Consider the following 49353-nt stretch of genomic DNA (forward strand, 5'->3'; position numbering starts at 1 on the left):
ATTATTAGCCTTATGATCATATAGGCGTTTCAATTTCAATCCACGCACTCACATAGAGTGCGACCTTTATGCTCTATTTACTTGTATTTATCAATCATTATTTCAATCCACGCACTCACATAGAGTGCGACACAGCCATATGCAGGACATATGGCTTACCCCGCAATATTTCAATCCACGCACTCACATAGAGTGCGACCGATTTTGTATAAACCGTTGTTTGTGATGCCTGATTTCAATCCACGCACTCACATAGAGTGCGACAATTTTTCGCTCTATAATAGAGCTGTAAAGTGGTATTTCAATCCACGCACTCACATAGAGTGCGACATATGTTCTTCATTTTCTTCAAAGGCAAAACGGGTATTTCAATCCACGCACTCACATAGAGTGCGACGGGATCCTTATGGTTTGGAGTGTTACTGGTGTTCATATTTCAATCCACGCACTCACATAGAGTGCGACGATGGTAGGATTCCCTGACGGTTAAACACGGCAAGGATTTCAATCCACGCACTCACATAGAGTGCGACGATCTCATAAACATCTCGGGCAGGACGTAAAGGACCCATTTCAATCCACGCACTCACATAGAGTGCGACTGGAACTTCTTGGTTGTTGCCCTTTCCCCATCATTCAAATTTCAATCCACGCACTCACATAGAGTGCGACCATTGCCCCGCCGATCGTAGCGCCGCCAAGTTGTTATTTCAATCCACGCACTCACATAGAGTGCGACTGGACGACGTCGGCAGCTTGAAGGACATTGAGCCGATTTCAATCCACGCACTCACATAGAGTGCGACTTCTTCTGTAGAGAACGTCTTGATTCAAATCGCTTCATTTCAATCCACGCACTCACATAGAGTGCGACAAGATATTGGCCGAGCGGCGATTAGCGAAATAAAATTTCAATCCACGCACTCACATAGAGTGCGACGCGGTTGTTAAACGGTTGATAATATGAGCGAAAATTTCAATCCACGCACTCACATAGAGTGCGACGGATGTGAGGACCTCCGTTCCCGATTGCTCTTCCTTATTTCAATCCACGCACTCACATAGAGTGCGACTTTGTATATATGGCGTTGTTCATGTTGTTTCCTCCCCTGATTTCAATCCACGCACTCACATAGAGTGCGACGTCTGATGTAGGTAAAAACAAAAGCCATAGTAAATATTTCAATCCACGCACTCACATAGAGTGCGACAGCCCGCCTTATACAGCCTTATGCAGCAAGGCTTCAGAAAGCCCAAAGTGCGAACCTCTTTTTAAAGTACTATAAATTGAGCATATTTTCCACTCAAATCGCCGAAAACCCTTGCAGGACGCCAGGTGCGAACCTCCCAGAGATTTTATGTGCGCTTGGGGTTCGCACTCAAGGCCCTTTTATTTGATCTTCCTGTTTCCATGGAAGTCCGTCACAAGCCCACCGCACCCCTTCACTGCGCTCCGGCACTGCTAATCTCGCAATCCCTTACCAGCCCAGGGGTAGCTGGACAAAGATCGCATCTGCAAGAAGACCCTCCCTCTATTTCCTTTATTGACTTCTATTACAAACATATAGAAAAATCACTGACAGCTACATCAGTGATTTTCAAGGCGGATCATTTATATACAAAACAGCGGCCCCCGAACGTCTCGTTCGAAGGCCGCCCAGGGTCCACTTCAGTGCTGCTACTCCCGCAGCAGCACTGTCTTTGTATCCGCATGCCAGTTCACCGTCGCACCCAGTCCCTCGGCGATAAAGCGGACCGGGACATAGATACGTCCATCCTTGATATACGGCGCAACGTCCATCTGAAGCGCTGTCTGATCATCCTGGGTCAGGTGAGCTTCGATGGAGCCGACCGACAAGGTGACAGCATCGCCACGAGGTCCGGACAAGGTTACCGTGTCCTGATCCACGAATTTCAGGCTATACTCCAGCGCCTCGGCAATCGCGCGCACCGGCAGCATGATTCGCCCCTTGTGCATCTCCGGAGCCGTGTCAAACACAATCTCCTTCTGATTATGGAGCACGCGAATATCCCCGCTGCCGGCCTCCCAGCCACTTGGCAGCTCATAGAACGATACCTTGCGGATCTTATTGTTCAACGTATCGGCAATATAGAGATTGCCATCCCGATCTAACGCAATGTCTGATGGCCTATATAATGCAGCCTGCTTTTCATATCCATTCGCACTCCCGTATTCCCCCGCGCTGCCAACGGCGGTGGTTACAAGCCCGTCCTTTAAATAGCGGATGGTGTGGTTCAGACTGTCTGCAATATAGAGTCCTCCGCCTTCATCAACTGCAAGACCGTACGGACTGAAGAACCTTGCTTCTTCCGCCGCGCCGTCGCGATATGCGCCTGAAACGTACATTTGTCCGGCCAGCAGCTCTCCGCCGCCTGCCACGGTAGTCACGGTGTCCGTATGAAAATCGATGTATCGAATGCGTTGGTTGCCCGTATCACTCACATACAGATTGCCCTTGCTGTCGAGCGCCAGACCAGAAGGCTCGTTAAACAGCGCCTCGGCAAGCGGGCCATCCCGATAATCTCCTGTCGCTTCGACAACGCCGTCGAACACTTCAACGATCCGCTCTGATAACGCATTGAGTGTCGTGACATTCCCGGCAGGGTCAACCTTACGGATGGCATGGTTCAGAGTATCGGCAACATAGACATTGCCCGCGGCATCAACCGCCACGTCGGACGGCGTGTGAAAAGAGGCCTCGCTCCCCTTCCCGTCCGCATCTCCCAGAACACCATTGCCCGCAATCGTTGTCACGTTGCCGTCAGGCGAAATTTTTCGAACAGCATGATTTCCCTGATCAGCAACATACACATTGCCCTTCCCATCCGATGCGAGGCCCATAGGACTTGAGAAGTAGCTTACCCCCGCCGCACCATCAGCATAAGCGCCCATCGGAAGGCGGTCTTCACCGGTCAGAACGGAGACCTCTGTTCCGGCATAAACGGCTGTATGGCCGTTCCGAACCGCACGAATCCGATGATTCTCTGTATCGGACACCAATAACGATCCGTCTGCCAGCACCAGAATCGCGCCGGGATGGCGGAACGCGGCTTCCGCCGCATTCCCGTTCCATTCGTTGTACTCCCCGCTGCCTGCAACATCCATCGTTTCAATCAGTGGTCTGCCCTCCGAATAAATCGCTCCATGAGCAGGAACAACCATTCCCAGGAACATAGCCGTCGTCAGCCCCCACATACTAATCGACTTCATCAATTTCATAATGAACTCCTTATTTATCATGGATTAAGTTCGTCCTCTTCGTTCGTCAGCATAACCTCGATTCCGTATCCGTTCTGCTTGAAGAAGCTCAAGCGGAAGATGTTAAGGATCGTGCTGGCCGACGGATCTACAATGGTGAACGGGATGATGACGAATCTGTCCTCAGCATGGAACGCAGCCCCTTGACTTGCTTCGAATATATACTCCATGAAGTCCACATCCTGGTAATACATCCCCTCATGGATGTACACGGATTCTGTTACCGTTGCCGGATCGAACTTATGAGGATTATAGTAGCGTACGTTATCGCCGATCAGCGGCTTTAGGCCACGGCCGTATTCGAATTCGAGCTCAGCCCTGTAAAACTCGGAATCTCCGGTGAACCGGTCAAGCGCGATGACCGCATTGAATTGTGTAGGAGAGACCTGCTCGATGAAGAAATACGCATAGCCGGGCAGTTCATGGAACGAAGACACCTCGATTACTTTGACACCCTCGCTTCCAGCTTGCTTCTCTGTGCCTTCGAAAACCGCCGTATACTTATGTGTGAAATCTGAGATCGGCTCCTCGATCAGCACATGAAAGACAACGCTCCCGTCCGCATTCAGCTCCTTGACTTCAAGCTCCCTGTCCCCCTCATACAGTGTAACCGTCCCCACAGCCGGGACTTGACCGTGCTTCGGAGATACTTGAACGGTAAACGGGATCGTCTCGCCAACGAGCGCTACTCGATGCGGTGCCGAAATGTCCAGGGTGGTTTCATCCTGCATGACGGTAATGGCAACAGGGAATGAAGTGTTGGACTGCGTCCGCGATGTCGCAGCTGTTACCGCTTCGATTTGACGGGCACCCACATTTAGCGTGAAGCTCTGCTCCGGTGTAATGACAGCCGAAGCTTCGCCATTCATTGTGGTCGCCGTGGCTAATACCTGTTTGGAACTCCGGTCCTGAAAAACAATATTCGTGCCATCTGGAACCGGCATGTTGGTTGACGTAATCACAGCATGGGCACTCACGACGAAGGATTGACCCGCATAAATCTCATACGTATCAACATCCATCGTTGTGGACGTTGCAAGTGGAGGCGGAACGGAAGGGCCCTGGCCAGGTGCGCCCCCGCTCCCCGGTCCTGCAGGTGCTGACGGTGCGGGCGTTACCGGTGGCGGCGATACTGGCGGTGTCGGTGTCTGTCGTGACACACGTTCTTCCTGCTGCCGCTTTTGCTGCTCAGCCTGCTGGACTCTCTGTTCCAGGCTGGCTCTTTGCTGCTCGCTTAACGTGGCCAAATATTTCTCCTGCGCCTCTTTCGCTTTTTGTTCTTGGGCCTCCTGATTGCGTCTGTTGATTTCTTCCTGCTTCTGCTTGATTTGCTCAAGGATCTGCTGCTGTTGCGCAATCTGCTGTTCGCGCAGACTCTCCTGAGCAGCGGCTTTCTCCTGTTGCCTTGCCTTCACTTCGTCCAGTTGTCTCTGGCGTTCCGCTACGCGATCTGAATCCAGCCCCACAGATGGATCAATAGGCGGAACAGGCCTATACACTTCGAAGTCAGAAAGAGAAGATGAATTTCTCAGAATATCTTCAATCTGCTGCTGGGATACTTTCCCCAGATCCTGAGCATTATTAATGATCCCTTGAATCAGGCGATCAAGGTTATCCCTAAATCGTTCCAGATCCGGGTCAAAGTCGGTCCCGTTCCCCACGTCTGAAGGGTTCTGCGCACCCTCTGTTATTGACTCCAGCATTTGTCTGTTTTCTTCTTGTATTTTGCTTAGTGAGGCAAGTATCTCCTCAACCACCTTGCTGGGAACAGAACTCATATACAAACCTAAGTCCACCGGGGTATAACCCGGAAGCGAACTAGCCATTTGTTCGACCTGCTGTGCAGGATACAGGACAATCCCGCCTAGATCGGGCGTTATTGGACTACCAGGAGCCCGGGAAGGCGGCGTGACGGCAACTCGTCCCGACAGAACAGCTACGTTGGAAATCCCTGTAATCGGATCAATGAAGACGGTGAAATTCGTTCCCCGCACGTTCATGTCCGATGTTGGCGTCTCCACCTGATAGGAGCTTCCTTCTCGATCCAGCGTCTGAACGCTGTTGAACATAGATCCCGACCATGTATGTATAGCGGTTTCCATATCGCCAGCATCGCTTACTCTTAACTTGGACAACGTTCCATTCCAATGCTCACCAAGCGTAATTTCATCCTCACGCCCAGCAACATTCAGCGTCAGGCTCGCGCCACCCTCAACACGAATCCGGTCCCCTTCATGAAAGGTCATTCCCTGATATACGCGAATCTCTTTGCTGCCCCCGGCCTTCTTTACATACACAGCCCCGACAACATCTTTAGCCAGTGCGTAGTGGCCGGAGGCACCGAAAGCTGTTCCTGCGAAATGGCCTAGCATAATGGTGAATATCATCAATAATGACAATCCGGATAACGCCAGTTGCTTCAATGCTTTCAATTTTATCTCCTCCTTAATCCTGAATCTCAACACCCCACCCCCTCACAAGAACTGCTTCGCTTATGGCCTTATAGGATGGATCCCTTGCAGCGCGATAATGTAATTCACCGTAACAAAAGGCTGTCTATTCTCATGAGGGGCATTGCCTCCATTTGGAGAAACCGCCTGCGGGCTCATAGATACCAGATTGGCGTCCGGATCCGCATAAGCCTCCGTTTGTCCCCGTGGAACGGATGCCCACACCGCCCCCTCAGGAGAGATCGTGCTTCCCAATGCAGCGACTTGAACAGCATGCTCATGCCTAGGCATTTGCTCTGGAAGCAAAGTAACCGTACTGGTCCCGCTCATCTCTCCCAAGATCCGCGGGGTAAGCCCCGGTCCGGCACCCGCATGCATCGCTGCTCTTCCTTGCAGATTAGGCAAGGCGAAGGTGTTAAAACCATCGCCACCGTATCGTGTACCCAGGATAGTGTACAGGGCGCGATGCTGAGCTACAGACAACAATTGTCCATTACAGAAAGCCCATCCCTTGGGCTCAAACCTCCCTGCAAAAATTCTAATCTCCCCAATAAACGGATCCATGTATCTTCTTCCTCCTTTTCCTCTCCCTGTCGTGACAACATCAGCTTCCTAGTCTCTTGATGGAAATATACCTTGTACGGCTATGCAATAATTTAGCGCGGTATAAGGCTGCATATTGGAATGAGCCTGCCCTTGACCTGCATTTGCAATCGCCTCAGTACTCATCTGTGTATTATTCGCGGATCCATATAGATGCTGCGTTTCATTGGCAGCCCATATCCTCCCATCCGCCTGCCTGTTATTCGCCCAGCTTGAAGAGGCCCTGACCGCATGATGATGCTGCGGCATTTCAGCCACAGTCAGAGCATGAGCTTCTTCTCCGCCCGTAACCCCCACAGCTCCCTGGCCGCCATGAACGGCTACTCTCCCTTGCAGATTAGGAAGAGCAAAGTTGGTCATCCCATTCCCTCCATAAGAAGGACCTATAAGGGCATACAAAGCTTGATATTGGTGAACCTGTAACAGCTGTCCATTACATGGAAGCCAGCCGTTCGGCACTTTACCGAAAGCAAATAATCTGATCTCCCCAATAAAAGGTTCCGCCATGATTTCTTCCTCCTCTTGTGTGGTTATTTCAACCATTCGCTCATTTCTAGTCTAGTTATGGATATATCCCCTCTGTCGCAATCATAAAGTGAACAGCCAGTGTAGGCATCATATTATTGTGAGGCTGGTTTCCTCCAGCCGACTCAAGCGCTCCTTGAACCATCGTCCCGCTAACCTCACCTTGAGCATATTGAGGGATACCCGCGGCCCACACATGCCCGGTTGGACTTGCTTCTGTTCCTGGTGTGGAGGCTGCATTCACGATATGGGTATGTGGAGGCAAATGATTAACCGTTAAGCTCGCAACTTCGCTGCCCCCTTTTTGTCCTAAAGCATAGTGGGTGCCCGCACTAGAAGTCCCGTAATGAATAGGCACTCTCCCTCTTAGGTCCGGCAATCCAAAAGTCGTCAGGCCATCCCCGCCGTATGTCGTGCCCAGCAGCGAAAAAAGCAGTTCGTAATCTTGAATATGCAAAAGCCGCCCGTCACATAATTCCCACCCCACCGGAGCAAAATCCCCTGCAAACATACGTATTTCTCCTATATATTGATCCATATGTATCCCCCCATTACGATTTGGATTTCACCTGGATTGACGGTACCCAGTGCATGCTGATATAGGCTTCATGCTCTAATACCTTCTCAAAACCGAGTTTCACATACCACTTGTAAGCCCTCATATTGTGTGATTGAACACTCAGGCCGAGCGGCATTCTTCTCACCCTGGCTTCATGCTGTAATTTGACAACGACACTCGTCCCAATTCCGAGCCCTTGGAAATCCGGATGAATGATAAGATCGATCAACCGCAGTTCCCTGTCACCGCATACCGTTACCAGTTTGCCAACCGGCTGGCCTCTATAGTGGATCATTCTCCCTACCAGATTCGGATATTGCCACTGATAGGAGCGGCATTGAAAATCATACTGCATTCTCAGAAAGGTCTTCTTCTCCTGCTCCGTCCAGTTCCATAACGCCATCTCCGGCTCCCTGGATTTCTCATACAGTAGATAGAAGAAGTCTTCCTGCTCCAACCTGGCATGAACCGGCTTTAATGATACCCATCTGTGGATCGTTGTCTCCATATAGCCCTCCTTGCATAAAAAGAGTGTCGAACAGCTTAAAGACATGCTGTCATAAAAACGTTCGACACTCTGTCTCTGACTTTACCAGGCAATGGTCATGCGAAGCCGGTCAAACATGACTGCAAGGTGAGCTCGGGTCAGAGATTCACCCGGCGGAATCTGAAAAGGCTCCCCTTCCATCCATCCCAGCTTCAGACCCAGAGCCAGTGCATTGCGAGACCATGACTTAACCTCCGATGCATAGGAATAATCCTGCAGTATGCGCTCCACTTCCTGTTCAGACAAGGCAACATCGCTTCCCGCAATAGACAAGGCGCGTGCGAGAATAACGCTGGCCTCCGCCAGGCTGATGTCCTGCCGGGGCTTAAACTTATGGTCCCCGTAACCCTGGACCAGTCCAAGCTCGGACGCAGCCTGCAGTGCAGACGCATACCATACGTTATCCGCCACATCGTCATACACGGTTTCCTGACGGTCCGTCCATAACCCCAATCCTCTTGCCAGAATGGCCGTGTATTCCGCTCGATTCACAGGATCGTCCGGAGCAAAATGTTTATCATCTCTCCCGTTCAGAATGAGCTGCGAAGCCAGCCGCTCCACTGCCTCCTGTGCCCAGTGTCCATCCATATCCTGGAATGACACTCCAGCCGTCTGAATAATGGCTATGTTGCCAGGCCGCATGCTCGTCACACGAAGATAGCGTCCATCCCCATTCTCCATTACCTTGGTAGGGAGCGGCAGCAGAGAACCATCCTCCAGAATGAGAACCGCCACAGCGGAACCATCCCCCGTGTAAGGAACAGAAATGAGCCCCGGAACATGCCCGGAAAATCGGTTGATCGAATATGTCTGCTCATCGTGAACCAGGTACATCTGCAGGTTCAGGACAGGGTTCACAATAGTCGCGCCTGTCTGACGAGCAGCATTCTGTACCCTTCTTTGCGCCTCTGCAGAGCCCTGCTCGACTTTCAGTACCAGCTTGACCTCCTGCTCTTGCAGCCCGTGCAGCTTCTTCACTTCGTTCAGATCAAGAGACTGAACAGGCAACCGATACACTGCTCCTGCGGTGACAACCTCCAGATCCAGCTTGTTGCTGCTTAACTGATTAAAGTGCGTCTCCGGCAGCTCCGTCTGCAGCGTATCAGCCTGACCCGTAAGGAACAACCGCAACGCATTCTCCAGCTTATCCAGCCCTTCCAGCGGAAGATGGTCTTCGAAAGTGACCCGGGTAACTTGCTGTCCGTTGATCACTACGTTCTGCGCCTGAACTGCTTCTGTCACCACGCCCTCGACATGCACCCGCACCCCTTCCTCATGCTGTCCGGGAGGAGGAGAAGGATTAGGCGATGGTCCTGGTGAAGGAGCCGGTGTAGGCCCGGGATTCGGTCCCGGGTTTGGCCCTGGGTTTGGCCCTGGGTTCGGTCCTGGATTCGGTCCTGGACCGGGATTCGGTCCTGGGTTCGGTCCTGGGTTCGGCCCGGGATTCGGTCCAGGACCTGGTCCTGGACCTGGACCTGGGTTCGGCTCCGGCACATACGGAGCAATATGAATCTCTACCGTCGCCTCTTCAGAGTACAGTTCACCGTCATACGCCCGGTATGTAAAAGTAACTGTACCGTGCTCCCCGCTGTCAGAGACATATTCAAAGCTGCCCGTCTGCGAATCAAAGCTTCTGATCTCGCCTTGATCTGGCTGCTTCACGATCTCAAAGCTCAGGTCATCCTGATCATTATCCACATCCTTCGCCCGCAGTTGACCTTCAAGGACACGGCCTGCGACCGTGTTGAAGCTCATCTTCTCGGCTACAGGTGCGTCATTGACCGGATCGACCTGGATGCTGATCGTCGCGAAAGTTCCGGCGTCTTCGTACTCGTTACCTGCCGTCCATGTCAGAGCGGCTGCTCCGTACCAGTCGGCGTCCGGCTCGAATACCAATCCTTTCGATTCGATCTCCCTCCACAGAATGCGATCACCTGCTGTTACACGCTGATGATCGAACCATAGCTCGCCGTTATCCGGCAGCGTACGGATATGAATCACGTATGGTTCGGTCCGATCCTCATTCTGATGTGCAAAATCCGCCCTGCTGAATGACAGCGGTGTATCTTCCATGCCGGATACGGTGCTGGACAAAGGCACGGGCACGGATTGGTAGATGAGACTGTCCGAAATCACCTGTGTATTCTCGTTTCCTGCCTCATCCTTGATTTGAATATAGATCGTCTTCTGCTGATTTCCATCGTTCGGAAACGTCCATGGCTTCACGATCTCAACCGGTCCAGTTCCGACCGGATATTCGGACCATTCATTGTCTGGACTGTCCCATGAAGCCAGGTCGTCGCTCAATCGTACAGACAGCTTGGAGGAGCCTCCGGTGTCCTCCGCCTGAATGGTAACAGGCACCGCCAACAACGCAGAATATGCTGCTCCATCATTTAGGGTCACAACAGCTGTCGGCGCTGTTTTGTCGATCGTAAACCGGATCGTTGTCCCATTGCCCGCACGGTCTGTCACTGTCAGCTCATGGCTGCCTTCGCCGCTCACCGTCGATCCGCTTGTGAATGCAGCCCCGTCCAGCCACGCCTCGACGGCATCGGATACGTCATACGTAATCACTTTATCCGCGTTATATAAGAAGCCGTCGCTGACGCCTTGCACCCATGGCGCTGTAGTGTCGATCGTGAACTGCAACCTCGTTTCGTTGCCCGCCTGATCCTTCACAATCAGCTCATAACTGCCTTCGCTGCTGACTGCCGTTCCGCTAGCGATCCGGCTCCCGTTCAAGGTCGCTTCGACCGCATCGGCCTCGTCATACGTAATGATCTTATCCGCGTTGTAATAGTAACCGTCCTCTACGCCCTTTACCCAAGGGGCTGTTTTGTCGATCCCAAAGTGCAGTCTTGTTTCATTGCCCGCACGGTCGGTTACGATCAACTCGTGATCGCCTTCATCACTCACCGTCGCGCCGCTGGCGAAAGACCGGCCATTCAACGTCGCTTCTGCCGCGTCAGCCGTGTCATACGTAATGACCCGATCGGTATTGTACAAGCCCCCGTCATCCACTCCGCTTACCCATGGCGCTGTTTTGTCGATGACAAAACGCACCGTTGTTTCATTGCCTGCATCGTCCCGAACGACCAGCTCGTAGCTGTCTTCGTCCCGTACGACGGTGCCGCTTGCAAAGGCGCGACCGTTTAACACGGCGGTTCCTTTGTCAAACGTGATCGTGACATCCGTGTTGGAATGACTCCCGTCGGTTATGCCCGTGACGACCGGCAAGGTGCGGTCCAGCTCAACGCTTGCGCTAAGGTCGGTCTCGTTATGCAAGCCGTCCCGCAGCTTGAGATACACGGTCTTCGGTCCATCCGTATCCTCGGCAAGCCTCCACACCCTGGACGCTGAGAAAGGCTCCCACGCATTCGCTGCCCATGTATTCGCATCGTTTGAGAGCTGCATTTCCATATTGCCAATACCAGCGCCATCATCGGCTGTTAATGTAAGCAATACCTGCGGGTCGTTGGTGTGCGTCCCCCCGCTGTTAATTGTGATGCTGCCGGTAGGCGCTGTCTGATCCAGCGCAATGCTGCTGTTGATCACGCGCTCATGACCCAGCTGATCCTTCAGCTTCATATACACCGTCTTGGCGCCATCGCCGGATGGCAGTGTCCAGGATGCCGTAGAGGAGAATGGCTCCGCTGCGCTCCAGGTCTGGCCATCATTAGACAGCTGCATCTCAATCCCGCCGATCCCGGCGCCATCATCGGCCGACAGCGTTAAGGTGACGGCTACGTCGCTCGTATAGCGCGCGCCCCCGTTAATGACGACGCTTCCCGTAGGCGCCGTACGATCGACCACCACCGTATTGCTGGTGATTGTATCACTGAGATTGCCCGCTTTATCTTTCAGCCACATGTACACTTGCTGATCGCCATCCGCCGGATCGAATGTCCAGCTGGCTGTATTGGAGAATGGCACCCATGCTCCGCTTGCACAGGTAGTGTCCGAATGTGAGAAGCACATCTGATCGAGATGGTCATCAATTCCCGTAACAGCCAGGCTCACCGTGGAAGCACCGACATAATCGGTTCCTCCGATCGTCCTTCCCGGCGTGATGCGCACATCTCCCGTCGGGTTAGTCGTATCCAGAATGACCTCTGCGGAATATATCCCCGATAATGCGCCGTGGCTATCCCGGTACTGAACCATGATCCTCTTCACGCCATCTCCGCCCGGAACACTCCAGCGCTTCGTCTCCTGGAATAGCTCCCATTGATCCAGGTTCTGGCCCTCGTTGTATACATTCATCTCAATCGGGTCCTGTTCCGGGTCCGAAGCGGACAATCTTAAATCCACTTCCGCTGCATGGGTATACCCATTGCCTTCGACGGACAGCGAACCCGTAGGAGGCGCGTTGACACCGTAGGTGATGACTAATTGCGGGCGATTCTCCGGCGTTCCATCTAGTTTAGAATAAAAGTACACTCTTCTTTCATGACTTGGAGCTGAACCCGGCTCAGGCCCTTCCGCCCCTCGGATCATAAAAGTCGCGGCCGGAGCTCCTCCGGACTGCAAACGATCCTGCACATAACTTGAAACATCAAAGTCGTAAACAACACGTGCCTGGCTTGTAACCGGGAAATGCCCAGTAATGGTTACATCCTGGCTCGGTATAGTTGGCGGACTGCTCCATCCGCTTTCGTTCGAGCCATAAATCTCGAAATAAGGATTATTAACCGGAGAGCTGGCACTTTCCTGAGTCAACCTCAGTTCGATCTTCTCAATCGTTCTGCGAGCATCGATACCGCTCAGATCGAATTGAAGCACGCTTAGCGAAACAATGGGGTCCCCACCCTCATACTCGTACCCTGCGATATTGATCGATTTGCCTAGGACCGTTCCCATATCCGGCTCATAGAATGATGGGTTTGGGTTCACACCCCAGTATTCGATCGTCCTGCTTTGCGCGACAACGATGCTTTGCGTCCTATTGGGGTTGGCGTCAGCTGTCCTTTCATATGCCGGGTATACCAGCATACAGGTCAATAGAAAAACTAGCGCAACCGATATATATCGCCTCATACTCTAACCTCCTTGATCCGGACTCATGCCGGCGCATATCGCAATCATTACCCTTCATCCTCGTTCAAAAGCCCCCACTTATCGCATTTATCAGCCAATTCCCTGCTTGATCGGCTCCAGTTGAATTTCTTCAAAATGCGACCCACATGCTTTTTGACGGCGGCCAGGCTGACCTGCAATTGTTCTGCGATTTGCAGCTGCGTCTTGCCTTCGACCATCAGGCTCAGCAGTTCGCGGTCCCCTTTATTGAGCAAGCTTCTCTTCTTCTCATATACAAGCTTCCTTAACCGGCTGCCGTATTTCGAAGTCGGATTGCTCATCGCCTCGTAGATCGTCTCGGGCAGCTTCTCGAAGTCGTATTTATACAAGTAGTCGTAGGCCCCGTTCATGAACGCTTCGTTAAAAATCTCATCATTATCATCCAATGTGCTAAGCATGATCACCTTCACATCAGGGTACTGAGTAGTAACATCCAGCGTGGCATCCACGCCGGTCAACTCGGTATCATCTAGAAGGATATCCATCACCACAACATCGGCAGGCTGATCCTGGAGCACGGAGAAACAAGCCTCAATTGAAGCCGCACAGGCATATAAATCGATTCGCTCATGCGCCTGAAAAAAGTGGCTGATTCCTTCCCTCCACTCAGGATCATCTTCCACATACAGAACTCGAATTTTACTCATTGTTTTCGCTACCCTTTTTATATTGGAATGTTAGCATAACGGTGGTTCCCGCGTTCGGAGCACTCTTAACCTCTGCTTTGCCTCGATGGGCTCCCATGACCTTCTTCACCTGATACATGCCCAGCCCGAAATGCTTGCCGCTCCGATGCTTGGTCGAGTAGAACGGTTCAAATATGTTCTGCAGCTGCAAGCTGTTCATCCCCTGACCCGTGTCACGGATGATCACCTTGGCTTTATTCCGCCCGACTTCAAGCCCGACTTGAAGCGTCCCTCTCTCCTTCATCGCCTCAACCGCGTTGTTGCATATGTTCTGAAGACATTCCATCACGAGCATTCGGTCGATGAACAGCGTGATTGGCGCATAATGCTTGACAACTTGGATATCCGGATAAGCACCCAGCGGCTCCAGCACTTCATCAAGAATGTCCGCGAGATTGGCATATTCCTTCCTCGGTTCAATCTTGCTGCTCACAACATGGGAGATGGTTGACATCGTGGCAATCATCGCTTCGTGCGTTTTTAACAGATTATCAACATGGGTGTCGATCTGGGCATAGTCTCCGTTCTGTACATTTTTGCGAATGTTCAGCGCATTCAGCTTGATTTTGCCGATAGCGTTTTTCAGAGAATGATGAATCAGTCCGGTGCCCACATGCACGGTGTGCATGGACTTTCTTGTAACCCCGAGAAATGCGTCGCGAAAATACAAAAACGCTACGGCCAGCAAGCCTGCAATCGAGACATAGGGAATCATCGACAGAAGTTGGTCGCTAAAAGGGGCAACAGAAAAGTGGTACATATTCAAAATGGCGACTGGAATAAGGAAGATAAGCGCAATGGAAGTATGAATGAGTCGTTGTTTGTCATCCTGTTCCCGGACAATGAATCGCACGGCCAGGTAGACGGTCACCACCAAGTAAACCAGCCCCCACAATGCGACAAAACCGGTGTTCACTCGGTTCTCCAGCAGATCGGTTTGGAAGATTAACGTTATCCATATAGGTAGGCTAAGGGAGAGGAAGAGCCATCGTTGCTGTTGCACCACGCCATTGTACAGGAAGTAGAATACCGCGATGACGTAATAGGGAATGGTATTGACAGCAAGATTCAGCAGAGAGGTAAGCAGCAGCGAAGGTATAATGATAATCGAACTCATCTGCTGTTCGACCACGTATGGCAGCCACCCTTTCTCCAACACGACCTGAAGTCCTACAAGGCCTCCGCACATCATAAGCACAGATGCCCATAAGACAAGACGATTGGCTTTGTATTTCAACATAAAATAGGCGCCAACCGACGTTAAACTGAAGAAGAGAAACAGGAATTCAGCATAAAAGAACATGTAGACCCACCTTTGATCTAAATCGATGTTAAGCCAAGTATACATGTTCTAGTCCTTTCTTAGTAGACACATTCCTAAAGATGAACAACGGTGAGACCAAGTGCATAACGTGAGAATATCATGGATGCTCGGGGCCCGGTAAGTGGACACTTTTATGTCTACCTATACCTGTATACTTTGGTCTGTTGCGACTGATTCCTTATCGTATCTCAAGCTTTGTGCTTGCTTCGAGCGATTGGAGCAGGCGGGCCCGTCCGCTCTACCTCGGAAAGCGAGTCGACGATCCGTTCAACAGCTTCCCGATCCTTGGGTTGATCCTCAAGCAGCATCAATTTCATCACTCCGCACGCTCACTCCCCTTTCCTCCAATCCTCTTCTTATATCTACAGCCCAAATCCCATTGTACAAAGCGCCAATGAAAGATGAATGAAAGATATCGATCTGGTCATAGAAAAAAACCGTGCGACGCTGGGTCTCACGGCGAGGATGTAACCTATGATGTTCCTGCATTAATTCGACAGCAGCAGCTCCGCATACAGCGCTTTAAGTTCTTGTGAAGGATCGATGTTCAGCTCCTGGCGCAGCACCTTCTCGTACGACCGGTACAGCCTCTCGCACGATGACAGCTCCTTCTTGGCTGCATAGGCGCCCATCAGCAGGATGACGGTCTCCTCATCCAATTCATTGCGTGCATGCTGCTTGGCCAGCAATCCGATGGCCAAGTCTTCTTTGCGCTGCTCGATCAGCGCGCTGGCCAGCTTTTTGACCAATGCGGCATGCAGGGCGGACAGGCGTGAAGCATCGTTCAGCGCCCAGATATACCCCTTGTCGCCGAACAAATCGCCAACATACAGCTTCTCCGTCTCCAGACACCATTCCATATTGACGTTATCCATCGTGTCGATCTGTTTGAGACGCGCTTCAAATTCAACATAATCAATTATCGCATCATGCAGATCCAGCCCATACCCGTCGGCATTCGACTGAATGACCGATTTGATGCCATGGGGCTCCAGCGCTTTGCGAAGCTGGTAAATCGACGTATTGAGATAGGTCTCCGCATTCTTCGATGGCATTTCCCCGAACACCTCAGCAACTAGCCGGGCCCGGGATACCATCCGGCCTCGCAGCATCAGGAGATAGGCAAACAGTTCCGCGCTTTTTCGAGATTTCCATTTTACGCTCCCGGCCGCTGTTCGCACCTCAAATCCGCCCAAAGCAAAAATATGAACCGGTGGAGGAGTGGACGCCGCCGAAGCCGTCTCATGGAAATGATAGATGGCCTTCGCCCGCTTGATCGACTTCTCGACGCGTTCCAGCGACACCGGCTTCACGATATAATCAAGTGCCGACAGTTCGAATGCATCCAGCGCATAGCCCTTATGCGAAGTGACAAAAATGACATGCAGGTCAGGCCGCTGTGCAGCCATCCGTTCAGCAAACTGCATTCCGCTCTCCTGCGGCATGCTGATATCCACGAAAGCGACATGCACCTCATGCTCCTGGATGTACCGCGATGCAGAAGCCGTATCTGCAAAGCAGCCTGCAAGCTCGATGCCCGGGAGCTTGCGCAGCATTTTGCCCATAATGAGATGCATGGCCTTCTCGTCATCTATGACGATCACTCTCATCCACCGTCCGCCTCTCTCCATGATCTGTATTGCATCTTCGGGGCTCCCGCCGTCGGAAGGGTGAAAAAGAAGGTGCTGCCTTCCCCCTGGCTGGACGTATAGCCAATCTCTCCCCCATTAAGTCGAACGAACTTCTCGCACAGGTAGAGACCGATGCCCGTGCCTTGCTCCCCGTCTGTACCGGGAGAAGAACTCTGCTGAATTTCCCTGAACAAGGATTGGACCACTTCCTCATTAACACCGATGCCGGAATCCTTCACGGACAAGGTGATCTGATCCATCTGGCGAGTCGCCTCGATTCGGATATGACCTCCGGTTCTGCTGTACTTGATGGCATTGAACATTAAGTTTCGCAGAATCAGCTCAACCATCTCCTTGTCAGCATACACAGAAGTACCCGCTTGAACCGATACCGTCATTCCGATCTGCTTGGCTTCCAGCCGGTGCTTTATCGTCTTGACCGCCGCATGCACCATCGGTCCCAGCTCCCATGCAAGCGGACGGAAATGAATCTTCCCCCCCTGACTGCGAACCCAGTCCAATAAGTTCCCTACCAACAGATGGGTATCTCTCACCTGGCTGCTGATCTCTCTGAAGATTTCCGATTCCTCACTCTCCGGATCGATGAAGTCCTCTTCAATAATTTCGGTTAAACTGACCAGCAAAGCAAGGGGATCACGGATATCATGCGTAACCACCGCAAACAATCTGTCCTTGAACGCATGCAGCTCCTCCAGCTGATTCCGGTTGGCCAGCAGCTGCTCCTGATACAGGACGGATTGTGTCACGTCGCTGAACACCATTAATTTGCCGAGAAATATCCCCCCCCTGATCATAGATGACCGAAATCTTGACCTGATAATAGTGCGGCGCGCCATCCCGGTCCATGGAAATTCGGAGTTCCCTATAAGCGGAGGACGAGCTCATGGCCAGCAGATCGGGGTGGGATTCGAACAATTCCGCGATCGCGAGGGGCTCGCCCTTCCAGGACCTCAGCTTGGTGAAAAGACAACGCGCCGATTCGTTCACATGAGACAGATTGTGATCATAGTCCAGAACGATGACGCCATCCTGTATCGTTTCGAACACCTGTTGGTAAGCGACAGGAACAAGCCGCAGAAGATGAAAGCGATAGACACCATAGATGAAGACGATCCCCGTGGTCGCAAAACCGAACGGCGTGAGGTCAATCTTCACCACGTCATATGCGAATATGTAGGCAATATTGAACAGCCACGGCGCCACAGCGCCAAAAATCATCATGACCACTTGCCTGCGGACGATCGGCATCGCCCTGGAATACATCCGCACAAACAAGGTGATGCCGACCGCTCCTTGAGTATACAGGTAGGCCACATTCAGCCAGTAAAGTGGCCCCTTCTCAAGAAGGATAGGCGACATATACGAGCTATCAGGATCAAACTGAACATCACGGTAATACAGATGATGGTAGTCATTCGTAAATTGAAAAATGAAAACCATCACCGGAATGACAAACAGGAGCAGCACGCTCCATCTCTTGAGGAAGGCCTGATGCCCGGTGAAGATGATCGCCAGGATGAGCCAGAAGGTGGTGATGAAAGGAATGCCCAGATGCTGGACCTTCAGCCACAGCTTCCCCTGCTCCAGGCTTGTGCTTATAATTTCGAACGCATAGCCGAAAGAATAGCATGCTGCGGCAAGCATAGCCCAAGCGCAATACCGGGCCGCAGCTTGCACTCTTTTGCGATAAGCAAGATACGAAGCCGCGAGTTTAAGTGCCGTTGCAGCTAGCAGGATCCAAAAAACACTCGTGTCCAGACTCAGCCTGTCCACCCCCAGCGATCATTATAGAATCATGTGTCTACAAAAATAACCCGCCCAGGCATCAAGCGAGGTAACGGGTTATTGTGTCCTAAAGCCTTCTAGTTATTGCCGTTCTCTCAGCAAACGCCATATGAAAGCCGCTCCCTCGGCTCTCGTAGCCGATTGCTGAGGCCTGAAGCTGCCGTCCGGATAACCTATCAGCAGCCCATGCGAGGCAGCGGCTTCCACCGCATCGGTCGCCCAGCTCGCGATATCATCGCGGTCGGTATAATGTGGTACCGCACCTGTTCCAGCCAGTGGAGCGACATTCGCTATGATTCTGGCGATTTGCTCCCGGGTAATCGGATCATCCGCGCCAAACGTCTTCTCATCATAGCCGTGAATGATGCCGGATGCATAAGCTGTGCTGATGCTTGCTCTTGCCCAGTGGCTCGCTGTATCCTCAAATACTTTTCCCGTTGTTTCCATTATACCGAATGCTTGGACAAATATGGTCACAAATTCGGCTCTCGTCATCAAGCGCTCCGGCTTGAACCCCCCGTCCGGATAACCGCTGATGACATGAAGACGGGTCAACTCATTCACACTCGCTTCCGCCCAGTGCCCCTTCATATCGGCGAATATCTTCTCCTGCGGCTGAACTTGTTCCCCGGTCTCGTCAACCGTGGCCAGCACCGCAAACTTGGTGAAATGATCCACCTCGCCAGTGACCGTCCCCGCTTGCCAATCCACCTGAACGTTGTCCAGTTCGATCCACTCGCCAGACTGTTCGTTTAGCCAGAACAGGCTGATACGAGAGTTCGCTTCATCCACGAGGGAGGAATGGAACGGCAAGGTGATCTGAATCGGGAAAAGAAAAGGGGTTGCCGTATTTTTGCTAATTTCAAACACATCGCTCATGACTCTTTGGAAATCGGGGAGCTTGTCGATCATTTGCACAAGCTCGACGTGGAGCCGGGTCAACTCACTTACTGCGTTTCTTGGGATTTGAATCGTTGCCCCCTGCAGGGTCACAGATCCTCCCGCAGAGGAGATCGTATTCCCCGTTCCGGGCATCGACGGAGCAGGGATGGGGCCTGCTCCATCGCCGCTGCTCCCGGATACGCCAGCACCGCCGCCCCCTGAACCGCCAGATCCACCAGATCCACCAGATTCGCCAGATCCGCCAGATTCGCCCCCGCCGGAAGCCGCCGGGGTAACTTCAACGATGCGAGTCACCTGGTCTGCTGCATTGCCAGCGCTGTCAGTCACGTCATAGTAAAGTGTATATTGTCCCGCTCGGGATGTATCCACAGCGCCGGTAACAACAATCGAACCGGAGAGATCCCCGTCTTGATTATCGAAAGCGGAGGCTCCCGGATCAATGAAGGCTGCGCCCTGCACAATCGAGGTCCTCTCATCACCTGTGAGCGTAATGATCGGCTTTTCTCTGTCGATGTTGTCGATTTCAATGGTGGCCACTGTCTCGTTCCCTGCCATATCACGGGCATAGACGGTATAAACACCGTTCTCGCTTGCTTCAAATGTACCATTCAAGCTTGCACCTGATTGCCCGAAGTAAGAGGCCGGCTGATCTCCGGCAGCCCATTTCTGCGTATCTATTCCGCTTGCCAGGTCGTATACATCGGCTGTTACCGTCACGTTGCTGTTCGTCCATGCCGTGTCATCCACGCGTAGCGCAATCGACGGAGATGTCTGATCAATCCGGATTTCCGCCTCTCTGACCCCGCTTCCCGCTACTGACATCCGGGTCTCCAAGATGTAGCGGCCTTCCGTCGCAAATTCAATGGGAGCTGAATCGTCCTGCCAAGCGCCCCATTGACCATCCGAGGTCTGGATTCGGTACTGCACGTCACCCGTCCCATTGTAGCAAGAGCCGCCGTGCAGGGCGACCGAGACGTGCTGATTCCACTTTCCGTTGGCATCCGCAGGTGTCATCGTCAGATCCGGAGGCGTACAGGACACCACCTCTCCTTCGTATACATACAAATCCGTGTTCAAATAGATCACCGGTGCGATGCCTTGAGGCTCCCCTGTTGAAGCAGATACCGGAGAAATAAAGCCATTCGCATCATAATCCCGTATATTCATCAGATTCATGGCGAAATCCGTAGCGGGTGTCAAGGTATAGTAATTTCTCACAGGATTCAAATGCTGCAGGAGGACGCTTCTGTTTAATTCCGCCTCGTCCATGCTGATAAGCCCAATCTTCGCAGAAACTGAACCTCTGTACCACGAGCCTGTCTGGATCCAGTCCGAATTCGATAGTCGGGAGATAAATTCCGTATTCAGCCAATAAGCGACACTCAGAGGATCCGATAAGTTAAAGTTCACATCTACATCGTATGGACTGCCAGAATTATAGTAATACCTGACATTAACACTATCGTTTGCTATGAATAAACCATCCGGCTGGCTTGCCAGATTCGCCAAATAGACCCATTCTTGCCCGCTATAGTAAACCGTGTCACCTGCATTGAGATCGCTTATTTTCTTCGTTTGGGCCATTACTTCAGCAGGAATATGTAACCCGACAAGGAGAAATAGAATGACGATTCCATACCTCAAACGCTTCATTATCACAGCTCCTAAACATCTTTTTATACTCTTATCATAAGAAATACGACTACCGTTACCCTCCACACGGCCTTCCGTCGATGCATAGCCTTGACGGTTAAAAACTGTGGAAAGCTGTGATCTTTCTCATTGTAATCGACACATTTTGATAAGGTAAGTGGACATTTTTCTGTCTACCTATGCCGGGAAACGTGAGGGGCGAAGAGCTTAACCGTCTGACTAGAAAATGACGATGTTCTGCCCTTGTTATAAAAAAGCCCCCTATCTCCCATGAGATAGGGGGCGGCTAATAGTCGAATCGGTATCACTTGAAAGCTTATGTATTGGCTTGTTTGTCAGAGCACTCGTCTGTTGCCGCAGCGTTCATATACCGCAGCTGCGCGTGTTCCGCTCACACCCTGAGCGAGCCGCGAAAGCCTCGGGCTCCATAATACGACTCAGCTCCGTTATGGTACACGAAAACCGTATCATAGCGGCGATCACAGAAGAGCGCCCCGCCAAGCTTCCGAATGCGCTCCGGTGTCTGAACCCAGCTCGATGTTTTCATATCATAGTTCCCGAGCTTCTGAAGCTCCCGGTATTGTGCCTCGGTCAGCAGCTCAATCCCCATCTCAGCCGCCATCTCAACGGCGCTATGCTCTGGCTTGTGTTGTTTCCTTGATTCCAGGGCTTCGCGGTCATAACAAATACTTCTGCGCCCTTTCGGGCTTTCGGCTGAGCAATCGTAGAACATATACTCGCCCGTCTCGCTGTCCTGGCCAACCACATCCGGCTCGCCCCCCGTTCTCTCATTTCATAGAGCGAGCGCAATTTATCCGGAAGAGCCTCAAGCTTCGCTTGTACATCCGCCCATACCAGCCCTTCATGCCGGATCATGTTCTTCTCAAAACGGGCCTTCAACGTTGCAAGCAGCTCTTCACGCTGGTCTGGCGTCAGCGCCTCCTGGCTGCCGCTTTCCTTGTTAGGCATTGGATTGCTCCTTTCTTAGTCTGGGATTCCCTTGGTTCTTCATTCCTTCATTATATAATTTGCGATAGCAATGCTTGCTCTCCTCAGTCCAAACAAAATAAGTTGCCGCCAGCAACGCACAAAAAAGCCCCTGCGTCCGTAAAGAACGCAAGAGCCTGTTCACAAAGAAGAGGGGGACGGGAAGAACCCCAGCCTTCCCGGGTCCATACGCAGCATGGGGCTACGCTTATATTGATGAGGCGAATGAAGGCTTCGCCGTCATCAAGTCGTTTTCCGCATAATGATAAAATCCGAGGAGGACTGGTCTCTATACCGCTGAGGCACAATCGCTTCGATGGAGAAATCCGGGAATTTTCTGAGATGGCCAAAAATATCCCGGTCCTTGATCGTATCCACGACATGCGCTTCCTTCCCGGTGGTCAGTCTGGTGTACAGGACAACCAGATCGGAGGACGAGTCGAAGATGTGCCGCAGGGTTGCCTCAAAATCCTCGTCATCCGTAATATGATACAGGACGTCCAGACAGACGACCATGTCGAATTTCGACAGCTTCCCGTCAGCAAAGGTGCGGGGATCGTACTGCATGAATCTTTTTCCAGGATCGTCCTTGAACCTTTCCGTACACAATTGCACGGCAGATGCAGCCACATCCAGGCCCAGGTATTCGGGATACTTCATCAAGCTCAATTGATTGCCATCGCCACAGCCGAACTCTATGACGGTCCGGACACCGTTTCGCTCCACCAGTTCATTCACAACCTCTGCCTTGAAGTCCGCCAGTTCCCCGTAAGAGCCTCTCCCCGATGTACCGCCATTCGAATAGTTGTCGTCCCAATATTCAATATAATTGAACCTCACTTGCACACCTCCGCATATTCCAGATGCTCCATTGTATTGCGGTAAGTGTGAAAATAGTTCAACTAAGTGATCCCGCCCGCGGATTTATCGCATTAACGAAAATGCTCCAGAACGACTTTTCCCACCATGCTTCCCGACTCAAGCATCGCATGCGCCTTGCGCAGGTTGGCGGCGTTAATCGGCCCGAGCTTCTCATTCACCGTCGTGCGGAGGATGCCCTGGTCGACAAGCCCGGCCACTTCATTCAGCAGCTTGTGCTGCTCGGTCATATCCGCTGTCCCGTACATCGGACGAGTGAACATCAGTTCCCACACAAAAGTCACGCTTTTGTTCTTCAGCAGCGTCAAATCAAGCAGTTCGTCCGTCTCGACAATCGAGCAGATCTTCCCTTGCGGGGCGATGGCCTCCGCCATGTTCCTCCAATGCTTCTCGGTACTGTTCAGGCAGAAGATATAGTCCACGAGCTCGAAGCCTATCGCCTGAAGCTGAGGGACGAAGTCCTCGAAATGGTTAATGACATGATCAGCTCCCAGCCCCTTCACCCATTCCGCCGATTCCGGCCTTGAAGCCGTGCCGATCACCGTAAGCCCTGCATACTTGGCCAGCTGGGTTGCGATCGAACCGACACCGCCGGCCGCGCCGATGATGAGGATCGTTCGGCCCGCATTGCTGCCTGGCTCGGATGAAATCCCCAATCGGTCGAATAGCCCCTCCCATGCTGTAATCGATGTCAGCGGCAATGCGGCGGCTTGGGCAAAATCCAGTGTGGCAGGCTTGACACCGACGATCCGCTCATCGACAAGATGAAATTCGCTGTTGCCTCCGGCCCGGACAATACTGCCGGCATAATAGACCTCATCACCAGGTTTAAATAACGTGCAATCCGGTCCCGTTTCTTCCACCACACCTGCTACGTCCCAGCCGATCACTCTTGGCTGCGCTTCCGTCCGGTCCTTCGGCGCTCGCACCTTAACATCAACCGGATTGACCGAGACGGCTTTGACCTGGACCAGCAAATCACGGCCGGTTGGTACAGGCTTCTCAATCACAACGTCGATCAGGCTTTCCGGATGATCGATAGGCAAGTATCGGGTTAAACCAACCGCTTTCATCGTGGTATTCGTCATATTGCGTCTCCTCCTAAGGAATGAAATGAATGATGGTTGTAAGTATAGTGGATATCATCTAGAATTGTTAGTACGCACATGAATGTGATATAGTATCCTTTTTTATACTGTTATTAGTGAAGGAGTGGAACGCATGCGCGACCGCAAGAGCGGCTACGGACATTGCCCGAATGATGAAGGCTGTCCGGTGGAGTATACGCTGGACGTCATCGGCGGCAAGTGGAAGGGTGTACTGTTATACCATCTCGTGGAAGGGCCGAAACGGTTTAACGAATTCCGCCGCATCTGCCCGGCCATTACGCAGCGGATGCTGACGCTGCAGCTGCGTGAGCTGGAGAAGGACGGCATCGTCCACCGCGAAGTGTATCACCAGGTTCCGCCGAAGGTGGAGTATTCCCTTACGGAATTCGGTCAGACTCTGGTACCCATCATTATGCAGATGAAAATATGGGGCGAGACATACAAAAACAAACCGACGCCGCCTACGCTGGCCGAAGGGTAAGCCATAGCACAACAGACGCTGCTCTATTCCCCACCTGCTATCGTTCTCCCGCACTTGGGCTTTAAAGAGCAGCTTGCGAATACCGTTTCGGGTAAGCCGGTTCTTGTTATCTGTACGATAATTAAAGACAGCAAGAAACCCAGGTCATGGTGACCTGGGTTTCTTTCACGGAATGTTCCCAGTGCGCTTTCTTTCCCCGATATTCCGGTATGGTATACTGTGGGTACTGATAGGTGCTGGTCCAAGATCCTGAATTAAAGGAAGTGTAATGATGGTCGGTTATTCATCGAAGGAAGAGCATGTCCATGCTGTATTTGAGAAGGTCTATGAAAACTATGATTCCATGAACTCCGTCATTTCCCTGCGTTTACATAAACGATGGCGCAAAGATGTCATGAAACAAATGAATGTGAAGCCGGGCGACACGGCGCTGGATGTATGCTGCGGCACCGGTGACTGGTCTCTAGCCCTCGCGGAGGCGGTTGGCGAGGAGGGGGAGGTTATCGGGCTGGATTTTAGCGAGAATATGCTCTCTGTAGCCAGGGAGAAAGCCCACAAAGCCCAGCTCAACACAATCGAGTGGGTGCATGGCAATGCGATGAAGCTTCCTTATGAGGATCATCGGTTTGACTATGTGACGATTGGCTTCGGGCTCCGAAACGTTCCGGATTATATGACCGTGTTAAAGGAAATGCATCGGGTCGTGAAGCCTGGCGGTAAAGTCATTTGCCTGGAAACCTCCCAGCCTACCCTGATCGGATACAGACAGCTGTATTATTTCTATTTCCGGTATATTATGCCGCTGCTCGGCAAGTTGCTCGTCAAGCGCTACAAGGAGTATTCCTGGCTGCAGCAATCCGCTCAGGATTTCCCGGGTAAACATCAATTGAAGCATATGTTTCTGGAGGCCGGCTTCAAGCATGTCGATGTCAAGAGTTATGCCGGTGGCAGCGTTGCCATGCACATGGGGCATAAATCTTCTTGAGTTCTCTGTACTCAAGTTCAACAGCCCAGCATGATGGGGAGATCGGGCAGGAGTGCCTGGCTGTGATCCTCAAGCCATGATTGTACACCATAACGCAAACAGCTATCTAAACGTTTGATCTGAGCCACACTTGATGCGATATGATCCACCTGTTGCTAAGGAAGGGGAACAATGCCCTTCCTTTCTTAATGCGTATGCTGCCTTCTTGAGATTCGCTTCGTGATGCCCATAGCCATTGCCAAAGCGAGCAAGGATATGACCAAATGGGGAATCAGGCTTGTGCTGCCGAACTCCACCTGAGACGTTAGCGTCGAGGTCATGCTGACCGATACGCTGGGCGTGTAAAGCATGGTCAGCAGCATTCCTGATACGATTTGGAGTACGATATAAGAAACGCTGAACATCCCCGCAAACAGTAAGTATTTTTTCAAATGTCATCCCTCCTTCTTGCTAGAACCTACGGATTAGGCATTGATTCGGTTTCAGAATGCTGTATTTATCACAATTTGACTCCAGGGAGCCGTAATTCATAAAATGCTATGCCCTATCTTTCGGAAGTACAAATCCAACGGCAGATCATAGTTATTTGTGGCTATTTTGTAAAATATTATATATTTATAACATCCTTTTACTGTAAAACAATAGATTTATACGGGATATTTTGGTATGTTATAGATGAGGGCAACGTTTCCTCCCTTTTGTACAGTCAGCGCATCCTCCATTTTGCTCTTGAAAGTGAGGTGAACCGGCTGTTTTTTTTCAAAGTCTACTTCATGGGTTTCATTAAAAGCATTCCGAAAGGAGCTGAAGAGAACGGTGATTCGCAAATGGAAATGGATGAGGAGCAAATGGTCGAAAAAAAGCGGAATATTGTTATTCAGCATTGTGTTAGCGCTTACAACCATGTTAGGGTCAATGACCCATTCTCCTGTCGCCAATGCGGCCGCCTCCGATTACAATTATGCCGAGGCGCTGCAAAAGTCGATTTATTTCTACGAGGCCCAGCGTTCCGGACCGCTGCCAGACAACAACCGGGTAGAGTGGCGCGGTGACTCCGGTCTGCAGGACGGTGCGGATGTCGGCCATGATTTGACGGGAGGCTGGTACGACGCCGGGGATCATGTCAAATTTGGGTTTCCGATGGCGGCGACCGCCACGATGCTCGCATGGTCCGTATACGAATACCGGGAAGGGTACGAACAGGCAGGACAGCTTGATGAAATTCTGGATAATATCCGCTGGGCGACGGACTATTTCATGAAAGCGCATACTGCACCTAACGAGCTGTGGGGCCAAGTGGGCAACGGGACGGCAGACCACAACTGGTGGGGACCGGCCGAAGTGATGCCGATGGAGCGTCCGGCCTATAAAATCGATGCCAACAATCCCGGCTCCGATCTCGCCGGAGAAACGGCTGCGGCGCTTGCTGCAAGCTCGATCATTTTCCGGGACAGCGACCCGGCTTATGCGGACAAGCTGCTCCGGCACGCCAAGGAGCTGTACGACTTTGCCGACCAGTATCGCGGCAAGTATTCCGACAGCATTACCGATGCCAGACAGTTCTACAACTCCTGGAGCGGATACGCCGATGAGCTAAGCTGGGGCGGTGTGTGGCTGTACTTGGCCACTGAGGACGAAGCTTACCTCGATAAGGCTATCGCTGCCAGTGAGCTGTGGGGTACCAACCAGCAGGGCGAATGGGATTACAAATGGACCCATGCCTGGGACGACAAACATTACGGCGCCCAATTGCTGCTGGCCCGGATCACCGAGGATCCGAGGTTCATTCGTTCGGTGGAAAAGAACATCGAATTCTGGACGACCGGCGTTCAGGGAACGGGCGAACGCGTCACCTATACGCCGGGAGGGCTCGCACATCTTGACCAGTGGGGCGTTCTCCGCTATGCGGCTAACCAGGCGTTTCTCGCATTCGTGTATTCCGACTGGGTCGACGATCCCGCCAAGCAGTTAAACGCACGTTCATTCGCCGAACGGCAAATTCTGTACATGCTGGGCGACAATCCGCGCAACAGCAGCTATGTCGTCGGCTTCGGCAACAACCCGCCGCAGCGCCCGCATCACCGCACCTCGCACGGTTCCTGGGCGGACAGCCAGAATGTTCCTGATGACCACCGCCATATTCTGTACGGTGCATTGGTCGGCGGTCCGACCGCAACCGATAGCTATACCGATTCCATTAGCGATTATGTGTCCAACGAAGTTGCGATCGATTATAACGCTGGCTTCACCGGCGCTCTGGCAAGAATGATGATCCTTCACGGACAGGGACAGCAGCCGCTCCCTTCCTTCCCTGCTCCGGAGGAGCGCGAGGATGAAATGTTCGTTGAAGCCTCGGTCAACGCCAGCGGCAGCAACTTTGTGGAAATCCGCGCCCTGCTGAACAACCGCTCAGGCTGGCCGGCCCGCGCAAGCGAAGAGATGTCCTTCCGCTACTACGTCGATCTTAGCGAAGCGGTAGAGGCCGGGTACGGTCCGGAGGACATCACGGTCACGGCCGGAGGATACAATCAGGGGGCAGCGGTATCCCAGCTGCAGCCGCATGATACGGCCCGTCACATATACTACACGACGGTTGATTTTACCGGAACGCGCATCTATCCGGGCGGCCAATCCGCTTACCGCAAAGAAGTGCAGTTCCGCATCACCGCCCCGCTGAACACGAGTTTCTGGGATAACACGAATGACTTTTCGTTCCAGGGTCTGGCCCCTCAGGGAGCGTCTCCGATCAAAACCCCGTATATCCCGGTGTTTGACGCAGGTCAGCACGTGTTCGGCGAGCTGCCCCAAGGAGGCGGAAATCCGGGCGAGCCTGTGGCTCCCGCCGCACCGCGAAACGTAACGGCTGTTCCGGGTGATTCGCTTGTCCGGCTGACCTGGAATGCCGTAAGCGGTGCTCATGACTATGCGGTCAGAAGATCGCTTGTAAGCGGCGGCCCTTACGAAACGATCGGAACGACGACGGAGCCGGCATATATCGATACCGATGTCGTCAACGATACGGCCTATTACTATGTCATTACCGCCAGAAATGCAGCTGGCGAGAGCCTCCCCTCCACCCAGGTCAACGCCAGACCGCGCGTTGCCCCGGTGCCTGTGGAAGGCGATTTGAAAGTCCAGTACCGCAACGGTGACGGAAGCTCCGCCGATAATCAGATCCGACCGCATTTCCGCATTGTAAACACCAGCGAAGAGACGGTTCCCCTCAGCGAGATTACCCTGCGATATTACTACACGATTGACGGAGATGTGCCCCAGCAGTTCCACTGCGACTATGCCGTGATCGGCAGCGGCAACGTAAACGGCCGGTTCGTCAAGCTGGACAGTGCGCAGACCGGCAGCGACTACTACCTGGAAATTTCCTTCGCTCACGGTGCGGGCAGCCTGGCGCCCGGCGCGGACAGCGGGGAAATTCAGGCCCGCTTCAATAAGAGCAATTGGTCGAATTATAACGAGACGGATGATTATTCTTACAACGGTACGCAGCAAACGTTTGCCGACTGGGATAAGGTTACGTTGTACCGGAACGGCACATTGATTTGGGGAGTTGAGCCCTGAGCTTTACAGGGGTGAAGTTCAAGGAAACAACCATTTATTAATGGAAAGGATGATGTAAGGATGATGCATTGGACCAAATGCAAGAGACCTGCTTCCGTCCTGATGAGCGCGGTGTTATTTCTCACTTTGATTACGACCGGGCTGTTCGGTTCCGGGACAGCCCAGGCCGCGTCCGCTTCTCCCGAGGCAGACCGTTTCCTTCAGCTGTATAATCAGCTGAAAGACCCAGGCAACGGCTATTTCTCCCCGGAGGGCATTCCCTATCACTCCATCGAAACCTTGATTAGCGAAGCGCCCGACTACGGGCATATGACAACCTCGGAGGCGTACAGCTATTGGCTGTGGCTCGAAGTACTGTACGGGTATTACACCGGAGACTGGAGCCAGCTTGAAGCCGCCTGGGACAATATGGAGAAGTACATTATCCCGGTCAACGAAGGCGACGGCAACGAAGAGCAGCCGACGATGAGCTACTACAATCCGAACAGTCCAGCAACCTACGCGGCGGAATATCCGCAGCCGGATCAATATCCAAGCGAGCTTTCCGGCCAGTACGCGGCTGGCAGAGACCCGCTGGACGCCGAGCTAAAGGCAACCTATGGAGACAACCAGACCTACCTGATGCATTGGCTGCTTGATGTTGACAACTGGTACGGCTACGGGAATTTGCTGAACCCCGGGCATATCGCTACCTATGTGAACACGTTCCAGCGTGGTGAACAGGAGTCCGTCTGGGAGGCGATTCCGCATCCTTCGCAGGATGACAAGTCCTTCGGCAAAGCCGGCGAAGGCTTCATGAGCCTGTTCACGAAAGAGAACCAGGCTCCGGCGGCGCAATGGCGCTACACGAATGCGACCGACGCCGACGCCCGGGCCATCCAGGCCATGTATTGGGCGAAGCAGCTTGGTTATGACAATGAGGTCTATTTTGACAAAGCGAAAAAAATGGGCGATTATCTTCGTTACGGCATGTACGATAAGTACTTCCAGCAAATCGGCAGCGCGTCAGATGGGAGCCCGGCCGCCGGAACGGGCAAAGACGCCAGCCATTACCTGATGGCCTGGTACACGTCCTGGGGCGGCGGCCTGGGACAAACGGGCAACTGGGCTTGGCGGATCGGAGCCAGCCACATGCATCAGGGTTACCAGAACGTTATGGCCGCCCATGCGCTCTCGGATCCGGACAGCGGTCTGGTTCCGGACTCCCCGACCGCCGGGCAGGACTGGACCACTTCGCTGAAGCGCCAGCTGGAATTCTACACCTGGCTGCAATCGGCTGAAGGGGCAATCGCCGGCGGCGCAACCAACAGCTGGGGCGGCTCTTATCAGGCGTATCCGGCTGGAACGAGCACGTTCTACGGCATGGCTTACGACGATGCCCCGGTATACCATGATCCGCCGTCCAACAACTGGTTCGGCATGCAGGCTTGGCCGGTGGAACGGATCGCAGAATACTACTATATTCTCGCTTCGAACGGGGATACGTCGTCCGAGAATTTCCAGATGGCCAAACAGGTCGTTACCAATTGGATCGACTGGTCGATGGATTATGTATTTGTGGACAGCAAACCGGTTACCGATGCCGACGGCTACTATCTGGACCCGCAAGGCAACCGGGTGCTTGGCGGACATAATCCGCAAATCGCGACCACGCCGGCGCCAGGCGATTTCTGGATTCCGAGCGATCTGGAATGGCGGGGCCAACCGGATACCTGGAACGGATTCGGCAGCTTCACGGGCAATCCGGAGCTTCGCGTCGTGACCAAAAATCCTGGCCAGGACGTTGGTGTACTGGGCAGCTACATTAAAGCGCTGACCTTCTTTGCCGCTGCTACAGAGGCGGAAAGCGGCAGCTACACCGCACTTGGACAGCAAGCAGAGCAGTTAGCCAAGGCGCTGCTCGATACCGCTTGGAATTACAATGACGGTATCGGCATTGTCAAACCGGAGGCACGCGGCGATTACTACCGCTACTTCACCAAGGAAATTTACTTCCCGGCCGGCTGGAGCGGCACGTTCGGACAAGGCAATACAATCCCAGGGACAAACGCCGTTCCTTCCGATCCGGCTAAAGGCGGCAACGGCGTGTATATCAGTTACTCTGATCTCCGTCCGGACATCAAGAACGACCCTTCCTGGCCCTACCTGGAAGACAAATACACTACATCCTGGAATCCGCAAACTGGGCAGTGGGAAAACGGCGCACCAGAGTTTACCTATCACCGCTTCTGGTCCCAGGTTGATATGGCTACAGCTTATGCGGAATACGACCGTTTGATCAACGGCGGCGATAGCGGCCCAGTTGAACCCGTGGCTCCTCAAGCACCTCGGAACCTGAAAGCAGACGCCGGGGACGCTCAAGTGTCATTGTCCTGGAGCAGAACGAGCGGCGCGGACAGCTACACCGTGAAGCGGGCCGAAACGAGTGGCGGTCCTTATACGGAGATCGCAACCGTCTCTGAAACGAGCTATGTTGATCTGGACGTCGTCAACGACCGTACGTACTATTATGTGGTTAGCGCTGCCAATGCAGCGGGCGCTAGTCCGAACTCGGTCGAAGCCAGCGCGACGCCAACAGCCGCTCCCGTACCGGCGGAAGGTGACCTGAAGCTGCTCTATCGCACGAACAACACCAATTCCACCGACAATCAGATCCGTGCCCAATTCCGGATTACCAACACCGGCGATGAGAGCATTGATCTAAGCGATGTCAAGCTGCGCTACTACTTTACCGTCGATGGGGACAGGCCGCAGGAGTTCCACTGCGACTATGCGGTCATCGGCAGCGGTAACGTGAGGGGCACCTTCGTCAAGCTGGATGAAGCTTCGTCCGGCGCCGACTATTATTTGGAGGTTTCCTTCGCGCCCGGCGCGGGAACGCTTGCGCCTGGCGCAGACAGCGGCGAAATCCAGATTCGCTTCAACAAGAACGACTGGTCGAATTACAACCAAGCGAACGACTTCTCCTATGACCCAACCAAAACCTCGTACACCGAATGGGAGCGCGTTCCGCTCTATGTGGGCGGGCAACTTGTATGGGGGCTCGAACCATAATGCGAACTGGCAAATAACTCGAGCTCCAAACTGAAAAAGACCCGGCAGAGATAACCCCTGCCGGGTCTTGCCGTTGTCAGTGTCTTTGGGACACTTTCGCGTTCTTGCTCCGAATGATTGTGCCTGCCCTGAACATAAAGGCAGCTCAAGCTACTCCATTTCGATGTGAAAGCTTTGGTTCCCGATCTGCACGTAGAACCGATCCTCGGTACGCTGTGGCGGCACCACAAATACAAAGCGTTCGACCTTGCCGTCAGTGTAAGTCAGGATGATTGTATTTTTCTGGATTTTATACGTCCCTTTGACCGAATCGCGGACGGATGACGCGTCGGTGCGTGCATTACCGGTATCAAGCGAAGCTAGCGAGGATTGATCACTAGTAAACGAACCGTCCGGATAAAAGGTCATGTAATTCGTCCAGGATGTCGCGTATGGCGTAATACCGACCAGACCCGTATAGCCCTGGGAGATAAATTCTCCGCCGAGCTTTGTGCCGTCTGGCAAAGGCACCACTTTGCGCATAGCTACGTCGTTAATTTCCAATTCCCCATCTTTGTTAATGGCAATCGGCAGCGGCTCTTCACCGCTGATTTGCAGCATGCCGTCCTTGATCGAGTATGACCGGCAGTTATCCTTACTGCAGTCAATCGTCTCCGGTCCGCCTCCCTTCGGCTCGCCAACGACAACCTTTTGATCAGGAAGGAACGTGTAGAACAGCCAGCATACTCCGCCGCATTGATAGCCGCCATAGTCATACGCTCCTCCGAAATACATGCCCCGCAGCTGATTTAATTGGACAGGGCCTCCATTGTCTTGAGCGACAGGCGGGAGCACGATGGATGGATTTGCTTGTTCTGCTTCCTTGGCAGCTGTATGCTCAGCATTTATTTGCGCTTGCGCTTCCTTAAGGAGTTCTTCGACCTCCTCCATCGTCAAGCCATAGGAAGTTACGTATTCATAGGTATATACGATAATTTCCCGATGCACGCCGTTCCAGTGAACCAAGGCGCCGGTCGATTCGCTGACGAATCGAAGCGGAACCAGCGTATGTCCCTTGACCGTCGTTGCCGGACGGTCCAGTTTCACCGACTGCCCGTTCACCTTCGCGGTTGTGCTGTTCAGTGGCAGAAGGATGGTGACTCCTTCTTTGACCGCAGATACCGTTTGATCTTTCTGGCTCCAAGTCACTTCCATGCCCAGCGCTTCAAAGAACGGGCGCATCTGGACAATGGTTGTTCCCCCTTTAATGTCCGGGTCGATGCTGAATGCAATTTGCTCGTCATTGACGAACACATCGATCGGCTTCAGGTCAGCATGGGACGTCTTCACATTCACAAAGCTAAGCAGAATCATTCCGAGCATCAACAAGCCGGCTGTGATCCACCATCTGGCTCGGGCGCTCCGGGATAATGAAAGATACATGAGTTCACTCCTTTTCCATACATATCCACTCGATGTTAGCACAGAAGTGATTGCCGCGTAATCGCCCCAAAGTCGCGACTTCCCAAAGCCTGTTTATCCCTCCAAGGTCAGGTGTAGCCTAAGCCCATTCACGAAAACAATAGCTGCATAGCCATGCTTAAAACCAGACTAAAGTCGCTGCCTTGCTGTTCGCGTTTCCCCCTGTCCCTCAGTCCTTACTTGGTGAATGCAGGGGAGCCGACTTCATTGAACGTTACAGTTACATTTTCCAGATCCGGTAGAGAACCATCGCTGCTTCAGCACGCGTCAATGGTTCTGCTGGTGCAATCTTGCCATTCTTGCCGTTGACTATTCCGCTTCCCACAAGGGAGGCTACACTCTCCTTGGCGTAAGTGGAGATGCTTGCAGCATCGGAATAAGGAACTAGATTTCCGTTGCTGGCAGTTGGCTTACCAGTTGCCTTCAGGGCTTTCGCCGTCAGAACCATCATATCTTGACGGGATATGCTGCTATCAGGTTTGAATGTGTTATTTTCGAATCCGGATGCGATACCAAGCTCTTTGGCAATAGCCACGGCCTGTGCATAGTGAGCGGTTGGCTGTACATCGCTGAAGGCTGCCGTGCTCGTGCCCGAGCCTTTCAATTCAAGTGCTCTGACAAGCAAGACGATAAAGTCTGCTCTCGTGATGGAAGCCGCAGGAGCGAAGCTGTCTTCCGTGATTCCTTTGATAATATCGCGTGCAGCCATTGCTTCGACTGCTTGTTTTGCCCACAGCACATGTTGTACATCGGCAAAAGACTTGGTTACGTAGGCAACAGCATAGGTGCTGAATTGCGTTGTTATGAACACAACCGAGCCGGACTTGGCATCATATCGTCCGTTTGGTATCGCTGTTTCCTGTCCTTGATTGTCAATATTAAGAACCACGATTTGATCTGTATTGACAAGCTCCTGTGCAGCCGGGGTGTACGGAACGGATACCGTTACAGGCGCCGCAGGGTTGTTCCAGGCCAGAACACGCTCCCCAGACTTTACGCTTAGATCGATCACCGGACGGCTGCCCACTTTAGCGCGAACATCTGTACTCCAGCGATCTGCCGGGACTTTGTTAATCTGAATAGAGACTTGGTCTGCTAGTTCCGTGATAGTAGACAGCATGTTGGACGGAATGTGAAGTGCTGCATGTTCTGTCTTAAGCATAAACTCCACCTTATCGCTGCTCTGCAGGCTTGATGTCGGGAAATGCACAACATAGGATTGTACATTTGTTTGCTTCGGCACTTCGATGGCTATCTGTTTCCTGCCATTGGCATCCGGGGAAGCTTGTGCAATAGCCTTATTCAGGCTCTCGCTCGAAATGGTTGCTGTGGCTGTCCCATCTTCGACTTTAATATCCGGTACAATCACGGAGTCGTTTCCTGGAAGCTGGGGTTGAGGTTGAGGCTGGGGCGTAGTCCCTGAGCCCGATCCGCCACTGCCGCCGTCATGGTTACCTCCATTGTTGTTGCCTCCGCCGTTGTTGCCGCCGGAAGAAGGTTTGCCAATCAGCGTCAATTCACCGAATACGGAAGTATCCTGGTAGCCTTGACCGGATGGATCGTTCCATGCGTTCACACTGATTCTGTTGCCGTCTTTGGCATCATTAATCTGTGCATCAAAACCGATGATGACATTGTTCGCAGGCTTCACCTTTTTGAACGGAATTTTCATCTCCACCGTGTAGTTGGTACCGGCCACGGAGACTTTGGATTCAAATCCTGCGGCGATATGCTCCGGATTAAAGGAAGCCTCGTTCTCGAAGTTCACTCTGTATTGCCCATCATCGTCTTGGAAGCTCGCCGTTTTTCCGTTATTTTCATCGACGAATACTTCAACGGAGTCTTGCTCCCACGGATTCGGGTTGGTTTTGTTCAGTTGATCGTCTCTGACTTGAACGAGCACATACAGATTGTCGTCATCCCACAGTGCTCTTGCTGTTCCTGTGGCACCTGACCACGCCATTTGCTTCGTATCCAGTTTCAATTCAGGAGCTTTGCTCCATATGCTGTCTACAGCACCATCAATGGACGGTGTCCCATAGTGCGCGCTTGATTTCTTGTATTCAAGCTCTTCGGGCGGATTTTCCCTCAGGTACTTTTCAGGATCAGCGACCCCGTAGAATGCTTCTTTGGCTTGAAAATCCTTATCGAACAAGGTTGGATTCTGCTCGGCTCTCCAGCTGGTGCCGTCACTTAACCCCCAGAAGGTAACACGCGGAATATGCTCGCTGTTCTTCTTGTAGAGATCCATCAACTGGGCATACAAGTAGGCCTGCTGCTTCGCTTCTTTTTCAGTGATGACAGAGTTGGTGCCTGCCATGATATCCAATTCGGTCACGCTGACTTCCACACCCAAGGAAATGAAACGTTCGAGCGACATCCTGACATTGTCCAATCTCGTGCCCAGATTGTAGTGGGCCTGCATGCCGATGCCGTCAATCAGTTTCTCGCCAGGGTGTTTTGCGGCGTACTTCTCATTGATCTCCTTCACCATGCTGTAGATGGCTGTAGATTTATTCTGGTTGTCATCGTTGTAGTCATTGTAGTATAGCTTGATATCCCAGCCGTTATCGTCAATGACTTCTTTGGCCGCAAGGAATGCCTCCTCAATAAATTCAGGGCCGATGGCTTGCAACCAGCCTGAATTACGCAAGGCATTTTTCCAGTCCTCCGGATTAGGCGGGTTATCGTTCATGGCTTCGTTAACAACGTCCCAGGAAATAACTTGGTCACCAAAGTGCTCAACGACCGTTTTCACATGCGTTCTCAGATTGGCCAGAGCTTCATCACGGCTCAATGGTTGACCGTTCGCTGCAGTATGAAGCCAGGTAGGTGACTGCGCATGCCATACAAGCACGTGACCGTGCAAATCAAAGCCTGCATCTTGCACTTTCTGGACAAGGGCATCTTCTGCCGTGAAATCAAATTGTCTGTCTGTGCCATAGGCATAATCCGGCTTCATGTCATTCTCAAACGTAACGACATTGTAGTGCTTCTTCAGAAGCTTGAGCCTTGTCTCGTCAAAGCTAGACGGATTAACAATGTTGCCGATCAGGAAATCATCCTTGTAAACATCCTTGAGATTAGGCAGATTTTCTTGAATCGGAGGCCCGGCAGCTACAGGGCCCAAATATTTCAGGACAAAGTCATCCAAGAAGAAGGTCCGGTTTCCGCCGTCGTTGTTTGCCGTTTCAATGTAAGCGTTGAGTACGCTTGGAGTTGTCGTGAGTGTATACTTACCTGTCAGGTGTACCCATTCTTGATCTGTAACAGTTGCATTTTGTGACACGTTTGCAAAGCCGCTATCCGCATATTGAACACTGATACGAAGCGTGGTAGGCGCTTGGCCAGGTGCCATTTTCACCCAAGCGGACAGCTCATATTCGTGATTCTTTGCCATTTTTCCAGCTGCATCAACCAAAGCTCCATCATATTGTGCCGTAGTTGTCACAAGCAAGCTTTGTGTGCCGCCAGGTGTATGATTATCGTCTTGGGAAAGGACTACCGTTTCACGGCCGTTCCGTGCTTTGAATCCATCCAGACCATTCTCAAAGTCTGCAGATATGCCCGTTTGATCAACAATCTCCGGTTCCGTTTGTCCAGGTGTCACATCGGTGATGATGACTTCATCAATGTAAATATCTGAGGTTAGCGCATTGCCCGACGGTTCAACATAAATGATGAACTCATTCGTTCTAGAAGGAACTTCATAGCCCTTGGTTTCAAACAGCGTCCAGTCGGAAGCGGTTACAAGCCTGTTGCCTATAAGCCAAGGGTACTTCTGGTCATCGGCTAATATTTCAGAGTCCACCTTGGAAGCCAGATGGAACTCGCCTTCACCTGAACCGAGTCTCACCTTGAGCGAAATATCATACTTCCGGTCGGATTTCATCTTGTCCGTAAGTACGAGAGCTGGAACTGCCTTCTCATCCGCACGGTTAAAGAACTTCAGAGATTTCGTACCCTCGGAGGCTACATCGTCAACGACCGCAGTATCCCCGTTCGAACCCCAAGACAGCTTGCTCCAGCCTCCGGTATTTCCGTCTTCAAAGCTTTGGTTAAGGACTACAGTGGGCTCGACAGGTGTTTCTACTTGGGTGATCGTGATATCCCCGATATAGAAGTCGACCTCCTTCCCAGCATCATCAGACTTGATTTGCAGAGCTGTATTGACGACACTGGTAACGGTGAGATCTGCAGACAGTAAAATACCTTCTCCTGCTTTAAAGTCTGAAGAGCCGATCCCTCGGTATGCCTCCGAGCCAGCGATTCCCTTGTTAGTTACAATTTCAAGGACAGCTTTCCCTGCTGCAGGGGCGTCAGGATCTTCGTCAACATAAACGGAAGCGGTTACATTGTATTCTTTGTCCAACTCCAAACCAAGGTCATCGAAGGCAAAGTCCACGCCGTCCCAGTTATTGGACCGGTTACTAACTCTTAAAGCAGCTCCATCATCATTGCCGCCAAATGGCTTGCCTGTTACTGCGTCCAGCTGGGCACCGCCTGATTGCGTTGCCATGCCCTGGCCATTCTGGAATGTTTCTTGATATACGATTTGTGAGTTAGATCCCACTGGATCTACAGCGTTGATTGCCGGAGCAATCCAACCGACCGGAAGAAGCAGAGCCGCTGCGAGCATCCCCGAAACGACCCGCTTAAATGATTTCCTCATTCGAAGCATTCACCCCACACTAATTTTTTAGAAGTCATGTAAAAGCGCTTACATAATTTACTGTAACCAGCCTCCTTTCCCCCCAGATAATACCACTTCATGAAAGAGAAATCTTACTCCAAACTAAAGGTGAAGCCTAGTTTTTTACAGAACTATTCCAAGTCTGATACGCGGGCGGACATGCTCTCCGTCCCCCTGATCAGGCCGCGGCAGATAAATTAATTCGGGAATCCTTATCGAATAAGAGGCAGACTGCAAAAAAGACGCTGGGTTCATTCTTTCCCAGCGTCTTTCAAATAGTTATGATAACAAAAGTGATATTAAGCGAAGGATTTTATAGATAGCCTGTCAAAAAATAACCCCAAAAGATATTAATACCGAAGCCCAGAATAATAATTCAAAATATATGATAAGCGAGTACCTCTATATGAGCGTTACTGAAACCAAAGCTAATATTCTTATTCCAATTCTTCAACATTTTTATAACAGGCTCTAGCATAGAGCTATTGTTTTGATTAGCCTTTGAGAACAGTTATTTATTCCGTTTTCCAAATAAGACAGTAACGTTATGCAACAAAACAACCACGCTAACTATTACCAATAAGAATAAACCGTTGAATCGTTCTGCTAATAAAAATGAAATTACAATTAAACATAACGTTATAAAGATGTTGTTTGAGATTGCCTTCGGAGTCCTGTCATTCTTATATGCAGATATCACACAGTAAAATACAAGTCCAATAAAACCGAGTCCAATTAGAATATTTAAGAACATTATATCACCTAATTAATATTATAGTCTGTTAATATAGGTATAAGCATCTTCTGCACGATCAACTGCACTTCTGAAATTTGCTATATAATTCATTGATTCATAGCATCGAAACGTATAGCTTGTCATTTGAGAATTACTGTAATAGTGGCAGATAGATGGCACCCCGCCAGTATCACTGCGTGGACGAACCGAGTTTTCCATGCTTTCAACATCTAGCACCTCGCCATCAACCAGTATCTCTTGATTAACATTATCATATACGATTTCTGTCGTGGAAAACGACAACTATGAACATATACGGCCATGCTTTACGATCCGCTGACCAAGCAGCGGCCGATAAATTGGATTCACTATTTTCCACACGTAAAGAAACGAATAGCAAAAAGACACTCGGTTAATTTGGCTGAGTGTCTATTTTTGTGTAGAAATTATCACTATTTATTGTAGCTTAATAAGAAGTTTCACTTCAAATTCACATCATTTGCTTATACCCTCACCTGTTATATTCAGAACCAACAATCGGTTACACATCTAAAACCCTTGACATAAAAGGGGTTTTCGATCTGTATTATTCTCGAACGAGTAACGCAACACTCTCCACATGCACCGTATGCGGGAACATATCCACCGGCTGCACCTCGACGGTGCGGTAGCCGCCATCCTCCAGAATCCGCAAATCGCGGGCCAGCGTTGAAGGGTTGCAGCTTACATACACGACCCGCTCCGGCTTCATCTGCAGGATCGTGTCCAGCAGGCGAGGGTCACAGCCCTTGCGCGGGGGATCGACGACGATGACGTCGGCCTCGATCCCCTGCTCTTTCCACTTCGGAATGACTTCCTCGGAGGCGCCGACCGCAAACTCGACATGATCCATCCCGTTCAATATCGCATTGGCGCGGGCGTCTTCGATGGCTTCCTTTACAATTTCAACGCCATATACCTTCTTGGCATGCTGGGCCAGGAACAGCGAGATCGTGCCAATGCCGCAATAGGCATCGATGACGGTCTCGTTGCCGGTCAGTCCGGCGTACTCCACCGTTTTGCTGTACAGGACCTCCGTCTGAACCGGATTCACTTGGTAGAAAGATCGGGCCGAAATCGCAAACTTCACATCCCCAATATAGTCATGAATGACTTCGCTTCCCCATAATACACGGGTAACATCGCCGAAGATGACATTCGTCTTGCGCGTATTCACATTCTGGCAGATGCTGACGACAGCAGGAAGCTCCTTGCGGATAGCTGCGATCCATTCATCTGCATGCGGAATCCGGTCCCCGTTCGTCACAAGGACAATCATCATCTCCTGTGTGGCAAATCCGATCTTCACCACCACATGGCGCAGCAGCCCCTTCCCGGTCTCCTCATCATATGCGGTAATGCCAAGACGTCGGCCCAGCTCCTTAATGCGGCTCACCACTTCGTCATTGTGCTCATGCTGAATGAGGCAGGCTTCCATATCGATAATGCGATGACTGCCTCTGGCATAGAAACCGCCGACAAGGCCGCCCTCCGTTACACCGATCGGAACCTGCGACTTATTGCGATAGCGCCACGGGTTGCTCATGCCAAGCGTCGGAAGAACCCGAATGCCGTCCCTTGGATCTTCTGTGGATTGAGCCCCGGCTGTCAAACTTCCTGTGGCATTCTCTCCTGCGGAGAGTTTCCCTGTGGCTTGACTCCCGGTCACTGATCCCTCTGCCGATTGGCCTACGCCTACCACTGCCTGATCCAAGCTAGCGGAATCGCCCCGTCCAGCAGCTTCCCCTGCCAAGAGTTCTGCCTGTTCCCCCTCTTCTGCCTCACCTGATACCTGCGGCTCCCGAAGCACCGTCAGCTTCCCGATCCGCTCCAGGTTGTCCACCACCAGCTGGCGCTTCCAGTCAAGCTGTGCGGTGTAGTCCATATGCTGCAGCTGGCATCCGCCGCATTGGTCATAGATCGGGCATGGGGCAGCGATCCGGCTTGGGCTCGCTTCGACCAGCTCCAGCAGTTTCGCGTAACCGTACTGTTTCTTGGTCTTGAGTACTTTGACACGGACCTTCTCTCCCGGCAGTGCTCCCTGCACGAACAAGGTATAGCCGTCGGCGCGGCCCACGCCTTCTCCGTCATGATTCATTCCGATAATATCGATGACCACTTCATCGTTCTTCGCAACCGGCAGTCCGGCAAGCGCTGCCGATGCTGCTGATGGGCTGCCGGGGCGCGCTTTGCGTCCACTGCGGTTTTTGTTCATAATGGATTGTCACTTCTTTCATTTAACTTGTTCATATGTTGCCTATTCATCAAAGGCATGATATATGATCGCCCCGAACGCGCGGGCTGTCGTTTATTCTATCGGTACTCTTGTTCTATCAGTACACTTGTTCTATCAATACCGTTATTCTATCGAACGGCCTCATATGGCCGCTGCTTTCCACTCTCACAACTGACACCCATGAACCTGGCCTTCCGGTTACACTCTCCACACCATATAACCAGCATAGCCAGATCCCGTCAAAATAAAAAGCTCCCTCAAGGGAGCCTTGCCACTACACTACTCTCCGTCCATCATTATACGGGAGCGTTGTTCCATATTCAATCTATTGCGGGCGGTCCGGGTTCCCTTGCCGCCAGTGCAATTTTCAACCTACCGCTCATACTGCCGTCCACCATCGCAATCTTCCACGACTGAACGTCCACCATGCATGCGGCAACTTCCAAGTTCACCCTCACGTATCATCATGCAAAAATACGCAGATGCTGCGGCAGAATGCGGAACGTGCCGGGCAGCACACCGCCAAACTCGCCGTCCAGGTTCAGCTGAACCTGTCCCGGAGAGACCACCTCCATATAGTCGGTGCGGAAGTGAACCACCTTCTTGTCATGCACATGCTCACCGCGCAGGGCGAGTGTAGCCACGCGGACGAACTCGGCCAGATTGCATTTGCGCAGCGCGATGACATCGAACAAGCCATCGTCGATGCTGGCTCCCGGAGCCAGCTTCTCGAAGCCGCCGACCGAGTTGCTGTTGGCGATGAGAAACAGCATGAATTCATCATGAATCGGCATATGGCCGTTGGCCTGAATCATGAGCTCCTGCGGCGCCAGGCTGACCATTTTCTCGATTCCCTTCAAATAATAAGCCAGCTGTCCGATCATCGTCTTCAGCCTGCTTGGAACCTCATAGGTCAGCTCGGTCAGCGTGCCGCCTCCGGCAATATTGATAAAATAGCGGTCATTGGCCTTCCCGACATCAATCGCCCGCGTCTGGTTTCGGATCACCAGGTCACAGTATTCCTCCCAGTTCTTCGAAATGCCAAGCGCACGTGCAAAGTCATTGGTCGTTCCTACAGGGAAGATCCCGAGCGGAGGCAAGTTATCCTTGCCCGCCATCCCGTTGATGACCTCGTTCAGCGTCCCGTCACCGCCCGCAGCGATGACAAGATCATAGCCTCGCTCTACCGCCTCGGCTGCCTCGCGCGTCGCGTCGCCCTCCCCCGTTGTTGCATGGCAGGAGGCCTCGATACCCGCACCATCCAGCCGATCCAGAATGTCGGCCAGCCTACGCTTCATTTCCTCCCGCCCGGAGGTCGGGTTATATATCAATCTTGCATTTCTCATCAAGGATACGCCACCTATTTACAAATTCAAGGATTGCAGAAGATGGACCGCCTGAGACTCCATCCACTGCGTAAGCAGCGGGTGAGGAAGCAGCGTGTGACCCGAATAGCGGCAATTAAGACCCGCGAGCCGCTCCGGTATCACCTTCTCCGTAAAGTACCCCTCACTTAAAAAAAGCGGAGCCACGATGACATCGCAGCCGCGCTCCTTCCAAAGAATGGCCTTATCCCGGACATCGCCGGGACTTAGCAGAGCATAATCCGCGTTGGTACCACTTATTTCGCTAACACGCCGGCCGAGCGAGGACATGCCCTGTTCCCAGCGTCGGCGAAAACTGCCATGCCTGCTGCCGTGACCGATAAGGAGCACAACCTCCTTCTCCGGCTGAACCGACAGCGCTTTAACTTTATCCCATACCATCAGGGCAACGTCCGGATCATCGTCCATCGGTGTGCCAAAATGAACACGAGCCTGAACCTGAAACAGGTCAAGCTCCGTCTCCAGCTCGGGAACGTCCTTCGCGCCGATCGCGTAGGCTATTTCATCCACATGTGTGCTTCCTGCCGATATAAACAGCGGAATGACCAGCAGATCGGTAACGCCCTTAGACTCCAGCGCGGTAATGCCATCTTGAATCAGCCGCCCTTCCACCAGCTCAAGATAGGAGGAATAGACCGGCATATCGAGCCGGGCTGCCAGCTTCCCGACAGCTTCGTCCACCAGCGACACCCACTTCGGCTCACGCGAGCCGTGACTGATAACCAGTACCCCCGGCTTGATGGTGCTCATTAGCGGCCTAGACGCTCCAACGTCATTTTATACCCGTCGTTCCCGTAGTTCAAACAGCGCTTCACACGCGAAATGGTGGCCGTGCTGGCTCCGGTTTCTGCTTCAATCTGGTTGTATGTGCAACCCTTGCCCAGCATCCGCGCCACCTCTAACCGCTGGGACAGGGACTGGATTTCGTTAACGGTGCAGAGATCATCGAAAAATATGTAGCATTCCTCGATATTTTTCAGCGTCAAAATCGCCTCGAATAATTGATCAATACTTTTATCATTTAACTTCTTCAACTGCACTGGATGATCATCCCCTATTGTTACTGTGTATAACACTCGCATACTCATTGTACCCGAGCGGATACAGTCTTTTCAAGCATTAACGATTTCACGCACTGCAGGACTCCACCCGGTCAGGCAACCGCATCTCGAATCAGGCCGCCAAGGCGCATCCTGCTTCTGCCTTCATCCCCAGCGGTCCCTATAGGCGCTCGCCCGATTCAGCTCCTATCCCGACAATTCGGGCATACGCCTAAACCCATTGTAGGCATTCATCATACAGTATAGTATCAATCAAAAAAGGAAAGTGATATCATGTCTGGTCATTCGCACTATTATCACCGACGGTCTGCTTCCACACGATCGCTCAATGAATCACTGCCATCCGAAACACCGCCATCGACGCCTTACCCGGGCATCTCTCCATACAGCGAATATCCCGAAGTAGGAGCCTCCTCGGTGTATCCTTACACCGATATTCCGGCGAGTGCCTCACCGGTTCCGGGAGCGGATACAGCCATGAACACAGCGGCTTTGGCTCCCGACAGCAGCTCGGGTGGACTGTCCAGCCTGTTCGGTGGAGGCAGCGGCAGCGGTGGCAGCGGCGGGCTGCTGTCCGGTCTTGGCATCAACAACATGAATGATGTCAAAGGCCTCATCGACCGGATGGGCGGCATTGACGGCATCATGGCTAATATCGGCAAAGTTCAGAAAATCATGCAGGGTGTACAGCAAATGGCCCCCATGATCTCCCTGCTGACCGGTGCCCTGGGCAAAAAGAAAGCCGCAACCCCGCCTGTCGCCCATACCGATCACGACGATGATGCTATCGAGTACACGGTCCGCAGACGCCGCCGCAGATCCGGCACGAAGCGAACCGGCAGCGCTGGCAAATCCTCGGGTGCAGCAAGACGCAAACGCCGGGGATAAACGGGCCTGCAAAAAAAGCGAAGCACATAGCTCCTCCCATTCCCGGCAGAGAGCAGCTTCCATGTTTCCACAATGCCCGCCCTTGGCAGATGCTATACCTGTTAGGGCGGGTTTCTACCTACATACCGATTACCGGCTCCAGTTCGCGGCATCCTCTGCCGCTTCCTTGTCATCGCGGTCAATCGCTTTCAGGCGGAACCAGTACGAGCCCCGAATGCCAGACCTCAGGAGCATCGAGATGCTTCCTAATAAATACAGCACCTGCGGGATCGGCCTCGTACCCGGATAAAATAAGCATATGCTCCCGGCTACAAATAACATGCCCGTGAACAGCTCGCTGATCATCATCCCGGCCTCGTACCGATTGGTCACGGTCAGCCTGCGCTTGCGTCGTAAAGACTGCCGAATCCGGCGCAGCGCCCGCAAGCGAGGCGGCGCCTCATCATATTCGTTCCTCTGATGGCTATCCGTCTGTTTGCATGATTCTTGCTTCATCAGGCTCCCCCCTCTGGGGCCTTTACCCTTTTGCCGCCTATTTAAACCAGCCTCTGCGGACAAACAGCAGCACCATGCTGCCTGCGAGCGACAGCATCAGAAGCAGTACAAACAGGTACCCGTACCGCCACCCCAGCTCCGGCATCACCTCAAAGTTCATCCCGTAAATGCCTGCAATAAGCGTCAGCGGCATGAAGATGGTCGTAATCACGGTCAACGTTTTCATAATATTGTTCATCCGGTTGGAGTTCAGTGAGATGTAGCTGTCCCTGAGATCGGAGGTCATCTCCCGGTCAGCCTCGATCATATCAGTCAGCTTCAGCAGATGATCATAGATATCGGAAAAATAAGCATGGTGCGCGTGCTTCTCCAAATGCTGCGAGTTCACAATCCGGTACAGCAGATCGCGCATCGGCACCACCGTTCGCCGCAGCCGGAGCAGCCTCGATCTGAGGGCAAACACCTGGTTCATCATATCCTCAATCGAATCCCGTTCTTCCCCCTGGCTCTCCAGCTCACCCAGCTCGTCCTCAATCGCAAATAAGGCCGGAAAATACTGATCCACCAGCTTGTCCATAATCGTGTACGCCGTAAAACTGGGGCCAAAACTCGCCAAACTGCCGCCTCGCGCAATCGCCGTTACACGCTCCCAGGCATCGTCCATCTCCTGCAGATGATCCTGATGGAAGGATACAATGCAGGATGGGCTGAGGAAAATATCCACCTCAACCGCTTCAAGCGTATCCGGATGCAGCGCATGCAGCACAAAAAACTGCGTCTCATCATAATAGTCCAGCTTCGGCCGCTGCAAAGTATGCAGGCAATCCTCCACCGCCAGCGGATGAAAGTGGAAGTAGGCGTCCAGCAAATTCGCCTCCTCCGGTGTCGGCCCGCTGAAATCGGCCCAAATCCATTCATACTCTTTCCGATCCATTTGGTCCAGCGGCCGTCCTGTGACGACTTCATGATTTTTGGTGACAGCCAGTGTACGAATCACAGTGTCCGGTCTCCTTTCGGCATCGCTTACGTTTCATCATATCGCCAAGCAAAGAAAAAAGCCAATTCGTTCCATCGAATGGCTTTGGGGCATGTACCTCTATAAGTTCATCATTCTATATGGTCATGTAAACCTAAAAAAGAAGCTTAAATATAAGGCCTGCAAGCACCGCCGTAATCGGAATCGTAATGAACCAGGTTACCACGATACGCCCGGCAAGCGACCATTTCACCGCCGAGAACCGCTTCGCGGACCCTACGCCGAGAATCGCTGACGTGATGGCATGTGTCGTGCTGATCGGCAGATGCAGCAGCGTGGCTGTAAAAATAACCGACGCCGCCGAAAAATCGGCTGCAAACCCGTTGATGGGCTCGATTTTGAAAATTTTCGTTCCCATTGTCTTAATAATCTTCCATCCGCCAACCGATGTACCAAGCGCCATCGCGGTTGCCGCGGATATTTTAACCCACAGCGGTACTTCCATCTCCTGCAGCTTGCCTGAGGTTACAAGCGCGAAGGTGATGATGCCCATCGCTTTCTGTGCATCATTCGTGCCGTGCGTAAAAGACTGCAGCGCCGCCGTGAAGATCTGCATCGTCCGAAAGCCTTTGTTGACCGTATGCGGGCTCCGTCTGGCAAAGATCAGTTTCAGCAGCTGCATGACGCTGTAACCTACAACAAAAGCGATAATCGGCGACAGGATAAGCGCCAGCACGATGTCCGTAAATCCGGAATAGTTCAGCTTGTCATTGCCCGCCCCAACGAATACGGCACCGGCCAAGGCGCCAATCAGCGCATGCGAGGAGGAGGACGGCAGTCCGAACCACCAGGTGACAAGATTCCATATAATCGCCGACAGCAGCGTCGCTATAACGACCTGGATTCCGTTGTCCAGATCGGCCGGATCTGCGATACTGCCGCCAATCGTTTTGGCAACACCGGTAAACATCATCGCTCCGATAAAGTTCATCGAAGCGGCAAGCAGAATCGCTGTTCTGGGCTTCAGTGCCCGGGTCGATACAGAAGTGGCAATCGCATTGGCCGTGTCATGGAATCCATTAATGAAATCGAACGCCAAAGCGAGAAAAATAACGATACCTAATACAAGCATTGTTGTTTCCATGAATTCAGGACTCCCTTACGAATTACGCATGATAATCGATTCAAGCATATTGGCTACGTCTTCGCAGGTGTCCGTCGTCGTCTCAAGGCGCTCATAAATTTCCTTGCGCTTGATCAGCTCAATCGGATCAGATACGGAGGCGAACAGGTCTTTCGTGCAGATGCGGAGCAGTTCATCCCCCTGGTTCTCCAGATCGTTCAGGCGGATCGTGTACTCCCGTATGGCCAGCAGCTTTTTCTCCGACAGAAGATGAATCGCCTTCTGAATCTCATAAGCAGACTGACGCAAAATTTCTGCAAATTGAATCATGTAATTATCCGGCTGACCCAGTTGATACATATAGAACCGGGATGCCGTCGCCTCTAGTCCGTCCATTACATCATCCATGCTGGTTGCCAGATCCATAATATCGTCGCGTTCGATCGGTGTGATAAATGTTTTGTTGAGTTCAGTGATGATCGTATGTGTGAACGAATCACACTTCGATTCATACTTCTTCATCTCATTCGCAAATTCAAGGACATCATCAAGCTTGGTCACATGCTGTGAGAAATAATCGGCGGCTTGTACGATCGTATCGGCCATATTTTCCAGTGTTTGAAAGAATATATCTTTCTTCTTTAGTCTCATGTGCTTTTTAACCCCTTTTGTGGATAATCGCCGCGAACGCAAACGGTAAGATGTCTAGACAACCTTGATTATCTTATCACATCCGATGGAAGCTGTGTATAGAAAAGAAATTTTCAGAAATCTCATTCATTATCATTCATGACATAAACAGGGTGTTAAAACAAGTGTAATTTCTGTCATAATGTGCCCGATTTGCCGCGTTTCATCCTTACGCTCCCTTACGGATTCGTAATCGTAAGATGGCTCTCAAAAGGAGGATCATTCGGAACAATATTCAAATAGGTTGTGCCTGGAACGAACGGCACCTCCTGCCCGTCCTTCACAAAACGAATGACATCGCCCGCAGCCCGGACCCATTGCCCCTTGATCGCCCGGCCATTCTGGAACAGCATCGCTTCGCCCCCGCGTTCGAGGTCGATGGCCAAACGACCGACATCATCCAGCACTTTATGATCAGCGCCAAGCACCATCACATTCGATGCCTTGAGCTGCTCATTATCATTCAGGTCAATATGAGGGTTGCCGTTGATCGTGCGCTTGTACACGTTGGCTTCCGGGTCATATTCGTAACCGACCACATAATTTTTCAGTAAAAAGGTAAGCTCCACCTTGGCTGCTGCTTCTCCGCCTTCCGCTCCCGAAACGGCCACCGCATCCCCGGATTCCGCATTCTCCGATGGATAGAACGTGTATTCAGGAATTGGAACCTCGCTGCTGTAACCAAGCTTGTCCGCGCCTTCACGCAGCTTCTCGTCACTGGCATAGAGATTATGCGGCGCCTTCCGGGAGCTGTCCCGCCAGAAGTAGGCACCTGCGTTTCCGATTTCATCCAGGTCTGCCTTGCCCTGCTGTTGAATGATCGCATAGGCCTCCGGGCTTCCGCCGGCATGGACCAACAATCCGCCATAGCTCTCGCCCAGCTCGATCAAGTACGGGCGGATGCTGCGAATCGGACCGATGGTATCGATGCCGCTCTGGCTCTGATAGATGCCGACCAGTCTAGTAATCCCGCCTTCTGCCAGCACCTCGACCACGATATCCGCTTGTCCCAAACCGGACTGCGGTCTGGCCGCCGGCGCGTTGTTGATCATGACTGCAAGCGGCCGCTGCGTAACCGGCTCCTCCAATGGCATGCCTGTCAGCGGAGCTGTATAAGGTGCCTCGCCCTCCGCCGTTGCCGGCTCCTCAACCGGTGTCTCCACCGCGACCGGGATTTCCGGCTGCGACTCTTCCTTCGGATTGCTGTTGCAGGCAGACAGCAGCATAACTGCTGCGGCGGATAACAGCGCTATTTTCCAGACCGACCTTAACTTCGTTCGTGTATTGGCATTGTGACTCATCGTTCTCCCCCTAGCTTCGCACTCCCATGCGTAAGTTCAGACCCTTACTTAAACTTCAACATTCATTTAATCATAAATGACGGGCTTTGTCTGTATTGTCATAAGAAAAACCAGCGAGATTGGCTATAGTCCAAAAATAAACATTTAAAATC

33 protein-coding genes, 1 pseudogene and 1 CRISPR repeat array are annotated in these 49353 nt (G+C 52.2%); of the genes and pseudogenes, 5 read left to right on the forward strand and 29 right to left on the reverse strand.

Translation table 11 applies throughout. The annotated features are described in order from the left end of the window. The first annotated feature begins 32 nt into the window (after positions 1-32). Positions 33-1211: a CRISPR direct-repeat array (repeat unit 32 nt; unit sequence ATTTCAATCCACGCACTCACATAGAGTGCGAC). A gap of 467 nt (positions 1212-1678) precedes the next feature. The 17 genes and pseudogenes from CHH67_RS12965 to CHH67_RS13040 all read right to left on the reverse strand — a co-directional run bounded on the left by CHH67_RS12965 (position 1679) and on the right by CHH67_RS13040 (position 24000). Further along, the gene (locus CHH67_RS12965) at positions 1679-3241 is read right to left on the reverse strand and encodes a stalk domain-containing protein (RefSeq protein ID WP_179292118.1); all 1563 of its coding nucleotides are present in this window, start codon (positions 3239-3241) and stop codon (positions 1679-1681) included. A 17-nt stretch (positions 3242-3258) separates the two neighbouring features. Further along, a complete protein-coding gene (locus tag CHH67_RS12970) occupies positions 3259-5712 on the reverse strand; it encodes a FecR domain-containing protein (RefSeq protein ID WP_095265614.1) in 2454 nt (817 codons plus the stop codon). A gap of 60 nt (positions 5713-5772) precedes the next feature. Then, positions 5773-6294 (reverse strand): phage tail protein, encoded by a 522-nt coding sequence (locus CHH67_RS12975; protein ID WP_095265615.1) that lies wholly within the window; start codon positions 6292-6294, stop codon positions 5773-5775. 48 nt (positions 6295-6342) lie between these two features. After that, positions 6343-6876: a phage tail protein gene (locus CHH67_RS12980; protein ID WP_230875854.1), complete on the reverse strand. Its 534-nt coding sequence runs from the start codon at positions 6874-6876 to the stop codon at positions 6343-6345. A 19-nt stretch (positions 6877-6895) separates the two neighbouring features. Beyond that, positions 6896-7396 (reverse strand): phage tail protein, encoded by a 501-nt coding sequence (locus CHH67_RS12985; RefSeq protein WP_095265617.1) that lies wholly within the window; start codon positions 7394-7396, stop codon positions 6896-6898. 13 nt (positions 7397-7409) lie between these two features. Then, a complete protein-coding gene (locus tag CHH67_RS12990) occupies positions 7410-7925 on the reverse strand; it encodes a GNAT family N-acetyltransferase (RefSeq protein WP_179292119.1) in 516 nt (171 codons plus the stop codon). 81 nt (positions 7926-8006) lie between these two features. Then, on the reverse strand, positions 8007-13004 hold the full coding sequence (locus CHH67_RS12995) for an S-layer homology domain-containing protein (protein ID WP_095265619.1): 4998 nt from the start codon (positions 13002-13004) through the stop codon (positions 8007-8009). A 47-nt stretch (positions 13005-13051) separates the two neighbouring features. Beyond that, complete coding sequence (locus tag CHH67_RS13000; protein ID WP_095265620.1) at positions 13052-13690, reverse strand: response regulator transcription factor; 639 nt, start codon at positions 13688-13690, stop codon at positions 13052-13054. Continuing rightward, complete coding sequence (locus CHH67_RS13005; protein WP_176475479.1) at positions 13683-15032, reverse strand: sensor histidine kinase; 1350 nt, start codon at positions 15030-15032, stop codon at positions 13683-13685. The genes CHH67_RS13000 and CHH67_RS13005 overlap by 8 nt, the downstream gene beginning before the upstream one ends. 209 nt (positions 15033-15241) lie before the next feature. Beyond that, on the reverse strand, positions 15242-15373 hold the full coding sequence (locus CHH67_RS27065; RefSeq protein WP_269058399.1) for a hypothetical protein: 132 nt from the start codon (positions 15371-15373) through the stop codon (positions 15242-15244). A 168-nt stretch (positions 15374-15541) separates the two neighbouring features. Then, a complete protein-coding gene (locus tag CHH67_RS13010) occupies positions 15542-16663 on the reverse strand; it encodes a response regulator (RefSeq protein WP_176475480.1) in 1122 nt (373 codons plus the stop codon). Further along, on the reverse strand, positions 16660-17451 hold the full coding sequence (locus CHH67_RS13015; protein WP_179292120.1) for a sensor histidine kinase: 792 nt from the start codon (positions 17449-17451) through the stop codon (positions 16660-16662). Before CHH67_RS13015 ends, CHH67_RS13010 begins: the two co-directional genes overlap by 4 nt. Further along, positions 17348-18478 (reverse strand): histidine kinase N-terminal 7TM domain-containing protein, encoded by a 1131-nt coding sequence (locus CHH67_RS13020; protein WP_179292121.1) that lies wholly within the window; start codon positions 18476-18478, stop codon positions 17348-17350. Before CHH67_RS13020 ends, CHH67_RS13015 begins: the two co-directional genes overlap by 104 nt. Before the next feature lie 93 nt (positions 18479-18571). Continuing rightward, positions 18572-21046 carry an S-layer homology domain-containing protein gene (locus tag CHH67_RS13025; protein WP_095265625.1) on the reverse strand — a complete coding sequence of 825 codons (2475 nt, stop codon included), beginning with the start codon at positions 21044-21046 and terminating at the stop codon, positions 18572-18574. 391 nt (positions 21047-21437) lie between these two features. Continuing rightward, a pseudogene (locus CHH67_RS13030) lies at positions 21438-22015 on the reverse strand (DUF4256 domain-containing protein). Between the two features lie 261 nt (positions 22016-22276). Continuing rightward, positions 22277-22873, reverse strand: a complete 597-nt coding sequence (locus CHH67_RS13035; RefSeq protein WP_244908187.1) for a class I SAM-dependent methyltransferase — start codon at positions 22871-22873, stop codon at positions 22277-22279. A 92-nt stretch (positions 22874-22965) separates the two neighbouring features. Beyond that, positions 22966-24000 (reverse strand): zinc-binding alcohol dehydrogenase family protein, encoded by a 1035-nt coding sequence (locus CHH67_RS13040; RefSeq protein WP_095265627.1) that lies wholly within the window; start codon positions 23998-24000, stop codon positions 22966-22968. A 133-nt stretch (positions 24001-24133) separates the two neighbouring features. Between CHH67_RS13040 and CHH67_RS13045 the strand changes: the two genes are divergently transcribed. Beyond that, positions 24134-24502 carry a winged helix-turn-helix transcriptional regulator gene (locus tag CHH67_RS13045; RefSeq protein ID WP_095265628.1) on the forward strand — a complete coding sequence of 123 codons (369 nt, stop codon included), beginning with the start codon at positions 24134-24136 and terminating at the stop codon, positions 24500-24502. 271 nt (positions 24503-24773) lie between these two features. After that, the gene (gene menG, locus CHH67_RS13050) at positions 24774-25487 is read left to right on the forward strand and encodes a demethylmenaquinone methyltransferase (RefSeq protein ID WP_095265629.1); all 714 of its coding nucleotides are present in this window, start codon (positions 24774-24776) and stop codon (positions 25485-25487) included. 185 nt (positions 25488-25672) lie between these two features. Here menG and CHH67_RS13055 read toward each other — a convergent pair whose 3' ends face one another. Then, the gene (locus CHH67_RS13055) at positions 25673-25918 is read right to left on the reverse strand and encodes a hypothetical protein (protein WP_095265630.1); all 246 of its coding nucleotides are present in this window, start codon (positions 25916-25918) and stop codon (positions 25673-25675) included. A 406-nt stretch (positions 25919-26324) separates the two neighbouring features. Between CHH67_RS13055 and CHH67_RS13060 the strand changes: the two genes are divergently transcribed. Then, positions 26325-29063 carry a glycoside hydrolase family 9 protein gene (locus tag CHH67_RS13060; protein ID WP_095265643.1) on the forward strand — a complete coding sequence of 913 codons (2739 nt, stop codon included), beginning with the start codon at positions 26325-26327 and terminating at the stop codon, positions 29061-29063. Positions 29064-29126: 63 nt separating this feature from the next. After that, entirely contained in the window at positions 29127-32117 is a 2991-nt protein-coding gene (locus CHH67_RS13065) for a glycoside hydrolase family 48 protein (RefSeq protein ID WP_095265644.1), read from the forward strand. 150 nt (positions 32118-32267) lie between these two features. On the opposite strand, the gene CHH67_RS13070 is transcribed toward CHH67_RS13065, so the two are convergent. From CHH67_RS13070 to CHH67_RS13095, 6 genes are all read right to left on the reverse strand, one after another. Further along, positions 32268-33539 (reverse strand): copper amine oxidase N-terminal domain-containing protein, encoded by a 1272-nt coding sequence (locus CHH67_RS13070; RefSeq protein ID WP_095265631.1) that lies wholly within the window; start codon positions 33537-33539, stop codon positions 32268-32270. A gap of 259 nt (positions 33540-33798) precedes the next feature. Then, the gene (locus CHH67_RS13075) at positions 33799-38250 is read right to left on the reverse strand and encodes an endo-1,4-beta-xylanase (RefSeq protein WP_095265632.1); all 4452 of its coding nucleotides are present in this window, start codon (positions 38248-38250) and stop codon (positions 33799-33801) included. 1343 nt (positions 38251-39593) lie between these two features. Continuing rightward, positions 39594-41261 (reverse strand): 23S rRNA (uracil(1939)-C(5))-methyltransferase RlmD, encoded by a 1668-nt coding sequence (gene rlmD, locus CHH67_RS13080; protein ID WP_095265633.1) that lies wholly within the window; start codon positions 41259-41261, stop codon positions 39594-39596. A gap of 485 nt (positions 41262-41746) precedes the next feature. Then, positions 41747-42628 (reverse strand): diacylglycerol kinase, encoded by an 882-nt coding sequence (locus CHH67_RS13085; protein WP_095265634.1) that lies wholly within the window; start codon positions 42626-42628, stop codon positions 41747-41749. An 18-nt stretch (positions 42629-42646) separates the two neighbouring features. Then, positions 42647-43417, reverse strand: a complete 771-nt coding sequence (locus CHH67_RS13090; protein ID WP_095265635.1) for a sirohydrochlorin chelatase — start codon at positions 43415-43417, stop codon at positions 42647-42649. After that, positions 43417-43707, reverse strand: coding sequence for a YerC/YecD family TrpR-related protein (locus CHH67_RS13095; protein ID WP_095265636.1), 291 nt, complete (start codon positions 43705-43707; stop codon positions 43417-43419). The genes CHH67_RS13090 and CHH67_RS13095 overlap by 1 nt, the downstream gene beginning before the upstream one ends. 294 nt (positions 43708-44001) lie before the next feature. Between CHH67_RS13095 and CHH67_RS13100 the strand changes: the two genes are divergently transcribed. Further along, positions 44002-44616 (forward strand): hypothetical protein, encoded by a 615-nt coding sequence (locus CHH67_RS13100; protein WP_095265637.1) that lies wholly within the window; start codon positions 44002-44004, stop codon positions 44614-44616. Positions 44617-44745: 129 nt separating this feature from the next. Here CHH67_RS13100 and CHH67_RS13105 read toward each other — a convergent pair whose 3' ends face one another. From CHH67_RS13105 to CHH67_RS13125, 5 genes are all read right to left on the reverse strand, one after another. Next, entirely contained in the window at positions 44746-45111 is a 366-nt protein-coding gene (locus CHH67_RS13105) for a YrhK family protein (protein ID WP_095265638.1), read from the reverse strand. 37 nt (positions 45112-45148) lie between these two features. After that, positions 45149-46108, reverse strand: coding sequence for a magnesium/cobalt transporter CorA (corA, locus tag CHH67_RS13110; RefSeq protein ID WP_095265639.1), 960 nt, complete (start codon positions 46106-46108; stop codon positions 45149-45151). A gap of 133 nt (positions 46109-46241) precedes the next feature. Then, positions 46242-47231 carry an inorganic phosphate transporter gene (locus tag CHH67_RS13115; RefSeq protein WP_095265640.1) on the reverse strand — a complete coding sequence of 330 codons (990 nt, stop codon included), beginning with the start codon at positions 47229-47231 and terminating at the stop codon, positions 46242-46244. A gap of 15 nt (positions 47232-47246) precedes the next feature. Further along, on the reverse strand, positions 47247-47861 hold the full coding sequence (locus tag CHH67_RS13120; protein ID WP_095265641.1) for a DUF47 domain-containing protein: 615 nt from the start codon (positions 47859-47861) through the stop codon (positions 47247-47249). A gap of 218 nt (positions 47862-48079) precedes the next feature. Further along, entirely contained in the window at positions 48080-49201 is a 1122-nt protein-coding gene (locus CHH67_RS13125) for a DUF3048 domain-containing protein (protein ID WP_095265642.1), read from the reverse strand. Positions 49202-49353: the final 152 nt, after the last annotated feature.

This window comes from Paenibacillus campinasensis (assembly GCF_002272015.1).
GTDB classification, from domain to species: Bacteria; Bacillota; Bacilli; order Paenibacillales; family Paenibacillaceae; genus Paenibacillus_AQ; species Paenibacillus_AQ campinasensis.

What these genes read in the sequence shown, in the direction of transcription:
- CHH67_RS12965 (WP_179292118.1), bottom strand. Translation starts at nt 3,241, where the DNA reads ATGAAATTGATGAAGTCGATTAGTATGTGGGGGCTGACGACGGCTATG.
- CHH67_RS12975 (WP_095265615.1), bottom strand. Translation starts at nt 6,294, where the DNA reads ATGGATCCGTTTATTGGGGAGATTAGAATTTTTGCAGGGAGGTTTGAG.
- CHH67_RS12980 (WP_230875854.1), bottom strand. Translation starts at nt 6,876, where the DNA reads ATGGTTGAAATAACCACACAAGAGGAGGAAGAAATCATGGCGGAACCT.
- CHH67_RS12985 (WP_095265617.1), bottom strand. Translation starts at nt 7,396, where the DNA reads ATGGATCAATATATAGGAGAAATACGTATGTTTGCAGGGGATTTTGCT.
- CHH67_RS12990 (WP_179292119.1), bottom strand. Translation starts at nt 7,925, where the DNA reads ATGGAGACAACGATCCACAGATGGGTATCATTAAAGCCGGTTCATGCC.
- CHH67_RS12995 (WP_095265619.1), bottom strand. Translation starts at nt 13,004, where the DNA reads ATGAGGCGATATATATCGGTTGCGCTAGTTTTTCTATTGACCTGTATG.
- CHH67_RS13000 (WP_095265620.1), bottom strand. Translation starts at nt 13,690, where the DNA reads ATGAGTAAAATTCGAGTTCTGTATGTGGAAGATGATCCTGAGTGGAGG.
- CHH67_RS13005 (WP_176475479.1), bottom strand. Translation starts at nt 15,032, where the DNA reads ATGTTCTTTTATGCTGAATTCCTGTTTCTCTTCTTCAGTTTAACGTCG.
- CHH67_RS13010 (WP_176475480.1), bottom strand. Translation starts at nt 16,663, where the DNA reads ATGAGAGTGATCGTCATAGATGACGAGAAGGCCATGCATCTCATTATG.
- CHH67_RS13025 (WP_095265625.1), bottom strand. Translation starts at nt 21,046, where the DNA reads ATGAAGCGTTTGAGGTATGGAATCGTCATTCTATTTCTCCTTGTCGGG.
- CHH67_RS13040 (WP_095265627.1), bottom strand. Translation starts at nt 24,000, where the DNA reads ATGACGAATACCACGATGAAAGCGGTTGGTTTAACCCGATACTTGCCT.
- CHH67_RS13045 (WP_095265628.1), top strand. Translation starts at nt 24,134, where the DNA reads ATGCGCGACCGCAAGAGCGGCTACGGACATTGCCCGAATGATGAAGGC.
- menG (WP_095265629.1), top strand. Translation starts at nt 24,774, where the DNA reads ATGGTCGGTTATTCATCGAAGGAAGAGCATGTCCATGCTGTATTTGAG.
- CHH67_RS13060 (WP_095265643.1), top strand. Translation starts at nt 26,325, where the DNA reads ATGAGGAGCAAATGGTCGAAAAAAAGCGGAATATTGTTATTCAGCATT.
- CHH67_RS13065 (WP_095265644.1), top strand. Translation starts at nt 29,127, where the DNA reads ATGCATTGGACCAAATGCAAGAGACCTGCTTCCGTCCTGATGAGCGCG.
- CHH67_RS13070 (WP_095265631.1), bottom strand. Translation starts at nt 33,539, where the DNA reads ATGTATCTTTCATTATCCCGGAGCGCCCGAGCCAGATGGTGGATCACA.
- CHH67_RS13075 (WP_095265632.1), bottom strand. Translation starts at nt 38,250, where the DNA reads ATGAGGAAATCATTTAAGCGGGTCGTTTCGGGGATGCTCGCAGCGGCT.
- rlmD (WP_095265633.1), bottom strand. Translation starts at nt 41,261, where the DNA reads ATGAACAAAAACCGCAGTGGACGCAAAGCGCGCCCCGGCAGCCCATCA.
- CHH67_RS13085 (WP_095265634.1), bottom strand. Translation starts at nt 42,628, where the DNA reads ATGAGAAATGCAAGATTGATATATAACCCGACCTCCGGGCGGGAGGAA.
- CHH67_RS13090 (WP_095265635.1), bottom strand. Translation starts at nt 43,417, where the DNA reads ATGAGCACCATCAAGCCGGGGGTACTGGTTATCAGTCACGGCTCGCGT.
- CHH67_RS13100 (WP_095265637.1), top strand. Translation starts at nt 44,002, where the DNA reads ATGTCTGGTCATTCGCACTATTATCACCGACGGTCTGCTTCCACACGA.
- CHH67_RS13105 (WP_095265638.1), bottom strand. Translation starts at nt 45,111, where the DNA reads ATGAAGCAAGAATCATGCAAACAGACGGATAGCCATCAGAGGAACGAA.
- CHH67_RS13115 (WP_095265640.1), bottom strand. Translation starts at nt 47,231, where the DNA reads ATGGAAACAACAATGCTTGTATTAGGTATCGTTATTTTTCTCGCTTTG.
- CHH67_RS13120 (WP_095265641.1), bottom strand. Translation starts at nt 47,861, where the DNA reads ATGAGACTAAAGAAGAAAGATATATTCTTTCAAACACTGGAAAATATG.
- CHH67_RS13125 (WP_095265642.1), bottom strand. Translation starts at nt 49,201, where the DNA reads ATGAGTCACAATGCCAATACACGAACGAAGTTAAGGTCGGTCTGGAAA.